The sequence below is a fragment of the Leucothrix pacifica genome, assembly GCF_003172875.1.
Lineage (GTDB): Bacteria > Pseudomonadota > Gammaproteobacteria > Thiotrichales > Thiotrichaceae > Leucothrix > Leucothrix pacifica.
Genome location: NZ_QGKM01000005.1, coordinates 121881 through 178978, shown reverse-complemented (window position 1 = coordinate 178978; position 57098 = coordinate 121881). Strand labels below are relative to the sequence as shown.

Genomic DNA, 57098 nt, shown 5'->3' with positions numbered 1-57098 from the left:
GTCTAAGCTGTTAGCGACCCCGTCTTTGTCGTCATCCAATTCACAGCCTTTCTCGTCAACCTTTGCGCCAGCAGGTGTTGTCAAACAAGCGTCTTGTGCGTTAACTACACCATCTGCGTCGTCATCTAACTGGCAGCCTTCAGCATTGACCGTCACACCTTCAGGAGATGTAGGACACTGATCAGCGCTATCTTTCACACCGTCTTTATCCGTGTCGACCTCACAGCCCTTGGCATCAACGGTTGCACCAGCAACTGTTTCAAGGCAAGCGTCTAAGCTGTTAGCGACACCGTCTTTGTCGTCATCCAACTCACAGCCTTTCTCGTCAACTTTTGCACCGGCAGGTGTTGTCAAACAAGCGTCTTGTGCGTTAACTACACCATCTGCATCGTCATCTAACTGGCAGCCTTCAGCATTGACCGTGACACCTTCAGGAGAAGCAGGACACTGATCAGCGCTATCTTTCACGCCGTCTTTATCCGTATCGACTTCACAGCCCTTAGCATCAACGGTTGCATCAGCAACAGTTTCAAGGCAAGCGTCTAAGCTGTTAGCGACACCGTCTTTGTCGTCATCCAACTCACAGCCTTTCTCGTCAACTTTTGCACCAGCAGGTGTTGTCAAACAAGCATCTTGTGCATTAACTACACCGTCTGCATCGTCATCTAACTGGCAGCCTTCAGCATTGACCGTCACGCCTTCAGGAGAAGTAGGACACTGATCAGCGCTATCCTTCACGCCGTCTTTATCCGTGTCAACTTCACAGCCCTTGGCATCAACGGTTGCACCAGCAACTGTTTCAAGGCAAGCGTCTAAGCTGTTAGCAACACCGTCTTTGTCGTCATCCAACTCACAGCCTTTCTCGTCAACCTTTGCACCGGCAGGTGTTGTCAAACAAGCGTCTTGTGCGTTAACCACACCGTCTGCATCGTCATCTAGCTGACAACCCTTATCGTTAACAGTGACACCTTCAGGAGAAGCAGGACACTGGTCAGCGCTATCTTTCACGCCATCCTTATCTGTGTCGATTTCACATCCTTTAGAGTCAACTGTTGCTCCGGCAACTGTCTCAGGACAAGCGTCCATGCTGTTCAGGATGAAGTCTTTATCGTCATCACCTTCACAACCTTTCGCATCAACTGTCGCGCCTTCAGCGGTTTCAGGACATGCATCCTTACTATTAACGACACCGTCGTTATCGCCATCCAGCTCACAGCCTTTAGCATCAACGTCAGCACCTTCAGTTGTTGTCGGACAGGCGTCTTGTGCGTTAACCACACCGTCTGCATCGTCATCTAACTGACAACCCTTATCGTTAACGGTGACACCCTCAGGAGACGCAGGACACTGATCAGCGCTGTCTTTCACGCCATCCTTATCTGTGTCGATTTCACATCCTTTAGAGTCAACTGTTGCTCCGGCAACTGTCTCAGGACACGCGTCCATGCTGTTCAGGATGAAGTCTTTATCGTCATCACCTTCACAACCTTTCGCATCAACTGTCGCGCCTTCAGCGGTTTCAGGACATGCATCCTTACTATTAACGACACCGTCGTTATCGCCATCCAGCTCACAGCCTTTAGCATCAACGTCAGCACCTTCAGTTGTTGTCGGACAGGCGTCTTGTGCGTTAACCACACCGTCTGCATCGTCATCTAACTGACAACCCTTATCGTTAACGGTGACACCCTCAGGAGACGCAGGACACTGATCAGCGCTATCTTTCACGCCATCTTTGTCGCTATCCAGCTCGCAGCCTTTAGAGTCAACTGATGCACCTTCTACGGTCTCAGGGCAAGCGTCCATGCTGTTCAGGATGAAGTCTTTATCGTCATCACCTTCACAACCTTTCGCATCAACTGTGGCACCTTCCGCAGTTTCAGGACATGCATCCTTACTATTAACGACGCCGTCGTTGTCGCCGTCCAGCTCACAGCCTTTGGCGTCTACTTCAGCACCTTCAGCTGTTGTAGGGCATGCGTCTTGTGCGTTAACCACACCGTCTGCATCGTCATCTAACTGACAACCCTTATCGTTAACGGTGACACCCTCAGGAGACGCAGGACACTGATCAGCACTGTCTTTCACGCCATCTTTGTCGCTATCCAGCTCACAGCCTTTAGAGTCAACTGAAGCGCCTTCAACGGTCTCAGGGCAAGCGTCCATGCTGTTCAGGATGAAGTCTTTATCGTCATCACCTTCACAACCTTTCGCATCAACTGTGGCACCTTCCGCAGTTTCAGGACATGCATCCTTACTATTAACGACGCCGTCGTTGTCGCCGTCCAGCTCACAGCCTTTGGCATCTACTTCAGCACCTTCAGTTGTTGTAGGGCATGCGTCCTGTGCGTTAACCACACCGTCTGCATCGTCATCTAACTGACAACCCTTGTCGTTAACGGTGACACCCTCAGGAGACGCAGGACACTGATCAGCACTGTCTTTCACGCCATCTTTGTCGCTATCCAGCTCACAGCCTTTAGAGTCAACCGAAGCGCCTTCAACGGTCTCAGGACAAGCGTCCATGCTGTTCAGGATGAAGTCTTTGTCGTCATCACCTTCACAACCTTTCGCATCAACCGTTGCACCTTCAGCAGTTTCAGGACATGCGTCCTGTGCGTTAACCACACCGTCTGCATCGTCATCTAACTGACAACCCTTATCGTTTACGGTGACACCTTCAGGAGAAGCAGGGCACTGATCAGCGCTGTCTTTCACGCCATCATTGTCGCTATCCAGCTCACAGCCTTTAGAGTCAACCGAAGCGCCTTCAACGGTCTCAGGACAAGCGTCCATGCTGTTCAGGATGAAGTCTTTGTCGTCATCACCTTCACAACCTTTCGCATCAACCGTTGCACCTTCAGCAGTTTCAGGACATGCGTCCTGTGCGTTAACCACACCGTCTGCATCGTCATCTAACTGACAACCCTTATCGTTTACGGTGACACCTTCAGGAGAAGCAGGGCACTGATCAGCGCTGTCTTTCACGCCATCTTTGTCGCTATCCAGCTCACAGCCTTTAGAGTCAACCGAAGCACCTTCAACGGTCTCAGGACAAGCATCCATGCTGTTCAGGATGAAGTCTTTATCGTCATCACCTTCACAACCTTTGACATCAACCGTTGCACCTTCCGCAGTTTCAGGACATGCGTCCTTACTATTGGCAACGCCATCCTGGTCATCATCCAGTTCACAGCCTAGTGGTGAAACAGAAGCGCCTTCCGGAGTAGTCGGGCATTGGTCTTTACTATTAACCACACCGTCCGCATCATCATCCAACTCACAGCCTTTGGCATTAACAGAGCGTCCGTTTGCAGTATCAGGGCATTCATCCTGTGCATTAACCACGCCATCTGCATCATCGTCCAGCTGACAACCAGTCTCGCCTACGGTTGCACCTTCAGGCGTTTCAGGGCACTGATCAGCGCTATCTTTCACACCATCAAGGTCAGAATCAACTTCACAACCCAGTGGGGACACTTTCACGCCTTCAGGAGAAGCAGGGCATTGGTCTTTACTGTTTACGACGCCATCTTTGTCGTTATCCAACTCACAACCTTTGGCATCAACAGAAGCACCTTCAGGTGTCGTTGGGCAGGCATCAGCACTGTTTACGATAAAGTCTTTATCGTCATCCAGTTCACAGCCAAGCTCATTAACTTTTGCGCCTTCCGGAGTAGTCGGGCAAGAGTCTTTGCTATCGACAACAGAGTCTTTGTCAGTATCGACTTCACAACCCGTCGCATTAACAGTAATACCTTCTGCTGTTGCGGGGCATTTATCTTTGCTGTCAGCAACACCGTCGTTGTCAGAGTCTATTTCACAACCAACTGAATCAATAGTGACACCAAATGGCGTCTCGGGGCATTGGTCTTTACTGTCAACAACTGTGTCAGCATCAAGGTCAGTTTCACAACCTTTGCTATCGACTAGCATGCCAAGCGTTGACGCCGGACATTTGTCTGAGCCATCCAGAACGCCATCTTTGTCAGAATCGATCTGGCAACCCACAGCATCAACTGGTAAACCGGCCGGAGTAGCTGGGCAGCGATCCATGCGGTCAACAACAGTGTCTGCATCTGTATCGATTTCACAACCTGTTGCATCTACTGCAGCACCAGCAAAAGTTGCCGGACATTTATCTTTACTGTCTACGACTGAGTCGATATCAGTATCAACTTCACAACCGTAAGCAGTTACTGTTAAACCAGCCGCTGTGCCAGGGCATCGATCCAGAATTTCGACAACACCATCTTTATCGGTATCAAGATCACAACCTTTGCTATCAACAATCATGCCAGGGGCTGTGTCAGCACATTGGTCAGAAAGGTTAACAACGCCGTCGGCATCTTGGTCACCCGTTGCATTACTTAGTGCGAGTTGTAATTTTTCATTTTCGCTCAGTAAACGGTTCTTATCATTTGTCGCATTGGCTTCAAAACTTGCGAATTGTTGCGTCATGCCGTTAAAGCCAGCCAGCTTTTCTTCCAAACCACGGTTTTGAGAAGCTAACTGACCTGCTAAATTATTTGTGATGCCATCGAAGTCTGCGAATTGCTTCTCCAGTTCAGCAATGCGAGATAACAAGCGAGCGCGTTCATTCATTAACTCAGCGACTTTCTTTTTATCATTTGCTGATGTTTGCGCAGCGACTGTTTCAATATCAGCAAGTTGTGCACGTAGAGAGTTAATTTGCTCAATGTCTTCATCGGGTAGAGGAATGTCTACTATATAGAAGGGAGCAGGGGGCATATTCATCAACGTTGACGGTGCATACGTTGGTAGGCTTTCAGGGGGGATATTGAACAGAGCGTCCGGGACAATCGGCATCAAGCCTGGCATCGGCATTAAACCGAAGCTGTTTTCAAAGTTCATGTCCATTCCCATGTTCATGTCAAAGTTCTGATTAAACTGGCCTTGAACAATAGAGGGAGTGGCAATGACCGTCGTCGGGTCTGCCATCATCGAGTGTGTTTCGTTAACTGCTGTTCCAGCTTCCCCGTCAATCTTTACCGTATCGGCTAAAGCTGGGGAGCTCAAATAGATCAGCATGCTAGCGAAGATCAGAGGTCTTATGGTGCTGCGCATCGTTCTAATATCTCCGAGAGTTTGTATATCGTTATCATTTACCGCCGAGTGACAAGTCACGTCTTGCAGAAGAAATCGTAATCGTAAAGCCGGCGATTACATCCAGAAATGACATGACTGTCAGTATGAGAAAGACCGAATTTCCGGACCACTCAAAAATTAGCCATGATACCATAAATCCAACAAGCACAAATGTTGACAATATGTGATCAACGATAGATACACTGGATGTGCGAGTTGATTTAAAAAGCTCAATAAAAAGGGCTACCAATCCAAGTAAAATGATTACTACAGCTATGGTTGGTTCCCATAACTGCCCTGAAGGTAAGTTCATTGATATGAGGCGCTGGTTCAAAAGGCCGGGAAATAATCCTATAAAATAAAGGATGTGGTAACCCACCAGGAAGAACCCGAATAGCGGAAAGAAGCTTAGAACTGACATTGGCAGTGATTCTTATTCATTAACAGATGATCCCTAACACTTATTATAGCCCTGCGTCATTTACTCGCCCGAGTATAGCTTAATCTCCCCTTCAGATGCAGGTTTTAACTGAATAAAATTCTCGCAAGTTTAAGATCTCAAAAATCAACGGCAGCTTAAAATCGAAGAGTGGCATTAGTTGTATCTATCTGCTGATAGGAGGGAATTCTCATCGTCGTTGATTTCTTCATACTTAACCCATGATTAATTACTAATGCAAGTGGGCGATTTATTGACGCTCTTCGGTTAGCACTGAAAGCCAGATAAATATCAAGAAATGGTCTGTACAAGAGAAAAGATTATGAAGAAAACTAATAGCTACAAATGGGCTTATTTACCAGTACTGTTTACCTCTGTGGCAGTTTTAAGTACTCAATTGGTTGCCGGTGAGTATCAGGCGCAGGAAGCAAGACAAGTAAACAGCATCGGCCACCAGTATGTTGGCGGTAATACACGAGTTGGTGTCAGTGTAACGGACGATGGTGATGCAAGTGCAGATTTAAGCCATATCTTTTCTGAGACTCAAAACAGCTCGACCAGTGGTGGTCTGTGGGCAGGCTTTGATCTTGATGGTGATGACAAAGGTGTTGATTCCGGCGGAGTTCAGATCAATCATAACTGGGTATCACGTGACGGGCGCGGTAATGCGACTCACGTTAATAAAGCATTCGCTGCTTATGATCGTAACGATACGGATGATGCCAAGGTAACCGTCGGATACGGTCAGGAACGCGCAGCAGGATTCTGGGAAGGTCACGTTAGTAAAGGTCTGAGTGATAAGCGACTAGCTATTCCAGCAACAGGTTCAACTAAAGCGGTCTACGAGAAAGCGTATGACTGGGGTGTTGGTGCCAGTGTTGGTACATTTATTCCGAATACTAATACACGCGTGCGTGCAGGTATCGATCACCAGTGGGGTGACGATGTTGCTGCTGATGAAGAGAATGCGGCGATGACAACACTGTCTGCGGGTATTGAGCAGTTCTTCAAAGGTACCCCTCATAGTATCGGTCTGGATATCGCGGCATCTCGCAAAAAGGGTGGTTACGAATTTGACGGTTCTGATGACACGGAAACAACGGCTAATCTGAGCTACCACTATGATTTCGGTGGCGCAAATATTTATCAGCCTGACCAGCGTTACCGTCGGGTTCGTGTAGAGGTGCCCGGAAAAGGCCGTGCTGCAACTTATGCGAAGAAACCGGTTTATAAACAGCAGCCAATCTATAAGAAGCAGCCTGTATATAAGAATCAGCCAATTTACAAGAAGCAGCCGATCTACACGAATAAGACAGTGCAGGTGCCTACCGGTAACATGGCCAAGAGTACAGTCGAGTTGGAAGGTCAGACCTTCTTCAAGTATGGCAGTGCTGTATTGATTCCATCAGCACAGCAGCGCCTGCGTCAGATTGCTAATGAAATTCGCAAGCATGGCTATAAAGGAAATATCCGCATCACCGGTAACAGCTGTGGATTGGGTGATCCGCGTCGTGATCAGGAATTATCAGAAGAGCGTGCAAATGCAGTACGTGACTTTATGATTTCACAAGGCTTTAATCCTGCTCACTTGATGGCTCGTGGCTTAGGTAAGTCACATCCGAAGTATCCTACAACCGCTGATCAGGACTTCAAGAACCGTCGCGTCGATATTGAGTACGTGACGGAGCGTCAGGTTGCTGGTGGTACTGGATATCGCACAGAGACTCGCCGTGTACAGAATGGCTTCCGTAATGTGATTGCGGGTTATAAGCGCATTCAAACAGGTACTAAGAATGTTCAAGTGGGTGTCCGCAACGTACAAACCGGTACTACCGATATCCTCGTATCGCAGGGTGCGCCTGGTACACCACGCGTTATCTGGAGAACGGAAGCTATCCCGACTGCTCCAGCCTGGATTGCACGTGCACTGCGCAGTAACTTCAGTCACAACCGTAATGTTGATACCTATCTGACAACATCAAGCGGAAGCGATGCTGACAGATCAGGTGGGAACACAGGTCCGGTTGCGACAAACGATACGACGAAAATATCGGTTAACCAAACTGCTCAAATCGATGTATTGAACAATGACTTCGACTCAGATGGTGATTAATTGACTATCATTGAAGTCACTCAAGGTTCAGAAGGTGGTTCCGTAAGCATTGCAGACAACCAGATTGTTTACACACCAACAACAGATTTCACTGGTAAAGATACATTTACTTATACCATCAGTGATGGCAATGGTGGAACGTCTACTGCAAGTGTTTCAGTCACGGTAAACACATCAGGAACCGGTAGCACGAATAATGCACCAAGCGCATTTGATGATGTTGAGACGACGGACATGGGTACTGCGGTAACAGTTAACGTTACTGGAAATGATATTGATCCTGATGGCGACATGATCATGATCAAGAGCTTCAACCAGGCAGTTAACGGTACTGTCACAGAGGGAGCAGGTGGTCAGCTGATTTATACACCAAATGCTGGTTTCTCCGGAAGCGATAGCTTTACCTACGTGATTGAGGACTTGGCAGGTTTAACCTCTGAAGCGACTGTTTTCATTACGGTGAACGAGGCTGCAACAGTGAATATCGACCCTACAGCAACAGATGATAGTGGCGAGACCTTGTCAGGTAAGTCGGTTCACATCAATGTGCTGGAGAACGATTCTGACTCTGATGGTGGCACGATCAGTATCGACAGCTTCACACAAGGTGCATACGGTTCGGTTACTCAGAGTGCTACAGGTGAGTTAACATACACTGCAAACACTGGTTATGTAGGTAAGGATCAGTTCACTTACACCATTATTGATGGTCAGGGTGGAAGCAGCACGGCGACGGTTTATATCGACGTGAAGTCGGCGACTGATGATGGAACAGGCACTGGTTGTTCAGTTGTTTGTACCAAAGTTAAGGCTGATGATCATCTGATGGATGCCAATACAACAGCGACTATTGATGTTCTGGCGAACGATGATGGTAGTAACCTGAACATCATCACAGTCTCTCAAGGCGCTAACGGAACTGTCAGCATTAGTGGTAACAAAGTAACCTACACACCTAATAAGGATTACGTTGGTGACGATGTGTTCTGGTATGAGGTTCAGGATGCTACCGGATACAAAGACAGCAACATGGTGATGGTTTACGTAGAAGCTACAAAGTAAGTCGTCTCGTTGTAAGATAGTTTGAGTAAAGGGCCAGGGAAGGCCTATTTAAGCCGCGATTTATTCGCGGCTTTTTTTGCCTGTGACCTTAGTTTGTGGATTTTATGTATTTTTGTAGTTAAACTACATTTTTTTAGTTTAATGTTGTGATTTGACATTAGCGTAGCAGTTATAGTGATGAACTCGCCAAGCTAAAGTGTCACACTACACTTAAGATAATTAAAAGTCCGGATGAACCACGAGGAAGCTTTATGCGTGCAGTCAGAGATAGTATTGCCAAAGATATGACACTAATTCAGAGCCCTGCCTGGAAAGCACTGAGTAGTCATTTTGATGAATCTAAACAACAACATATGCTGGATCTGTTTGCCGCTGATCCCAAGCGTTTTGACAAATTCTCCATTCAGCATGGCAACCTCTTATTAGATTATTCTAAAAATCGAATTACTGAAAAGACGATGCCTTTGCTCATGTCTTTGGCACGTCAGTGCAATGTTGAGAGTTGGCGTGATCAGTTATTTAGCGGTGAAAAGATTAACGCTACAGAAGGGCGGTCGGTTCTCCATGTTGCGCTTCGCAATCGCTCAAATTCACCAATTATGTCTGATGGCGAAGACGTGATGCCGGCTGTGAATGCTGAGTTAGACAAAATGCGAGGCTTTAGTGAGCGAGTTCGATCTGGTGAGTGGAAAGGGCTGAGCGGTAAAGCAATTACGGATATTGTCAATATTGGCATTGGCGGGTCTGACTTAGGCCCTGATATGGTTTGTTCAGCATTGAAGCCTTATGCGTCAGATGCCTTAAACGTTCATTTCGTCTCAAGTGTCGATGCGATGCAGATCAGCCAGACACTGAGTCAGCTGGATGTTGAGACCACATTATTTATCATCGCCTCCAAAACATTTACGACTCAGGAAACATTAACCAATGCGAATACAGCAAGAGCATGGTTTTTGGAGCAAGCAAGTACGACAGAAGCAGATATAGCCAAACACTTTGTTGCCGTTTCAACCAACACCGATGCGGTGTCTGCATTTGGAATTGATACTGACAATATGTTCCGCTTTTGGGACTGGGTTGGTGGTCGTTACTCGCTGTGGTCAGCCGTTGGTTTATCAATCATTCTATATATTGGTATGGATAACTATGAGCAGCTGCTTGCGGGCGCCCATGATATGGATCAACACTTTAAAACCGCAGAGCTGGAGCAAAATATCCCTGTCATTATGGCGATGTTAGGCGTGTGGTATACCAATTTCTTCGAAGCAGAATCGCAGGCTATTCTGCCGTATGATCACAATTTAAATCTGCTGCCAATGTATCTGGAACAAGCAGATATGGAGAGTAATGGGAAGTCGGTAAAAAGAGATGGTAGTGCTGTTAGCTATTCCACAGGCCCTATCGTTTGGGGTGCTGAGGGAATCAATGGTCAGCACGCTTTCTATCAGTTATTGCATCAGGGCACACGTGTGATACCTGCTGACTTTATTGCATCCGTTCAGTCGCAAACCGATAACCAGCACCATGCTGATATTCTGGCGTCTAACTTTTTAGCGCAGACTGAGGCATTGATGCGCGGCCGTTCTTTAGAAGAAACGCAGGCTGTATTGGACGGTTTAGATATCTCCAAAGAAGAGGCAGAGATGCGTTTGCCACACATGTATTTTGAGGGTAATCAACCAACGAACTCCATCGTGATGGATAAGTTAACCCCCTACAACTTAGGCAGTATTGTGGCGGCTTATGAGCATAAAATCTTTGTGCAGGGTGTTATCTGGGATGTGAACTCTTACGACCAATGGGGAGTGGAATTGGGCAAGCAGTTGGCGAAAAATGTTCTTCAGGAAATCGAGAGCGGCGAAGATAAGTTTGAACATGACAGTTCAACCAATGGATTGCTGAGCTGGTTTAGACAGCACCGCTAAGCTATCGATACACATAATGCTGGGTATGACTCACAAGAGTTAATCACAAATTCTTGTGGGTCGCATTTGTGGTGGTGTTCACAATCACCGCCTGAGCAGTAAGGGATGATCGTTAGTAATCTTTAAGTATATGTCAGTCTTATCAAGTCAGCGCGAGCACTATTATTGTCTGGAAAAAATAGTGCCCAAATTATCTGGCAACAAGCGATGTGCAATTAATTGATAAGTACTGCCAGAGGTTAGAGTGTCAGCAAAACGATTTGCACTGGGCGCCACGAACCATAGCCCGATGCATAAGCTGATAATTAAACTACTCGTGTAAGCGTAGCGCGTATCCACAATTTTGAGAGCTGTACCAAACGAGCGCTTAATACGGCGATTCATGAAATCCACACTATAAAGTTCATCAAGCAATAGATGAATCATAAAGCCAATAAACACCATAAAGCCGATTAGCCAAGAGGTGAAATCATCTTTATGGTAGAAATGAAAGCTAATGACAGTGGCCACCTGCATGGATAAAAAGCCCGCAATAACAGAATGAATAGCTCCCCGATGTGTTGTGTAGACGCTAAACACTTTCCATAGCCCGTATCGTATCAATAAGTAGATTGCAGTCCCGATTGCCCACAGCTCCACGACGGATAAGCTGTTCTCGGCAGAGAGTATCCAAAGAAACGAACAAATGATCCCAAGCAGTGAAAATATGATTCGGCTGGGGTGTGAATACTGCAGGTCGATGTCAGGCAGAATGCCACCAATGGTGCCCATCAATACCAGTAGCATGGCATCTTTTGAATCGACCAGACCGACTTGTAAGCACAGTGTACTGATTAAGCCCGACGCAACAGCAGCGACGGTTATGTGAGTATTGAAATTTGCCATTGTTATTATTCGTCGGATGAGTTTTGGGCGGCTAGTTTAGCGGCTTTTAGTTTCGTTTTGCGAACTTTTCTACTCATGCCAGCCATATACAGAGTAGGGATGGTAAATAAGGTCAGGAAGGCAGAAAAGCCAACTCCCCACACAATCGCTGTCGCCACTGGCCCCCACACCAATGACTTACCGCCAATCCCCGTTGCCAGAGAAAATAATCCGGCAATAGTTGTGAGCGTGGTAATCAGAATTGGAATAACACGACGACGTGCCGCATAGACTGCCGCATGTATGACGCTCATACCGGCATAAAAGCGGTCATTAGCCGCTGATATCAATACAATGGCCGCATTTACCGCAATACCTGCCAAGGCGACCACACCATAAAGTGTGTACAAGCTGAGTGGGTTTTGTGTCACTAGCAAACCAAGTACTACACCCGTAAAGGCCAATGGCACGGTTGCCAAAATCATAAATGGTTGGAAATAGCTTTTAAACTGAGTTCCCAATATCAAGTACATCAAACCGATACCGATTAAGAATAGTTGGCCGATGGAATCGAGACTTTCCTCGATGTCATCCAGTTGTCCTGAGAAGTCCAGATCCACACCCGGATATTGGGTTTGGAAGGGTTCCCAGCCTTTTTTTAACAGATCATTCGCGGTAACGGTATCGAGTTGGCACTTACTGTAGTCTCGCTCAGTGCCTTTAATTGCTGGCTCTAAGCGACAAGCCCAGAAGTCCTCGGGTTCGGTAAGCTTAACCAGATCAGCTTCTAGGGTAATTGCTTTTCGGAAGTTATAGTGGCGAATATTTCCCAGTGAAATTTTACGCGTGTCATTGACTAAACGATTCAGTGGAATAGAGCCACCGTCAGGCAAAGGAATACGGAAGCTTAGCAATTTACTCAGATCATCGATTTCAGTCAGTTTAGATTTAACACGGATTTGCAGTTTTTCACCATTGTCCTGCATTTCTGACACGACTTCTCCGTCAACTAAGAGTCGAATGGTGCGTGTGATGTTTTGTGGGTTTAGACCGGCTCGTCTAATGGCATCATGATTCATTCGCAGCGTTAGCTCCATGCGCCCACGACTTGCATCATTACTGATGTCTTTGATGCCTTTGATATTCGCCAGAATCTTCGACAACTCATTACTTGCAGCTTCAATTTCGGCGTAGCTATCCCCGCGCACTTTCAGGCTAATGGGTTTACTGGAAGGCGGGCCGGATGACATAGCCAGAAATGAAATATTCTCCGCCCCTATGACAGAAGTGACGTCTTGTCTCATAGAATCCATGATGGCATTCACATCTCGCATTCCCTCTAACTCAGGGAGTAAGCTAATGACAATCTGGCCATATTGGTCGCCATTTTTGGGTTCGGTCTCGGTAAACATTAACCCTGCATAAGAGGCAACCGAGCGAGCATCACCGGGAAGCAAGTGCTTCTTAACTTGTTGTTCTACTTCTAGCGTTTTCTTTAAAGTATCCGCCAGCGGTGTGGTTGCACTCATTTCAACATTCACGTAGAAAATACGAAGCGAGTCACCTGCAAAGAAGTCAACTTTAATTAGTCCTGCAGACAGAACACCGATAGCACTGAAAAAAGCCAGAAACACAGCTGCGAAAGTCATCTTTGGCCATCGTAGTGCTCTTATCAACAGCTTAGAATATTTAAGCTGTATCCAATGAATAGCCGACTCACGCCAGCGTTGGACGCGCGACTTTTTGGTCAGATCTATATTAGCCGCGCTGATATGTGACGGCAGCATCCAGAATGCTTCGATCAGACTGATTGCCAAGGCTATTGTCACTACCATTGGGATAACTTTCATAAACTTACCGAGAATGCCAGGCAATAACATCAACGGTAAAAAAGCCGCGATTGTGGTTAATACTGCCGTTGTCACTGGCATTGCCACTTCACGCATGGAGTCAACAGCTGCATCCAGTGATTGCATACCGCGTTGCAGTCGGTAATAGATCGATTCCACCACGACTACCGCGTCATCCACCAGCATTCCCAGCACTATGACCACTCCTAACAGCACCGTGACATTCAGGGTTTCACCGGTGGCAGACAGTACCCAAAACGTCAGCGCCAATATAAATGGAATACCGATAGCGGTTAGTACAGCGATTTGTGTGCCTAAAAATAGCCATGCCACCACCAGCACCAGTAGCAAACCAATCAAAGCATTGCTTTGCATGATGTTGATGGCCTTTTTGGTGGGTAACGTTTGGTCGTCTATCAGGCGGTACTCCACCCCTGTGGTGGCATTGACTTTATTCTGTAAGTCGACCCAGACTCTTAAGCGGTCGATGAGTTTGATGATATTGGTGTTGTCCTGCTTCATGACAGACAGCAACACTGCAGGCTTGCCATCAACCCGCGCATCCTGAGAGGCTTTTTTGCGAGCTCTTTGCACAGTGGCAACCCGTGCCAAATCGATCTCGCCCTGAAGGGCAGGTAAGGGGAGTTCACTGACTTCAGCAGGGTCTGATGTTTTACCAACCAGACGAACCAGCCAGCTTTCCCGGCCAACATTGATGTTGCCCGCCGCAGTGTCCTGAAACCACAGCTGCAAGGCGTCAGAGAGTTGACCGGGCAGTAATCCATAAGACTCTAAGGCAGCCGGGTCGAAGTTAATTTGTAATTCCGGATCATCCAATGCCACGGTATCAACACGATCAACCCCTGACATCTGATCAATGCTTTGCGCTGCGCTTCTGGCAGATTTTCGTAACAACTCATCGTCAGCGAGTGTGGTCACTGCAATCATTGCCGCCGGGAATGCGGTGCCTGATGTGATCTCTATGATGCGAGATTCAATGGTTTCATCGGGCAGCTGTTCCTGAACACTCTGCAATTCACGGCGTAGATCTGCCAGACGTTTGTCATAAACTTCAGGTTTTAAATCTTCAAATCGCACCAACACACTGGAGGTGTTTTCACGGCTATTGCTGGAGACGAAGTTAATATCTGCGATGCCATTGATGGAGTCTTCAATCGGATCGGTAACACGAGACTCCACATCCTCTGCCGATGCTCCCGGCAGTATCGTGATAATACTAATCCAGTTGAAATTAATCGTCGGGTCTTGCTGGCGTGGCATGCTTTGATATGACAAATACCCAATGGCCAGAATCAGTACAAAAGTCAGATTAGCCAATACATGATTTTTTAGAAGCGCGCGATACATATCAGTCCACTTTTACCGGTTCGCCAGTCTTTGCAGAAAAACGGTTAACGATAATGATTTGAGTATTGCCGGATAAATCAAGTTTAGCGGGTTGTCCTTCGCGCGCTGAGGGAATCGGATGGAATTTTGCTTTGCCATCGGACACTAACATCACTCCTAGCATGTCATCCCTGCTAACCAAGTATTCCGGTGGGATTTTACGACTGCCATCCTGCCATCTTAAGCGACCATTCAGACCTGCGATTAACGTGTCGTTTGAACTGGCACCTAAACGAACCCTTAGTGTGTTGCTACTCGCATTCAGTTGTTGGATGACTTTGCGGATATCAACTTTGACTGACGTATCACCAGTCGTGAATAGCAATTCCGGACTGCTTTTGGTTGAGGCTAATTCATCGGGTGATAGCTCTGCCTCAACTTCTAACTTATCTGTTTGTAACAGCTGAATAAGAGGTGAGCCGGGAGAAATGAGTTGTCCTTGTTGTACGTGTTTTGCCGTCACCTGGCCGGAGAAGGGCGCGTAAATTTTGCATTTAGAAATAGACAGTTCAGCAGCATCAATTGAGGTTTGCTTCAGCTCAATATCCGCCAGACTAGTTGTTAGGTCAGACTCACTCTTATCAAAAGTCTCACGTGGAATTACGCCACGCTGTAGTAGTCGTTTATTTCTGTTGTACTGTTTTTGGGCGAAGTCACGTTGAGTCTTACTCAGTCTTAGAGCTGCAAGTGCTTGTTTTCTGTTGTTAACATAATTGCGGCAGTCCAGCTCTACCAGCAGTGAACCCTGCTTAATTTGATCGCCTACTTCCGCATCAATGCTAAGCGCGCGGCCCTGTACTTCGGCACTGATACTGCTGTCGTTTAAACTGACAACTGTTGCCGGAGCACTGAATTCGGTGACAAATTCGAGTTCTGACAGTGACTCTGTTGTAACTCGTAAAGTGGTGTCTTCGCCCACTGGCTCTTCTTTGACTTCCGGTGGCGCTTTAAGCGCGGTGAATAGCGTGACGCCAATAACCACGATAAATCCTATTCGCAATCCCCAGAGTAATATTTTTAATAACCGTTGCATTCCTTCAAGCCACTAATTTTATTATATGTGGTGGAGCATTCGCTATGCGTTAAGGTATGTCAAATATTTATGTCAAATGACGTTTTTTATGAGGTTAATGAGCAGTGTGCATACGCATAAGTGTAGGCTCAAGGGTTACTTCGAGTGCTAATAACTCCAGTCGGGAAGCTCAAAGGTTGGTTCGGGGGCGGTGATTTAAGTGTGCTCGCTGGTGCATCCGATACCAATACTGAACTAGGTAGCGTGTTTGATTTTTCAAAATCGCGCTTAAACGCCCGATAAATTAGCATCATAATAATCGAGTAGAATATGCAGCCATTCATGATTATCCAACTATAGAAGCCAGTGCCTCGGGATAGAATAGGTATGGTGTTTCCGCTGGTGTCCATCGGAATTTCATTGAACAAGAATGCCTGAGACATTGCAAGTAATGCTAAACCACTACACAAAAGCGCCCACCACGGCCGCTTTCGCATCAATAGCAATGCCATAAAGTTTAATGGGGTGGCATACCAGGCGAACTGAAAAATAATAAACCCAAGCCAGCCAGTCAGAAAAATCCAATATCCATGGATACTTTGCTCAGACGTGACAAAGGTTGTTTCCACCATTGAGACACAAAACAGCACAGCTGCGCCTAACAGTAATAAAATTGCAATACCGCGAAAAACAGATGATTTAAGATCTCTCATGATTGTATTTTAATGCCAACGGGCATTTTTAAATCCTTCCCTGGATAGTTTGTTATTGCTCAAGTGAGCTAACAGGTTTTAGTAGTTTTGCGACTGCTTGTTGCATACGTTTAAGGGCATGTTGTCTGCCTGATAAATTGAGGGATTTACAGCAGTACGCCCAGTCATGATGTTGTAACACACGTAGTACTAATAGCTGTGACTCATTACCGCATAACCGGCCGGAATCGTCGGCTAAGGCGTCAGGTAACCAGCGAACCAGTGCAGACATCACCAGATCATACCCACAGACACCGTCGGCAAAACGTGTGATATCCCGAAACGCTTGTGCAGAACACGGTTTTTCAATAGTCGGCAATCCGCTGTTAAGTATCGCCAGTACTAAATCCGGTTCGTAAAACTTCAAACTGTCTGCTAGCTGTGCACTAAAGTGGCGCTTAAATGCCACCTGCGATTCCTGCAATAATAATTCACCTTCGGGGGTAAGAGGGTGAAGCATGACGGCAGAATGATAGCCACTACTGGCTTCACGTCTTAAGCCTAAATAGGCTATGTGATAATTAGATTCACGCCAGAAGTATAGCAAATCAGCATGTAATCCGAAACTACTTGATAAATAGTCAGCTGATGAGTGCTGTCTGACCTGCTCCAGCAGCCTGCTTCCTACATGGTTGCGCTGGTAGTCAGGGTGTACTGCAATTCGCATAACACGATCTGTTGTCAAGCTGGCAGCCTGCGGCATGCCGAGTTGAAAGGTGAGTATTTGTGGCACCAGATTGCCCTTGGGGCGGCGTTCACCGTTATAAATTTGTTGGCTTAGCTCAGAGGTGAAACCGCCTTCCTTGCTAACAATTGCTGCTGCAACAATGTCGTTCATATAAGTCAGCAAATGAATGCTCAAATCCGGGCTATCCAATAACTGTGCAAGATCAGAGGGGCGGGTTTGGTAATGAGCGATGATTAGTAAACCAAATAACTGCCTTAACAGGGCTTCATTATCGGCGATAGATTGAGGTGCCAGCAGTTGATAATGAATTTGATCTTGTTCGAATGACCCCGGGATTTCTCTGGTGACAGGTTCAGCGTTTAACAGCAGCAAGTCGTTAATCAATGCTTCAAGAGGGTCATTCGCTCCCCAGCGAATAGGCGCGTCAAGCTGCAGTGCGCGCCAGTTTGGTGTGATAGCGTGTAGCTGTTTTTGAAAACGAATCGCAAATCCTTTGCCATTACCTTCGTAACCTTTCAGCGTGGTTGAGAAAACAATCCGTGGATAGTGCTTTAGTAGTCGAACCAGCAGAGGCACCGGAATCGCTCCCGCTTCATCGATAAGCACCAAATCCGCTTTGGGGTGCTCGCGGTCCAACAGGTCTGGCGCACAATAGGTCACACCAGATGCTTCCGCGTGCTGCAGCAATGGCTGAACCATTGCCTTGGCTGGTGCACAGACAATGATACGCTCCAGACCTGATTCGGTGAGGCGTTTTGCCGCAATACCCAACGCGGTTGATTTGCCTCTGCCACGATCAGCCGTCAATACCAGTGGTCGTTTGCGATGCCCCTTAGCGACTTTAATGATTGCATCAACAGCATCTGATTGCTCATTACTCAGTACAATTTCCAGAGTTTTCTTTTGCTGTAGTGGACTATCTACGTTCGGTAATCTGGATGCAATTTTCGGATCGGTTGCGTCAAGGATAGGAATGTTATGGTGTTTTAAAATGCGATACAGACGCTTTATAAATACCGGATTTGGGTGATCGTAGCCTGAGGGTGGCAATAGTAGTATGAGTAATCCACCACCGATGATAGTACCGCTGATAACCCCTAACGCATTTGCATCGAGCTGTTCCGTGGCGTCAAAAATAACAATGGTGTTTTCTTGACCAAGCTCAGTGCTTGCTTTGCTGTAAGGTATATTTTGTGTATTATTATATTTTATATGGCTTATTAATTTAGGACTATGGCCTTCTAAAATCGTATGGCAGCGATCTAAACTGGTATTTCGATGGCCTCTGAGTGCAACTATTGAGCGGTGTTTTGTATTCATTTCTATCAATCTGCACTTTAATAGCTAGTATAGACCGTTTGTCCTTATGGCGTAATGATGGAACTTGTCAGCGAACATACAATCCAACGGTTTTCAACTAGGGCAATTACCATACCAGTTTTGAGACATCAAACATTACCATATTGGGGGAGAGAATGTTGAAGCTATTAGGCCTCCTGTGGCTCTCCATTTTAGTGATTGGTTGCAAAGATCCAATGAGTGACCAATCAGCGGGTGCCTCTCAATCAGGCCAACAAGCTAACGGCTTCACCCTCGCATCATCCACCCAGTTGACAATTATCAGTGGTGATGAGTTGCGGGAGTTCTCCCTAATTCGCAGTGAATCCTTCGATGGCCTCAAGCTGGATATGACCATTCAGGAATTTGAACCACTGGTGTTATGTCGTGTAGAGAAAGGCGAACCAGTCTTGTGGTCGGGTATAGGTGAAATTATTCAGGAGTGGAACTACGAGGACTGTGGCATCAAGCTACAGCTGAGTACTGTTGATCCTGAAACACCGCAGATTATCTCTTCAATTATGGTGCGTCAGCCTAGTGAGCTCGAAACCTCGCGCGGTATTCAAATCGGTAGCACCGAGCAAGAGGTTATGGAAGCTTATGCTGACTATCTCGATGAAGACTATAGTGTGGCTGGCGATACCTTAGTTGCTGGTTCCATCTATGGTGGTTTGGTGTTTACCTTTAAGGATAATTTGGTGGACAGCATGTTTCTTGGTGCAGGTGCTGAATAGTTACCAGATTGCCGTGGCTTCAAGTATGCTTAGTTTTATTATGTGGCATGCCAGTGCGACCACTCCCTGCTAAACTCAGGTGCTCTTTCGTCGTTTTCTAAGGAATTCCCTCAATGTTTCGTCTGTTTTTGTTGTTTGTTCTGCTTGCAGTCAGCTTGTATGCCGTAAGGTTATGGCGTAATGGTCAAATTACGCACACCACGCGTGCGCTCAAGCGTAACAAAAATAGTAAAAAAATGGTGCCCTGCGAAAAATGTGGCCTGCATATACCTGAAAACGAAGCCATAAAAATAGGGGATAGTACCTTTTGCAGTCTAGAGCACGCCAAGCCACCCGGATAACATCCGGCGACCGGACATCGGTTCCGGCATTTGCACTCAATCAGAATCCCTGGAGCCCGATACAACTTTATAGTATCTACCGACTTATTCTCATCGGAGTGCTGCAGTTACTCACGCTGACAGAAAACATGCCGATGCAGCTCGGGAGTTATGATCCAAAGCTGTTCGAAATCGTTCTGAATAGCTTCACCTTTATCTCTGTCTTAGCCATTTTTAGCGCCCATTTTCGCTGGCCAAGTTATATGGCTCAGGTGTATCTGCACCCGGCGATTGATATTATCTTCCTGTTATTGCTGATCTTCTCTAGTGGTGGCTTGCATTCGGGAATGGGAATCCTGTTGGGTTTACCTATTATCCTGCAAAATATCCTAAGACCCGGCCAAATCTCTTTAATGTTAGCGGCAATCGCCATCACCAGTTTGTTGGGGATTGAAGTGTTTATGCAGCAGGAGGCAACGCGTACAGCGTCTGACCTCTCTTATGCCGGTATCCTGACATTATTCATCTTCTCTGCGTCTTGGATGTTAGGGAAGTGGTTTGAAAAAGCCTCAGTGACTGCCGAGTTAGCAAAACGTCGTGGCGTGGATCTGGCGAATCTGTCACAACTGAATCAGTCTATTCTGGATCAGTTACAAACCGGCATTTTAGTGGTGGAGCGCTCTGGTGTTATTCGTCATATGAACCCGACAGCGTGGGATATGTTAGGACGTCCGCCAGATTGGCGTAGTAAACCACTGCGCGACTTTGCACCAGAGCTTAATGCCCATTTCAAACACTGGGTTGCCAATGTGTGTCCAAAAGTAGTGAGTTACGATATTAAACACTGGCGTACTACTGAACTCAGTTTTCGTTTGTCCCAGCTTGGTACAAGAACCAATGGTGCTGCGTTGATATACCTCGAAGATACCAGCGCGCAACGCGAAAAGCAGCAAGGTGTGAAAATGGCCTCACTGGGGCAGCTGACCGCGAATATTGCACATGAAATCCGCAACCCTCTGGGAGCGATTAGCCACGCAGCGCAGTTATTGTCGGAGTCTCCTGAGTTAAGTAAGCCTGATCAGCGAATGGTGCAAATCATTCAGGAAAACTCCAAGCGCATGAATACCACTATCGAGAGTGTGCTGAACCTGTCTCGTAAGCGTGAAGCAAGTCGCGAAAACATTGCGCTGGAAGCGTGGTTACAAAAATTCAGGGAGGACTTCGTGCGTCAGTCGGAATTAACTATGCGGCAGATCAATTTGTTTGTGGAGCCGTCGGATGCCGAAATCCAGTTTGACCCGAATCATTTTGATCAGATTATGTGGAACCTGTGCCGTAATGCTGAAAAATACGCGCACGAAAACCCTGAGGGCCTGCAGCTGGAAATTCAGTGTATGCAACCTGCTCATACCAGAGACCTTATTCTCAGTGTAATGGATAATGGTGTCGGGATCAGTGAGGTCGGTCAGGAGCGCTTGTTTGAGCCATTTTATACTACGAGCACCAAAGGAACAGGTTTAGGTCTGTTTATGGCGCGTGAGTTATGTTTAAGTAATGGAGCAAATTTAGAATACGTTCAGCTTACGGGTAAGGGTAGTTGTTTTAGAATTGTCTTCGCTCATCGCAAGAGTCGTTAAATAATATAAAAAATATCTAGAGAAGCGTCTTATGGCACAACAAAAAGTACTAGTGATTGATGACGAGCCAGACATTCGTGAGCTGCTTGAAATCACCTTATTACGAATGGGACTGGATACGGCAACAGCTGGCTCTGTGAAAGAAGCCTTGCTGACCATCCAGTCGTTCCAGCCGGATCTGTGCCTGACTGATATGAAACTACCTGATGGCACTGGTTTGGATATTGTGCGCTATATACAACGAGAGTATGCACACATTCCGGTGGCGGTGATTACTGCTTTCGGCAGTATGGAGTCTGCGGTTGAGGCACTGAAAGCCGGCGCTTATGATTTTGTTTCAAAGCCTGTTGATCTGAGTAAATTGCGCGATTTAGTGCAAACCGCTTTGACATTGTCTGGCCACACGGAAAATTCATCCGGTACCACGACAAAATCTAAAAGTGATAATACGCAAGAAAGCTCGATTATCGGTGAGTCTGAGGCGATGCAGCGTTTGAACGCTACTATTGCTAAGCTGGCTCGCAGTCAGGCACCGGTATTCATACATGGTGAATCCGGTAGTGGTAAAGAGCTGGTTGCCAACGAAATTCATAAACGAAGCCCGCGGGCGGGTGGCAGTTTTATTCCTGTTAACTGTGGTGCAATTCCTGAAAACTTGATGGAGAGTGAGTTCTTCGGGCATAAGAAGGGCAGCTTCACTGGTGCAGTCGAGGATAAAAAAGGCCTGTTTCAGGCTGCTCACAAAGGCACCTTGTTTTTAGATGAGGTAGCTGATCTGCCACTCGGTATGCAGGTCAAACTGCTACGTGCGATTCAGGAGAAAGCCATCAAACCTGTGGGTGGAACAGAGGAGGTGGGCGTTGATATACGCATTCTCAGTGCAACTCATAAGGATTTGGAGAAAGAAGTCGAAGAGGGTAGTTTCCGCCAAGATTTATATTATCGGCTTAACGTGATCAAGTTGGATGTACCTCCTCTTCATGAGCGGGGTGGCGATATTGAATTGCTGGCTAACTTCTTCCTCAAGTTGATCGCAGAACGTTGGGCGCTGGATGAAATCCATTTGTCACCTGCTGCAATGAATGCACTGAACCAATATCCATTCCCCGGAAATGTGCGTGAGTTAGAGAATATTCTGGAGCGTGCTTCAACGTTGTGTGAAGACAATGTGATTCAACCGGAAGATCTGCAGTTGCCGGATGTGAGTCCTGTTGTGAAAACTGCAGAAGCAATGCAGGCTAAAATCTCAGCCCATCCCGCATGGCAACCAGAGGCGGATGATGAGAAAAGCCAAATTCTGGAAGCGCTGGAACAAACGCGTTGGAATCGTACCGCTGCTGCCAAACAGTTAGGCATGACATTCAGACAGCTACGTTACCGTATTAAAAAGTACGAATTGGATGATGCAGGTTAACGTTTATAAGATCTGAGCCCTGTTTATTTGCGCTTGTTTTTTTTAATGGCTTCCGGTAGCGTTGGCCATATCAAAAATCAATACATTCCTTTGTGAATCGCAGAACAGGGCCCCTGCATGACATCACCCGTATTATCCGTTACCAATATCAAAAAACGATTTGGTGATCTCGAAGTATTGCATGGGCTATCGCTGGAGGCGCACTCTGGTGACGTTATCTCGCTGATCGGCTCTTCGGGGTCCGGAAAATCCACTTTTCTACGTTGTATAAACCTTCTTGAAATGCCAGAGCATGGTGAGATCAGTCTTGCCGGCGATGCGATTAAATTCAAGTCTGATCGCAACGGTGGGCGTATCGCCTCAGACCCTCAGCAAGTTCAACACTTGCGCACCCGTATTGGCATGGTCTTTCAGCAGTTCAATTTATGGTCGCACATGACAATTTTGCAAAATGTCATGGAGGCGCCTGTGCGTGTTCAGGGCTTGCCTAAAGCGGAGGCCAAAGAGATTGCATTGGAATTTCTAGACAAGGTTGGGGTCGCAGATAAACGTGATGCTTATCCTGCCTTTTTATCGGGTGGTCAACAACAACGTGTTGCGATTGCCAGAGCCTTGGCGATGCGACCTGATGCAATTTTGTTTGATGAGCCGACCTCAGCACTTGATCCTGAGTTAGTCGGTGAGGTACTGGGCGTTATGCGTCAGCTGGCGCAAGAGGGTACAACGATGATTGTTGTGACCCACGAAATGGCATTTGCCCGTGATGTTTGTAATAAGGCGATTTTCTTACATCAGGGGCTGATTGAAGAGCAAGGGCATCCATCTGAGATGTTTAGCAACCCTAGCTCGGAAAGGCTCAAGCAATTTCTATCTAATACAGCGAACTGAGCCCCATCGACTGTATTTAAAATTATCCCAAACGTGGGCAAAACTGGAGAGATACAATGAAGAAGATCCTATTACCTCTGGCAATCGCAATGGTTGCATTTACAGGCTCAGCAGTCGCTGCTGACAAGGTCCGTATTGGTACAGAGGGCGCGTATGCACCTTGGAACTTTATGGATGACAAGGGTAAATTAGCTGGTTATGAAATTGATCTGGGTATGGATCTTTGTAAGCGTGCTGAGCTTGAGTGTGAGTTCGTGGTAAACGAGTGGGATTCGATCATTCCAAACATGATCGCAGGTAACTACGACATGATCATGGCAGGTATGTCGGTGACTGATGAGCGTAAAGAAACGATTGCGTTCAGTGATGAGTATTTTCCGGCAGATCCTTCACGTTACGCCGCGGCCAAAGGCGATGAGTTTGATTTTGATAACCTGAAAGGCAAGAACATTGGTGTTCAGGGTGGAACAATTCAGGCGGCTTACGCGGAAGAGACATTCAAAGAAAATAACACCATCAAGTCATATGAGAAACCGGATCAGTCGGTTGCTGACTTAGCTGCAGGTAACATCGATATTCTGTTAGCGGATGGCAGCTTCCTTGACCCTGTGGTTGAAGGCTCAGGTGGTATGATCGTTTACGTTGGTCCGAATGTTCAGATTGGTGGTGGTGTCGCAATTGGTATGCGTCAGAAAGATACTGACCTTGCTGAGAAAATGAATGCAGCACTGACTGAAGCGAAAGCAGACGGCACGGTTGATAAGCTGGTTATGGAATACTTCAAAAAAGGTCCGTTCTACACGCCTGCTGAAGAAGAGAAGAAAGCTGCTGAGTAATTGCTAGTAGTTTCAGAGGGTGTTACCGCTATTGGTAACACCCTTATTCATTTTAAAAAGTGTTGCGGAATTAGGGGACTATGATCGATACGATCGTCAATGCATTGGTTGGGTTACTAGGTGAGGACTGGCGCGCAGGTCTGGAGTACATCACCAATGGCAAACACATGGCATGGTATGCCAGCTTTAAATTTACCCTAATCGCAGCAGTGGCTGGTGCCTTTTTTGCCGTCATATTCGGCTTGCTCGGTGCCGCTGCAAAACAATCAAAATTTGCGCCTTTGCGCTGGATCGGTAGCTTCTACGTCAATATTGTCCGTGGTGTTCCCGATGTCTTATTTTTTATATTCTTCCCACTCGCTTTTGAGCAAACGGTGGAATACTTTTTTTCCCGCGCCCGTTGTACTGCTGAAGAAATCGCTAACAACGCTGGCAGCTGGCCCCCTTGTGATGCCGCACAGTGGTATCTGAGCGGAAATGATTATCTCATCTTAGCCTGTGTTTCTCTGGGACTTGTCTATGGCGCGTTCGCGGCGAATGTGATTCATGGTGCAATGATCTCTGTTCCAAAAGGGCAGCTAGAGGCAGCCCAAGCTTATGGTTTTACTGAGAAACAAGTTTTCTGGCGATTTAAAGTGCGCCAAATGTGGGTGTATGCGCTACCGGGTTTGTCTAATGTATGGATGCTGCTGCTCAAAGCAACCTCTCTGTTATCGCTCCTGCAGATCGCCGATATCGTGTTGTGGGCTGATCGTTTGGGCGCTCCCAACTATTTGGCCAGAGCAGGGTTAGTACATCCTGATTGGCGATGGAAATATTACTTAGCCTTGTTTATTTTCTATATCATTATGGCGATGATTTCAGAGCGCGTTTTCCGTGCATTACAAAACCGTGCAAGTCGCGGAATGGTTACGGTGAACTGATATGGATTGGTTACTAGACAACGCTTTTGTGCAGGACATTATTACGCTGGCGCGTCCTGCGACGTTTAATCTCTATTTCGCACTGATTTCTATACCGCTTGGTTTTCCGTTTGCCATGTTACTAGCACTTGGCAAAAACTCGGGTAACCGTCTGATTTCATGGTTATCACGCGCGTATATCTACGCTTTTCGTGGTTCGCCATTGTTTATCCAGTTCTTTATGTTCTACAGCTTCGCACTGTCGCTGAACCGAACGCTCTGGAAGCCGATGGGGATTGATGACATCGTACTACATCCCTTGTTCTTAGGGCCTTTGGTATTGGTGTTAAATACCAGTGCTTACGCGGCTGAAATCTTCTATGGCGCACTCAAGACAGTGCCAAAAGGCGAAATAGAGGCGGCACGGGCAATGGGTATGAGTAAGTGGCAGGAGTTCTGGTCAGTGACTTGGCCAAATACGATCCGTCTTGCTTGGCCTGCTTATACCAACGAAGTCGTTTTCTTGTTTCATGCCACGGTGCTGGTCTACTTCACTTTGCCTGTTATTAATGAGCAAAAAGACTTGATGAATAAGGCTGGTGAGTTGTTTGAGAAAGACTACAACGTCTTTCTGCATTTCTCTGTTGCTGCGTTATATTTCATTGTGATTTCGATGATGATCTTCTTTGTGTTTGGTCTGGTTCATAAGTATCTGACTCGACACCTCAAGAAAGAAGAAACGCCAAAATTCCGTTTTAACCCGAAGTACATGCGATGAGCTTTAAGCAGATTACCCGTAAGATCACTGGCGATGCACCTGGTCGCACCACGGAATTACATTATTTTCGTATAGGCCCAAAGCGCAAAGCCGGAGTACCTAAAGTCTATCTACAGGCCGCCTTACATGCTGATGAGCAGCCCGGCATTATGGTGTTGCATCATTTACTTGGCATGTTGCGCGCAGCTGATGAGCGTGATGAATTAGCGGCAGAATTCGTCGTTATGCCGATGGTCAATCCTCTGGGAATGGCCAATCTGGGGTTTAACCAACATCAGGGTCGTTACGATTCGGTATCGGGTAAAAACTTTAATCGCAACTGGCTACGCTTATTCCCACTCATTAAAAATCAATTGGGTGACAAGCTAGGTAGTAATCCAGACAAAAATAAACGCCTCGTTTTAAAACTACTCGGTGAAAGTTTAAAGGCAATCAAGCCGGTATCAGCACTGGAACAACAACGTCATTGGGTCACTTTGGAAGCCTATGATGCTGATTATGTGTTTGATTTGCACTGTGATAATGACGCGTTAATTCATATCTTTGCCGTGCCTCAGTTATCTGATGAAATGCAAGCGCTGGCAGATTGGATTGGCTCAGCTGGTACTTTGCTGGCAGAAGATAGCGGTGGAGGTTCGTTTGATGAGGTTTGGCCAAGTCTGTGGTTAGATTTGAAGAAGGAATATCGAGCAGCTGCCATACCTATGCCTCCCATTGCTGCTACGCTGGAATATCGCGGCCAATCCGACGTATTTGATGAGCTAAACGAGCAAGATGACATACAGTTGTATGCTTATTTTCAAGCGCAAGGTCTGATCACTGGCGAGCCTGTAGACGCTGAAAAAATGTTTGCACCGGAACCTACTGACTTAGACGCCACGGAAATGGTGCGGGTTGATCAAGCCGGTTTGTTGGCTTACAAAGTAGAATTAGGTGACATTGTAGAGAAAGGCCAGTTGATTGCCGAGTTAGTCAAGCTGGAAGGTGAGGGTGCATTTCTAGAGCGTATCGAAGTCATTGCCGGTACCAGTGGCCGGATTATTTCCCGTAACACCACGAAGTACGTATGGCCGGGATGTTCTGTCGCTAAAATTGTCGGTACGGAGAAGTTAGAGAGTCGCGGTGATTATTTACTTGAGGACTGAGCACTAAGATCGGCGTTTTCTTTTTGAATCCAATGTTCCAGCGTCTTGTGAAGTGCAGCCATTTTAATTGGTTTCGGCAAAAAGTCATCCATACCAACTTCGAAACAATGTGCACGGTCCGCACTGAGTACATTAGCCGTTAGAGCAATAATGGGTGTTTGTTCACACTGCTGCTGCTTCTCCCATTCGCGTATGCTTAAAGTAGCATCATAGCCGTCCATCTCAGGCATCTGAATATCCATTAATACCGCAGCAAATACGTCTTGTTTAAAACTCTCAACCGCTTTGGCTCCGTTCGAGGCATGAATAACAGTCAGGCCAAACGAACTCAGCATTTTCTTCGCAACCATAGTATTGACCGGGTTGTCCTCGGCTAACAAGACTGTGCCATGTAGGGGAGGGAGTTCGGTGGCTGATAGCTTTTGTTGTTTTGCGGACTGCTTAATGCGTTTAAACGGCAAAGTGACACTGAAGGTGCTACCTTTACCGACTTGGCTATCCACCGTGATATACCCGCCCATCGCATTAACCAGCTCACGGTTGATGGTAAGACCGAGTCCGGTACCGCCGTGTTTGCGGGTAGAGCTGTTATCAAGCTGTGAGAATGAGGTAAACAGTGCTGCTTGCGCTTCTTCACTAATCCCTATACCGGTATCCGTCACGCTAAGGCGAATCTGTACGTCGTCATCAGATTGACTGACTTGTTCAGTGGATACGGTAATACTGCCAGTCTCAGTAAATTTGATTGCATTCAGCAATAGATTATTCAAAATCTGGCGAATACGCATCGGATCTGCCATCAACGTATCTGGCACATCAGGCGTTAATTCACAGCTGATGCGCAAGCCTTTTTTCTCTGCGCTTGATGACGCTGAGCTAACTACCTCATTAATAAGTTGCTTTAGGTTTAGCTCCAGCGTTTTAATCTGTAATTTACCGGACTCAATGGTAGAGAAATCCAGAATATTACTGACGATAGCCAGCAATGAGTCAGTAGAGGAATAGGCGACTGAAACGTTATCAGCTTGCTCCTGGCTAAGCGTTTTGTCGTTCATCAGGACCTCCAGCAGCCCTAATGTGCCGTTGATGGGGGTACGTAACTCGTGACTAATCACCCCTAAAAATTCATTTTTGGTATTGTTGGCAGCCTTCGCTTTGTCTCTTTCAATGGCCAGAGATTTCTGCGTTTCCAGTTGTTCCTGATATTGTGTGTCGAGTTGGTTAGCAATGTAGCTGAGGTAGCTAAACTCTTTGGAGATCAGTGGGTGCTGCTTTATTTTGGGTGTTGATTCACCTTTAGAAATTGCCTGCAGTTTCTTGTTGATACTATCCACGGGGTCAGCGACCAAGCGTTTCAGGCTGCTAAAAAGCACCATTGAAAGCAAGGCAACAGTGGATAAGACGATCCAGCGAATCAAGTTGACATGGCGGTTCACGCTCTCGCGGATAGACCTTGTATCCCATGTCATTTCTATTGTCGCTAAAGGGTCACCTTGGTAGGCCACGGTATTGGACAGCTTTTGAATACCGTCTGGTGTAGCAATGTCTATGTTGTCATTACTGCCGGCTTTGCTGAGTAAAGTGCCTGAGATATCTTTAGCCTCTACATAAATCAACGTTTCATCAACTTGACGTATGGCTTTGAGTAATTCATCAAGCTCCGCTAAGTCACTCTGTAAAATAGGAATAACGGCTGATCTGGCCAGTAGCGTAGCCGTCTGTGAATTTTTGTTGTTGTACGTTGAAATCAGATAGTCCGTTTCCAGATTACGCACCCACGCATCAGCACTAAGCGCAGCAACCAGGCAGGCGACCAGAAATACTACAATGAGTTGAGTGCTAAAATGCCAGCGACTATCTTTATTAAGTTTCATAGTGACGAAATTCAGCGACGCTTGTTACCTTGGTTTATTGTTGTTTTGCTGTGTGTGTGAGTTTAATCGAGAATACTATCATAGATAGTAGATTTGTATAATATTGAGTCAGACTAAGGGTCGGTTACAGCATGTTGTTTCTGACTGAAATAAAACCAAGCCATCGCGATGAATTGGATGGCAATGAGTACACTAAATGCGACCTGAAACCCTTCAGGCTCATATTGCCCGACTCGGTCGCTGACAAATTGGTTGATAATAATGCCGATTCCCCACTGCATGATAAACGCAACAACAAATACCAGTAGATTTAGACCGGTGTTAACCCTGCCTGCTAATTCGGCGGGAAAGCTCTGCGAGAGAATGGCATAGGTCAATACTGCGGCACTTGAAAAGAAGGTATAGCTCATCCACAGAACCGTTGAGTGTGCAGTCAATTCCAAAACAATTGCCACTTGTATCAACATAAAGATAATCATACCGGTGGTGGATACTTTGATTGGTCGAATACCAAAGCGACGTAACCAATCCGCAAACATACCGATAAAGGTGAAACCCACGATCAGTGCAACGGCAATCAAAGACAGTGTCGTTGCAATATCTTCCCGGTTCAAGTTTGCGACATCTCTTAACCAAGGACCAGTCCACAGGCTAATCACTGAGATAGAAGAGGCCTGACTTGCGACCGACCAAGGTGCAATACTCCAGAAAGTGCGGCTTTTGAAAATCTTACCGATCCCACTGATGTGTTGCTTTGTCGTTACGCCATTGTTAACAATAGGCTTATCGGGTACCACGAAGAAAACAGCGATTGCTACAAGGAATGTCACTCCTGCTAACACCCAGAATACACCTCGCCAGTCAGTAAATTGCAATGCAAACTCAACCGGTGTGGATGCCATGAGTACACCAAAACCGCCAGCGGCTAACAAGAAGCCATTAATCATCGGCAGGCGTTCCATCGGGAACCACAGCACAAAGGCCTTGAATGAGGCCATTAAGCACGCTGACACACCGAAGCCGATGAGCGCGCGTCCAACTAATAAGCCAGTCGAGGTTTCAGCTACGGCGAAGACTGCGGCTCCTGTAGCGGCGAATAACAATAATATCGCTTCAGTTTGGCGAGGACCGTATCGGTCAAGCAATACGCCCAAAGGCAATTGCGCCGCAGCAAAGGCGATGAGGTACACACTGGTCAGCAGACCAAGCTGGTTGGCGTCGAGTGACAAATCACTGGATAAATCACCAGCAATGATGGTGTTGACCACTCTGAATAAATAAGAAAGAAAATAACCGGCAGCAAAAGGCAGGAAAATTCTTAACAAAAGACCGATCGAGTAACTTGCTGTGCTGTTTGGAGTCGTCAAGGGGATGCCCTCTGTTGAAATGCGGTTGGCGGGCTGGCTTACAAACTCAGCAATAATCTAATTATCGATAGCAGTGGAAATATATCACGGAATTAACAAACGTCAATCTAGGTTGACGGAATAGATTTCGTCAATTAAAGTTGACGCATGTCTGATATTAATTCCATACCCTCACCGGATAATCCTGAAGAGGCACTCGCCGCAGTGGTGGCATTGCGCCTGATGGCTGAGAGACTAGAAAGAAACGCGGTCAAACAAGCCATCGCACAAGGTTGGAGTTGGTCACAGGTTGCTGAAGCGCTCGGTGTGACCAAACAGGCCGCACACAAACGTCATGCCGCCTATATTTCCAAAAACAACGCCAACCGGCAGGGAGATCGCTAATGTTCAAACGCTTAAAACTTCGTATCGAAGATATGAAAACCATCAGTCGCTTGATTGCCGGTGCTGATGAACAGGCACGTATTAGTGGTGAGGAAGAGCCAGGTGCGGAGCATTTTTTACTGTCAGCACTTGAGCTACCGGATGGCAGTGCTAAGCGTGTGTTTGATCGGGTAGGGATTAATGCGGATATGTTCAGGCAGGCTGTCACCACGCAATATGAAGAAGCATTGCAATCCATTGGTGTTGATATGTCGTCGGTAAACGCTGAGCCAGAGCCGCTAGAGACTGAGCGAGTGTTTCATTCCTCAAAACCATCCGGAGAAGCCGTCATGAAAAAGTTACACAAGCTAAAGAAAACTGATAAAGACAGGCCTTTGCTTGGCGCGCACGTGGTTGCAGTGGTAGCGACTATGAAGCATGGCGTTACCGCCAGAGCATTGCGGTCACTGGGCGTAGAGATTGCATCACTTCAACAAGCAGTAGACGACGAATTAGTAAGCGTTTAGCGGTATCCGTATAGTTAAGATCCTGCGCATACCTTGGCACACGTTGTTGCAGGATTACTCTTTACGGATAAATCGGGTAGTCTTGCCTGAGGCATTGATTACCTCAGTTTCGACATCATTATCTTTATTGAGTAGCAACACTCCCAGACTGCTGTCATTCACCAAACGTCGCCTGCCCAAGCCCTCAGGTTTGCGTGAGCGAACTGACATTCTGCGGCGTTTAGTAAAAAAGTTCAGCGGGGAGCGTCGTCCGTAAAGCGCCCGGTCTAATATATCAAACACATTCAGCAGCTTCTCAGGGAAGGTATTTTTGAAACCACTGGCGGTGACCTGAGTGATATCCGGGCCATTTTCACGAAAACGCAACGACACATCGTAGACAAATGAGTAGTGCACATCACCCGATAAGATAATGAAATGTTGTGGTGTTTTAGTATGCATAAATATGTTCAGAATGACATTGGCGGAACCGTTGTGTGCCATCCAGTTCTCAGCATCGACCAATAGTGGCTTACCGAAAAAGGTAAAAATTCGCTGTATGACTTCAACCAGTTTTACACCAAAAATTGGTGCAGCAGAGACCAATATAACGGAATCATTGTGAATTAATTGTTGCTGTAAATCGCTTAATGCTTCCCAGTCCATTAAGCCTGAGGGGTTATTAGAACTGCTTTCCGAGCGCCAACGATTCGTACGTGTGTCTGCCACAATAATTCTGGGATTGGTATCAACGGTGTAATCCCATTCCCTGAAATAGAGTAATTTATCGATTAGCTCCTCGGGGGAGTAGGTATCCTCTTCAAATACCTCACGGCTTTCTTCCAGTAGTTCGTCGAAGACCGTTTTATTATTGCCCCAACCCTGACACAACCAATAGGCAACCAGCGCATTACCGATAATACGTTTGGAAAAAGGGTGTTGATAGGCGGCTTCTTCCCAGCCGCGAGTGAGATTCCAGTCGTCGGTGACATCATGATCGTCAAAGATCATATACACCGGAATGTTTGCAAATGCTCGTTGTACTGCCTGTAAACCACCTACAAAGTCGTCGATGAGGGTGAGTTCGTCACGAAAGGTTTCAATGTACTCCTCAGGAATGCATTTTTCATCGATATCTACCAATTCCCACAGCGTAGGTGACCACATCAGCAGATACATCGCCATCATTTCGGCCATGGTAATCAGATGGTTATGTGAGAACCGTGCGGTAAAGATTGGCTTTTGGCTGCCACCAAAAAACAAATCCAGCATTTTTTGGTTCGCTTTGTTCTTTGGAAGTAATTCATCGCGTTTGTAGTAACAACACTGATCATCGAGTAGAGAATTGTTATCGCTAGGGTTCGATCCATCCCATGATTCATGTGATAGCTCAAGTAAATCCGCGACTTTGTGAATCGCTCTAAGCGTTGGCCCAGCCACGTCATCAGCATAGATTTGATCGCCGGACATAATAATCAGGTCAGGGCGCTCTTGTTCATCCAGCAGGTGCTTGGCAATTTGCTGATCGAGTTCAGCCAGTGCGTCTTTAGATTCACTATGAGGTTTGCGACATGAGCCGTGAATGACTTTTTTCAGGTGAGAGCGTAAGTAAAATCCCGGGCGCTCCTGTTTGTCATAGCATAATTCAGGGAGGAGTTCTGTCAGTGTTTTGGACTGGCCATCCACCTCAAAACCAATTTGATAATCGAAGAAAGTATCCTGAGGGAAGGGAGTATCTGGATTAATACTGAGTAGAACTATAAAGGCTTTTTTGCCAATTCTGACGGATTGATATTGTGCTTCCGTCAGTATTTGGTCGAAAAGCACGCCATCAGACTCTGCCGATAATATCAGCTTGATAGACTCCGGGCGCTGACTCAGGGCTAGCCACACAGTAAAACAATCCTTCGTGCACTTACGAAGGACCGGGCCAGCCAATATTAGGGGCAGAGCTTTTGGCATAAAGGGTTTATCCGCGTCTGCGACGACGCTCCTTGCGAGGGGCGCCATTACCGCCGGAAACAGCACCATCTAATACGCTCATGTCACCACGGTTTTGCGCTTTAGCACCTGTAGAGACTTCTCCCAAACGTGTTTCGACCTCTTCAATCGTTGGTTTGTCACCTTTGATGTGATTATCCAGCGCTTCACGCATCGCACGAATATGCTCCGGTGTGGTACCACAGCAGCCGCCGATAATTTTTGCCCCTGAATCAATGGCCATACGCACGTATTCCGCCATAATTTCGGGCGTACCGTTGTAATGGATTTTACCCTCAACGTATTCAGGGATGCCGCAGTTTGCTTTGGCGACGTATATATTCTCTTCTTTGTCTGACGCGTTGCCCATATTTAAAATGGCGACGACTAACTCGGAAGCACCAACACCGCAGTTAGAACCACAGGCAACAGGCGGATGTTCTGAGTTTTCATACAGATTTACTAGATCAGCTGGGGTGACGCCCATCATGGAGCGCCCATTAATATCAAAACTAATAGTCGTGACAGCAGGTAAACCGGTTGTTGCGGCGCCTTCCAGAGCGGCTTCAACTTCCTCGATGGAAGACATGGTCTCGATCCAAAGCAGATCTGCACCGCCATCAGCCAAGGCTTGTGCCTGCTCGGCAAAGGCCGCAACCGCTGATTCTTTGGTGAGTGCACCCATTGGTTCCATTAATTCACCGGTGGGCCCCATTGAGCCTGCGACCAATACTGTATGATCAGCGGCATCGGCACATTCACGGGCCACTTTAGCACCGGCGTGATTAAGCTCGGTAACACGGTCCTGAGCGTCATGCAGCTTTAAGCGAAAGCTAGTGCCACCGAATGTGTTGGTGAGCACGATGTCTGAGCCTGCTTCAATGAAGCTATTATAATTAGCGGCGATCCGGTCTGGGTGATCCACATTCCACAGCTCCGGAGAATCACCGGTTTGTAGCCCCATAGCGAATAAGTTTGTACCGGTAGCACCATCGGCTAACAGATAGGGGCGTGTTTTTAATAATTCTCGAAGACAGTCAGACATGGTTATTCCTAAACAGAGTATTTTTCTGAACTCTAGCGTGATGTCACACCGATAACAAGGTGGTTTTACATGGCTTTACAGTTGTTTTGTCGATGGCTTGTTATAAACAGGAATTTCGTGACCTGCTCAGTGCATCACGCTAATATTGCGACCTGTTTTATATTGTGCGGGTGAGGGGAAAGATGTCGGGCAAACGCTTTGATGGAGGCCTGTTTATACGCGGGGCGAGGGATATTTTACCACTAATTCTGGCAGCTATTCCGTTCGGTATTGTATACGGTGCGATGGCACAGTCTCTGGGCCTGACTCACTGGGAAGCGATGGGTATGTCGCTATTTGTCTTTGCCGGGTCTTCGCAGTTTATTGCAGTAACATTATTGGCCAGTGCTGCTGCATTGCCAGTGATTGCGATGACTGTGTTTATCGTCAACCTTCGTCATATGTTATATGCCGCCAGCCTAATGCCTGTGGCTGAAAAAATACCTGCCTTATTACGGGTACCAATGGCTTTTTGGTTGACGGATGAGGCCTATGCAGTGGTAGCCAATCGGTTGCGTGCAAAGCTCGATGATGGCAAAGGGTTTTATTCCTATTACATTGGCGCAGCGCTGATTATGTATCTGAACTGGCAGCTGTGTACTTGGATTGGTATTACTGTCGGGGAAAAAGTACCGGATATGACAAACTGGGGGCTGGATGTAGCGATGGTGGTGGCCTTTATCGGTATTGTGGTGCCGTCCTTGCAGCATACCGCGCATTGGGCTTGCGCTGTCACTTCGGCGGTTTGCATCTTGCTGACTTACGACTGGCCGCATCAAACCGGTTTATTGTTCTCATCGGTGATGGCTATTGTGGTGGGAATTATTGTACTAAAACAGCAGCAAAACACTGCAGAGCGGAGGGCAATTCATGAATGATTATTGGTGGTTGATTGTCGCGATGACAGCACTAACATTTATTCCACGTTATTTGCCTTTGGCATTGGCAGGTAAAATCCATATTCCACCTTTGTTGGTGCAGGCCTTAGAATTTGTGCCAATTGCCGTGCTGACGGCGATTATTGTACAAGCGAGTTTGGTGCGCGACGGTGCAATATTGGTGAGTACGGAGAATCATTATTTGATCGCCTCCGTACTTGCCTTTGTCACTGCCTTGCTGAGTCGTCACCTGATGCTAACTATTGTGGTTGGCTTAGTGACGTTTTCTGTGTGTCGCTTACAGCTCTTTTAGCAGGCTGCGCATTTCTTCGTGAGCAGATTTAATCTCTTGTTCGATCTGCTCCATGCGATCGATAATGTGTTGCTTCTTATCGACCACAGAGTCCTGAGCTTTTAACAGTCGATCTAACTCAGAGACGGCTTTGAGCAGGAACGGCGAGATTTCATAAACTTCGCGAGACTCTTGGTTTCTGTCACCGGTAGCAATCATTTTTGCAGAGCGACCAAATCTAAAGGTTTTTCGTTCAGGCAGAAAAGAACCTTTTTTGCGTTTGTAGAAGATTTTCAGGACGTCACCTTTGCCTTCTTGGTGAAGCGTATAATGTCTGATTTCTCCAGCGCGGCTAATGTCCATCTCCGCTAGGGTTGGGTAGCTACTCATGAGGGTAGGTTCCTTTTGTTGTTAGAAATGTTATGCGCACATTGTAAAGCAAAATTGTGCGATGTGCAGATGCTAGCAAATCAAATTGCTATTTTATTGACCCAAGACAATTCGCAGTGATTTTTGCTGAAATAAGCCCTGCATCCCCCTCCATTCCCGGTATGTCTAAACGCTCAAGCTCAGAACTGATACTCAGATTCTGCGCACTCATCGCCTCAGCTTTTTCAGTCGCTATTGCTTTAGCCATTGCTGTCGCTTTTTCTAAAGCTTCGGAGGGTGAGCTGATAAATATTGGCTTTCCATCATGATGAATTCGGTAACCACCTTGCTCTGCGGAACTAATTTCAACGGTGGCGTTTGCCTTTATCATGCCAATTGCTGCACCAATTGCATTAGCAACTTCACTGCCTTGGGGAGTAATCGGAGTAATTCCCAGGCGACTGCCTACATCACCATAAAAGACCTGTGCCGGCCCACCAACAGCAACCAGCGGAATGCGGGGTGTAAGTGCTAAGTTCAGGTCTCCTAACTGTGTGCTGCCGTGCGTGATGCTGCTGATAATCGGGTCATCTTGCGGATAGCTATGACCACTTAATCGCTCAAGTAACAGGTGAGTGCTTTTGGCGACCATGGCGTCGAACACTTCCTGTGCGAAGGTGCGGCACTCGATATCGATATTGGCATCGTTATAGCTGACTTTACCGTGCGACCGACCAATCATCAGGCAAACTAATTCTGCCGCTTCGCGAGACCATTGTGATTGCCTATCCAGAACATGCGCAGCATCGCTGGGGGTAAATCCTCCGATTTGGAGTAAGCCACGATCCACTAAACGAGTCACTCGATTTCGATCAGAGACGCGATTCACTAGTTGTGACCATCGCACCGGTTCGTTAGTGATTATGTTTAAAAACTGTCGGTCTGCATCACTAATATCAGCGGGTAGAGGGTGGCGATCAAAGCCATCCGGCCGTAGCAAGAACATGGTAGCAGCGCCAAGCCCCATGCCTTGACTGAGACTATGTTTTAAGTCCTTAATCACTGATGGCCAGCGGTGGCCCAGCAGTGCCAGTGGAACCACACGATTTGCCTGTAGGTGAATACGACCACGATGATCAATTTCAATCGCACTGTCGCCACCTAAACCGATGGTTTGCATATCAATGGCGTTGACCATGGTACGAAAACCACCAATCACCGAACCTGCTTCATTCAGCTCCGGCCAGCCATTTTTAACGATAGCTACATCAGTCGTTGTACCGCCAATATCGGAAATGATGAAATCACTTTCACCGGATAAAAAGTTAGCGCCAATCACGCTGGCCGCCGGACCGGAAAGAATAGTTTCAATCGGCTTTTCAACCACGGTATCAGCACTGGCAATAGAGCCATCACCTTTGACAATCATTAGTGGTGCGTCGATATTGTGACCTCCCAACGCATCCCGTACCGCATCCACCAACGTCACAATTAATGAAATGATGCGAGCATTGAATGCCGCAGTGAGTGCCCGCCGTGGGCCGTTCAAGGCTTCGGATAAATCGCAGGAGGCAGTTACCGGACAGCCAATAATCTCACGCACTAATGTTTGCGCCCTCCGCTCATGGGAAGGGTTACGAACGGAGTAATGAGCAGCCACCGCATAAGCACCGACCTTGTCTTTATTGGCCTCCAAAGTGTCACGAATACTGCCTTCATCAAGTGCAACTGTTTCAGAGCCGTCATGAGTATGACCGCCATTAACACGCTGAATTATTGCACTAGGTATGGCTGTTTCCAGGTTGCTACGTTCCAGCATGACATCGTCAAAGCCAATCAGCAGCACACCAATTTTCGAGCCTTGGCCCTCAACTAATGCATTGGTAGCCAGTGTTGTGGAGAGTGAAACCAGTGAAATATCTGCAGCGCTGAGTTGCCCTCTAGTCGTAGCCATCACGTTATTCAACGCTTCGATCACACCAATGGATAAATCACCGCGCGTTGTCAGCGCTTTTGCAGAAGCCACCAGCTCGCGAGTCGCAGTGTTGATAATCACTGCATCGGTGTATGTGCCGCCGGTATCAATACCGATATTGTAACTACTCATGCTTAGCCCCTGCGACGGCGGCGTCGGCGACTACCTTCAACAGGTTCTTCAGCACGTTTTTCTTTTTCTGGTGGCTTGGTCACGACAGCAAATAAATTCGGGAATGGGTCGGTATCGTGTGGGAAAGCCATCGCGCCCACGAAATAATCCTGAAACTTTGGCTCTACTGCAGTTTCGATTTTCTCGATATTACGTACGACGGTTTCGATGGTATTGCGCGATGCTTTATTGAGCAAAGCGATGCGAGCACCTGTTCCTGCTGCATTTCCGGCTGAAGCAACATTGTCCAGCGGACAATCAGGAATTAAACCCAAAACCATGGCGTGCTTTACATCGATATGGCTACCAAACGCACCAGCCAAACGAATGCGGTCGATCTGTGTCACACCCATTTTATCCATTAACAAGCGAACACCTGCATACAGCGCAGCCTTACCAAGTTGGATTTGTCTGACATCATTTTGGGTAACAGAAATCACCCGATCCGGTCTGCCGGAGCCGTCGTCATACAGTACATACGAGAAGGTGCGGTCATTCGGAATAATCCGTGGGTTTATAGTGGCTAAATCGCCATCGATCACACCTTCTTTACTGATGATACCCGCGAGATACATTTCTGCGATTACTTCAATAATGCCGGAGCCACAAATACCATTCACACCGATTTTTTTGATGGACTCTTCAAAGCCTGCTTCGTTTGACCAAAGCTCAGAGCCGATGACCTGAAAACGAGGTTCTTTAGTGAGCGGATCAATCCGTACCCGCTCTATTGCACCCGGAGCGGCACGTTGGCCACTGCTGATTTGTGCACCTTCAAATGCAGGGCCGGTAGGACTGGAGCAGGCCATGAGCCAGTCTTTATTGCCCAGAACGATTTCAGCATTGGTGCCGACATCGACCAGCAGGGTAATTTCATTTTGTAGTTGTGGTTCTTCAGAGAGCACTACACCGGCCGCATCCGCTCCGACATGACCGGCGATACAAGGCAGTACATAAATCATCCCGCCACTATTGATGGTTATACCCATATCACTGGCGCGGGTGCGAACTGCTGAGTCGGTGGCTAAGGCAAACGGTGCACCACCGAGTTCGACCGGATTAATGCCTAGCAAAATGTGATGCATAATGGGGTTGCCGACCATGACCAATTCCATGACATCATCCAGTGGAATATCAATCTCGGCTACAATTTGTTCGATGAGTTTATTGAGTCCCGAACGAATTGCTTCGGTCATTTCGCCCGCGCCTTCCGGATGCATCATTACATATGACACGCGGCTCATCAGGTCTTCACCAAAACGGATCTGTGGATTCATTAAACTACCGGAGTTAAGGACTTCACCGGTATGCAAATCGCAGAGGTGGGCAGCGACGGTGGTAGAGCCGATATCAATGGCCAGACCGTAGACTTTCTCTTTGAAGCCCGGCCATACATCCACAATGCGCTTACCGTCATAGACCGCTGCGGTCACTTTCCAGTCGCCTTCACGCAGAATCGGTTGCAGTTTTTGCAGCAGGTTTAAATCAAACTCCAGATCGCTGAGTTCCCACTCCAGCTTAAGCGCTTCACACAGCCGTTGCATGTCGCCCTTGGGGTTATGCATATCGGCTTCTTCGACGTCGATATAGTGCAGGCTAATGGTGCTATCGAGTGTGATATCGCGCAGGTCTGCTTCTTTACGCACGATTTGTTTGTGTACCTGACTTTCCGGCGGTACATCAATCACCACATCGCCTTGCAGTAGTGTGTGACAACTCAGGCGACGGTTTTCAGCAAGTACTTTGCGTTTTTCGGAATATTTTTTTTCAGCCGCAGTCAGCTCATTCAGATGAGATTTACTGGAAACAATCTGATGTTTCTGAAAATTACCCTCCGCACACTCAACCTGGCAGCGGCCACATATGCCGCGACCACCACACACGGAGTCAATATCAACTCCAAGGCTCTGGGCGATTTGTAGCAGTGGCGTTCCTAGCGAAAACTGACCACGACGCCCTGAGGGCATAAAAACGACTTTGGCGGTTTCGTGAGACAAAGGGGAAATCTCCTGTTGCTAAAATTTAAGAACGGCGGCGGCGTCCACCTGAAGTACGGGTGCCGCGCGCACCTTCTGCCGGGGCTTCACGGTACTTACGAATCCAGTTGGCGCAATCCGGGTCATGTCCCAGCATGACATCAGAGCCCATCACCGCCTGAATCACTTCAGGGTGCAACGGACTAGTGATGGCTGAGGTCATGCCTGCACCCATTGCCATACTGAGGAATGATCCGTTGATGCCGTTGCGGTTGGGCAGGCCAAAGCTTACATTGGAAGCGCCACAGGTGGTATTCACTTTTAATTCATTGCGTAAGCGAGATACCAAAGCCAGTACTTGTTTACCGGCACTATTGATGGCACCGATTGGCATCACCAGAGGATCAACCACAACACGGTCATGCGAGATACCGTAATCGGCGGCGCGCTCAACGATTTTCTTAGCCACTTCAAAACGTACATCCGGGTCTTCACTAATGCCGGTTTCGTCATTTGAAATAGCCACTACTGAAGCGTCGTATTTAGCCACTAACGGCAATACGCGATCCAGTGACTCGTCCTCACCAGTTACTGAGTTAACCAACGCTCGTCCTTGATAAACCGATAAGCCTGCTTCCAGTGCATCGATGATTGAGGAGTCAATACATAGTGGTATATCGGTAAATGACTGAACCAGCTGGATTACTTCAGCTAGGATTTTAGGTTCGTCAGCTAATGGTATACCCGCATTAATATCCAACATGTGTGCGCCTGCTGCGACCTGCGCCAGTGCATCCGCTTCAACACGGCTGTAGTCACCGTTTTTCATTTCTTCGGCCAGAATTTTACGGCCCGTCGGGTTAATGCGCTCACCAATAATTACGAATGGCTCGTCGAAGCCAATTTTCACTTCCTTGGTGGGTGAGGTTACGATAGTTGTAGTCATGATGTTCTCCGGTCGAACTTGTGCTGTTTGGTTAATGCTCTTGGTCAGAGCTTGCTAGATTAAGGTGTTAAGCGATGTCGCGTGTGGGATACCACGGTTTTCGGTTACCGAGTACTCCTGATTTTTCTACGATTTCAGCAACCGCATATTCCATGCGATACGCCATGATGTGAACACCATGTACCCCTTGCATGTCTTTGATGGCATTGATCATGTCGGTACAGATATTGATACCTTCCTGTTTCTGGTTTTCTGCGCCTGCTAAACGTTTAATGATCGCATCCGGAATATGCACACCGGCGACATTACTACGAATCCATTCGGCAGCTCGGGCAGAGGCTAGTGGACCAACGCCGGGCAGGATAAAAACTTTTTCATGCAAGCCCATATCCACGACTTTTTTCATATAATTTTCCAGCATCTCAATGTCAAAGCAGTACTGGGTTTGTACGAACTGCGCCCCCGCTGCTACCTTTTTGGCTAAGCGGTGAGGGCGGTAGTCAAATGGTGGTGCGAACGGATTGGCAGCAGCGCCTAAGAATACTTCCGGTGGCTTTGTCAGTTTGCGGCCACTCAGAAACTGTTTTTGATCCCGCATGCCTTTGAGCATGGATAGCGACGACATGCAGTCCAGATCAAACACTGGTTTGGCTTCAGGGTGATCGCCTGATTGAACGCCGTCACCACTCAGGCACAAAATATTTGATACCCCCATCGCGGATGCACCCAATACATCGCCTTGAATAGCAATGCGGTTTCTATCACGGCAAGACACCTGCATAATCATGGAGTAGCCTTTATGAGCAAGCAGGGCGCACATGGCAACACTGGACATGTGGCAGTTAGCACCGGAGCCATCGGTTGCATTGATGGCATCCACATAGCCATCAAATACCTCGGCACGGTCGTACACTTCTTGCGGATCAGCAGAGTCTGGTGGTGCAATTTCTGCAGTGACAGCAAATTGACCAGCGCGCAGCACCCGCTCAAATCGTCCTGCTGACACATGACCCGGTAGAATGGGGAGATTTTCTCCCGGATTTGGTTCGTCTTCAAAATACATTACACAATCATCCGATCAGGTGGTTATTGGCTGGCGTTTGCTTTGGCTTTTTCCTGACGTTTCAGGCGGACTTCACGTAACCAGGCAGAGGTTCCCTTTTTACGGGAATCCAGTGCTGGCTGAACGATGTGAATGGCTTGCTCTTTGGGAGGCATATTCTGAGTGCCTTCCCATGCCACAACCCATACACAATCCATGTCTGGCTTCACCTCACATTTGCCATTGGGGCGCACACCACCACAGGGACCATTGCGAATGGTTTTGGGGCAATTCATAGGGCAGGACATGCCTGTTGAACCGAGTGTGCATTGGCCACAGGATTGCGAATCAAACAATAAGCCCTTAGTGACTTTCTCAACCGCCATAAACGGCTTTTCAAGTTTGTCATAACCGATCTTTTCTAACAGGGGGGCCGCTTTGTAAAGAGTGCTTTCTACACCGCTGTACAGATGGTGCAGCTTGTTAGCATGCTTGGCTGACCAACGTCTCATGGAATACATCAGGCATCCTCCTGTGCTGTGTTATCAATCCCACCGGCATCAACTATGATCTTTAGGCGAGCGTCCGGATAATCAGTCTCGTATTGATTGGCCTCTGCCTGAGCTTGTGCCTGAATGTCATCACTGCTTTCGCATTCCGTAGTAACACGACGCCATTCTGCGACATAGTCATCCGTTCCGGCTTTGCCTGACTTCATGGCTGCACTGTCGATGGCTTCCTGAAAGCGATCACTCAGCATCCATTTGCCCTTATTGCGGCCACGTTTTATGAGCACCTGCGAGGGAATATCCCTCCAGTAAACGACTATTTTCTGAGGCATTAGTCTAGACCCTCTGGGGTTGGAAGTTGATAACCTGGTTGATAACTTGGGCCTGAAGGCCACTTTCCAGCAAACCATATCCGGTATGCCGTTGTTCAAATGCCAGACCTAAATATTGCGCGGCCTGTTGCGCTGTGATGACTAGTTTTTCGTTATGTGTTTGCGACAAATAAACCAGTCGGGTGTAATTGCCAAACATCATTGTTTTGATCTCGGGATGCTTATCAAGCTTCATTCCGCGAACAATTAATCGGTCAAAATGTTGGGCCAGAAAATCGGTTAGATAAAATGTCCCAAGTGCTTCCTCTGCAAGCTGATCAAATGCTTCAAGACCTGCAAAGAAGGCATAACAATGTGCGCCGGGTAACCGCTCGATGGGGCGTTCTGTTGTTGAGAACTCGGCCATCACCCGGTCAATCTCACCTCCGGTGCCACAATCTGCATAGGCGATGAAAATGTGTTGGTAGTCGTCCCGGACTTCAGCAAGTTTGCTGCGTAATTGTCCTGATATCCTCTCCGGTCGATTGTGTAACTCAGCATCCAGGCACTGAATGCGGAGTTGTTGCCAGCCATTCAACAATTTTATTTGTTGAATCTCTCTGGCCAGAGCGCCACAGGCAATAACCAGTAGCGGCTCTGTCAGTAATTCCGCCTGACTATGCGGCGTATTTTTGTGCAACGAGTTCAACGGCTGTACTTGCTGCGGTTGCAGCATCCCGGCAATAAGCGGTTGCGCCAACGGCTTCACCAAACTCTTCATTGAGTGGTGCGCCACCGACTAATACGATGTAGTCATCACGAATGCCTTTTTCTGTCATCGCATCGATGACTACTTTCATATACGGCATAGTGGTAGTGAGCAGGGCAGACATACCTAATACGTCAGGCTTGTGCTCTTCCAGTGCAGCAAAATATTCTTCGACAGAATTGTTGATGCCAATATCAATTACTTCGAAGCCTGCACCTTCCAGCATCATGGCAACCAGATTTTTTCCGATGTCGTGGATGTCACCTTTGACGGTACCAATGACCATTTTACCAATCGGTTTAGCACCAGTTTCAGCTAGCAGCGGGCGAAGGATTCCCATCCCACCCTTCATTGCATTGGCTGCTAACAGCACTTCGGGCACAAACAAAATGCCATCGCGGAAATCAATACCGACAATAGTCATGCCACCTACCAGTGCTTCTGATAATACTTTCTCTGCAGACCAGCCACGTGAGAGCAGAATTTCAGTGCCTTCGATAATCTCATCTTTCAGACCGTCATAGAGGTCATCGTGCATCTGCTCTACCAGTTCATCATCAGGCAATTCGGATAAGATGATTTCTTCGTCATCGTACTCTTCACTCATATTGTTATCCTCAGTCACAGGGTTGCTTGTGTATTGTTAGGGTTAAAGGCTGGTTAGTGAGCCTTACTTAATCATCTTTCTTAGTAATCTTTGTCAGGGAATGATGCTTTACGGGTTGCCATGTATTCAACCAAGGCTTCATCAATTGCAGGGTCTAATGCAGGCGCTTCGTAATCTGCCAGCATCTGCTTGTATATCTTGTTAGCGCGTTGAGTTGCATCTAGTTCACCATCTTCCTGCCACTGTTCGAAACTATTGTTATCGGCAATTGTGGAGCGGTAGAAGGCGGTTTCAAAATTGGCCTGTGTATGGGTGGCACCAAGGAAGTGATTACCCGGACCGGTTTCACGCATAGCGTCCATCGCCTGACCGTTTTCACTCATATCCACACCCTTGAGCAGAATCGGCATCATATTCGCCTGATCTGCATCCAGAATGAATTTCTCATAGCTCATGACTAGTCCACCTTCTAACCAACCGGCGGTGTGTAACATAAAGTTAACACCTGCCAGTGCCGCAGTTTGCAAGGTGTTGGCTGACTCATAGGCTGCCTGAGCGTCTGGAATCTTAGAGGCATTTAAACCACCACCGCTGCGGAACGGAACGCCTAAGCGTCGTGCCAGTGCCGCTGCGGTATAGAGAATCAAACTAGGTTCTGGAGTACCAAAAGTTGGTGCGCCAGTTTGCATGGAAACGGCCGCTGCGAAGGTACCAAATACCACAGGCGCGCCCGGATTCACTAGTTGCACGAATGCCATGCCGGCAAGGGCTTCGGCCAGAATTTGAGTGGCGGTTCCGGCGACAGTGACCGGCGACATCGCACCGGCTAAGATAAATGGTGAAACGACAGTGGCTTGGTTATGACGAGCATAGACTTTTGCAGCACCTAGCATGGTGTCGTCAAATGTCATGGGTGAATTAGCGTTGATCAGACTCGCTGTCACAGCATTGTTATCAACGAATTCATCACCGAATACGATCTTACACATATCGACCGTATCTTGGGCACGCTCAGGAGCTGTCACCGAGCCCATAAATGGCTTGTCGCTGTATTTGATATGGCTATAGATCATATCAAAATGACGCTTGTTGACAGGTAGGTCAACCGGCTCACAGATGGTTCCGCCAGAGTGATGTAATCCCGGTGACATGTAGGCGAGTTTTACAAAATTCCGGAAGTCTTCGATGGTGGCATAACGACGGCCTCCGTCCAGATCTCGCACGAAAGGCGAGCCATAGGCTGGTACCAGTACGGTTCGCTTTCCGCCGATGATGGTGCTGTTTTCGGGGTTGCGTGCATGCTGGGTAAATTCTTTTGGCGCACTGGCCTGAATAATGGAGCGACACATTCCGCGTGGGAAACGAACCAATTCACCTTGTACATCTGCGCCTGCATCTTTTAATATTTGCAAGGCTTCAGGGTCATCACGAAACTCAATGCCGATCTCTTCCAATACTGTATCTGCATTGTACTCGATCTGGGCTAGTCCGGATTCTTCAAGGACTTCAAAGTAAGGGATATTGCGCTCGATGTAAGCGGCTTGTTTTGTTTGTGAAATCTGGCGAGCTGCGCGTTTTCCGCTTCTGCCACCACCGCCACGTCTACCCTTACGTTCGCTCATTTAATCTACTCCACACTCTGGTGTTTATACTTATGTTGATGGAGATTTTGAGGTTTTATGAGCAATCTAGGCAAACAAAAAAAATCATATCAATTGATTAATTAAGTTGAGTTGGATGCTTGATATACTAATAAATACCGCCATTCGTTTGGATGGTGGGCGTTTTCATGGCAATATTCGGCTATTCGATTATTAATAAAAAGCAAATTTCTAGGACGCGGAGAAAATAATGCAAACAAAAAGGATATCAACTTGGCGGGGGCTACTTGCCACGTTGCTGTTAGGCATGTCAGTCCAGGCCACTGCCCAATACAGTCCAAACCCACGTTTGGGGTCGAATGTGGGAAGTCCGGACAAGATGACTGCATCAATTCCATTCACCGATATTTTTAAAAGTTCGACAGGATGGTACACCTCATGTGAATTCGATTGGCAGACAAAGCGAGGCATCGATCCGGGGTGTACTCAGCAAAATGCCTTTAATACGCGCGAGCAAAGTCTGTTGGACATGGATGCGAATGGTTGGGTGCGTTCACTTCCTGCACCGAATCAAAATCCAATTTTCACCAGTGTGACGAGTAGCTGGAGCTTGCCTGAATCATTCCCAACCGGACGTTATGTTGTTCTGTATGAAGGACAGGGGTTAATTAAATTAACGGGTGACTTGAAGATCATATCTGAACATCAGGGCAGAACGGTTTTTGATCTTAATTCTCCGAAGCGTAATCTGCGTTTGAATATTTCACGGATTAATCCTGCGAATTATCTACGCAACCTGAAAATCGTCCCTATTCAGAACGAAGCGAATCATCGCAGGCAGATCTTTAATAAAGACTATATTGCCCGGATGCAGCCACTGCATGCCTTACGCTTTATGCCTTGGTCAAACCCGCGTGGTAATGATGCTGAGGAGTGGAATCAGCGTACGCCGATTGAATACTCTCACTACACCGGCTCAAAAGGTGTCCCTGCTGAGCGTATGATCGACCTGGCAAATGCGACTAATACCGCACCTTGGATCAGCGTGCCTTACAAGGCTTCTGATGACTACATGCGCCAGTATGCGCGTATGGTAAAGAATCGTTTGCGGAAGAACCAAAAGGTGTATCTGGAATATTCCAATGAGATGTGGAATGTTATTTTTCCGGGTACAACTTATGCGGCGCGTAAAGCCGACAAGCTTTGGAACTTCCCGTACAAAGAGAAAAATGCTTACCAGCGTCGTGTGTCAATGGCGGCTAACTGGTATGCCAAGCGTACGGTAGAGATGTGTCAGATTTGGAAGCGTGAGTTTGCCAATGAAGCAGGCCGTGTTGTCTGTATTCTTGCGTCACAGTCATCAGCACCTTGGGCGGGTAAAGAAACCTTAGACTGCCCGTTGTGGAAAGAAGCGAATGGTTGTGGACGTTATGTGGATGCGTTTGCGATTGGTCCATATTTCGGTGACTACATCGCTCGTAAAGAGCACCGTGAGACGGTTAAAAGCTGGTTGCGTGATCCTGATGGCGGTATGAATCGTCTGTTTACGGAAATCGAGCAGGGAGGTCAGGTTGATAAAGATACTGGTGGTGGTTCGATTAATCTGACCATGAATGCCTACGTAAAACAAAACGTAGCGCTGGCGAATAAATACGGATTGCCATTGATGGCATACGAAGCGGGTCAGCATTTGATTCGTTTTGATCCACCACACACGGTGAAAGAGCCAGATGTGCTGAATCTGTTTATGAGTGCACAGAAACATCCTCGTATGAGAAATGCTTATACCCGTTATCTGCAAGCGTGGAATCGTGAAACACGTGGCGGTTTGATGATGCACTATTATGCAATCGGTAAGCCAACACCAAAGAACTTCTTCTCGATGTTGGATCATTCGCGTCAGCCTAGTACACCGAAGTATCAGGCATTGATGGATTATCTGGGTGCGCCGTCTAACTACACGCCACCACCAGTACGTCGTGCCGCTACGCCTCCTCCGGCACCTGCTGTCAGAGCAGCAGCTCCTGCTCCTGCAGTTGCTCGTGCGCCAGCGCAGCCTCAGGTGGTTCGTCGTCCTGTTGCACCAGCGCAACCACAAGCGGTGGTTCGTCCTGCGGCTCCACAAGCGCCTCGTTCAGGGCTTAGTGGCGCAGGACTTGCTGGTTGGGCCGTTGCCGGCACCAGCGCAATTTCTCCGGGAATTAAACTGCATGCTGGCAGAAAGAACGAGTTATCAATTCTTTGGCAATTTGCTAACTTACGTCTGACTGGCCGTGAATATTTCCATATCTTCGCGATCGACAGTCGTGGTGGGCGCAAACTGCTGATGAAGCAGACTGCCAAAGATATGCGTGAAGTAGGTGAGATGGCGCAGATTTATGTTGAAGACATTAATCGCTATGTCGGCCCTCCAATTCGTCTTCAGATTGAAGTAAGTCCTGGCTTACAGGCAGTGATTGAAGATGTAAGCTTCGAGTAATGCATCGAGATATCTTGGTCAGTTCGGCTTGCTTAGTGGGCTGACTATGCTTGCCACGTAGTGATTGAAGCCATGTTTGTGTAACGCAGATGGCAAAAAGCCAGCTCTTTTAATGAGCTGGCTTTTTTGTGGGGTTGGCCCCTCCTGAAGTAAGTTTCATATTGAAGACTTATTTTATGGAAGCACCAACCTCTTCTTGTAAGAAGTTGAGTTTGTTTGACAAAATTTAGTGAATCTTCGTCGATGCCGTGCTGTAAAACGGTTTTACTTGTTCCAGAAGGAAGTCACTGATCTCAGGGTCATCATCGTTAATTGTAAAGAAGTCGAACATTTCATAGTCAGAGTCATTGTCAGCTTCCGGTATGCGACCGGCAACCGCTTCGATAGCGGCATCAATATCACCATGTCCCTTAATGCCGACTAACAGGTGTGGCTCAGGGTCTGCAGATGGCTCATGAATGCTGGCTAAGTAAGCCGCTTCAATTTCAGGGTAGTCCCCTAGAATCTCAGTCATGGTTTTAATGAGTGTCTCTGGTTCAGCACGTAATACATCCAGATAAACACCATCCTCATCGTACTCAGTGCCATCCAGCAGTTCTTCAAGGTTGTTCACGCTGTCACTGCCAAGCAATGAGACGACATCTTCAGGTGAAAACTCCATGCCATATTCAGTGTTAGGGTTGAGCACCATGGGAACGCCCAGTGTCATTCTGAATAAGGCTTCAGTAGGTACTTCCAGATAAGGCTCATCTTCAGGAATAGTGCGTTGAAGTGTCTGTAATGAGGTGAAGAATGGAATGACCGGACTTTTGTCTTCATCACTTTCCCAATGATTGATTAATAGTTCGTCATCATCACCGAGTACAAAATTCGTGTCGGGTAATTCCTTGGCAGGTTTTCCCAAAATAAAAACGCGTGACTCCATCATGAGTTTGTAGAATAACTCTACTTTATTCTCGTCGATAGCGGCGTTGTGGAGTGCTTGTTCGAGTGCGTTAGCAGGTAGCAACATGGTGATTATCCTGAAAGCTTTGTTTTGTTATGTTGTTTAATGTAACTAATCATAACCTTAGTGTTAGGAAAAGTCCTGTCGAGTGTTATTTTATCGCGCATGATTATTTTGGCTCCAGACAGCTTCGTAATTGTGTCGCGGTGTAGCGCAGTAGTTCAGGGTATGTTTGATCAGATAGGGGAATAGCCCGACCAAGCGGATCGATTTCTGTGGTACTAACCTTGAGATCTTCTGTGAGTACACGAAGCGTTCGGATTTTTACGCCCGGTTCAGTAACGATACAACTCACACCACTACTTTGAATCAGTCTGCGGGCATCTGAGATTGCCTTGCCACTTGCCTGAAGACCTTCCTGTTGCGTAATGCTACCGAGTTGCTTCAACTCATAGTGCTTGGTGAAGTATTGCCATGCGTCGTGCATTACTAAATAAGGCTGAGTGGTAACAGCTGCAAGCTGCTCACGGATTTGTGAGTCAGTAAGCTCAATGGCAGCTATCAGTTTTTGAGCATTGGTTTCAAACTGGGTCTTATGGTCTGGTAGGGCATTGCTCAGTCTGTCGCGAATTGTTTTTACCATTGCGATAGCATTATGTGGGTCTAACCAGAGGTGATAATCCTTGGCTTCATCACTATGCTCTGAGCCAGAATGTTCTTCATGTTCTTCATGTTCTTCATGTTCTTTGTGGCTATCTTTTGCTTTATCGCCGGCTTCATCTGAGTGTTCCGTTTCTTCTGAGCCTGAGTGTGACGCTTCATGATGCGAATGGCCTGCTTCAAGCAGCTGAATGCCTGCAGACCGCGATAATACAATGACTTTATCTTGATTAATCGTGTTCAGGCTTTTATTTAGTTGAGCTTCCATCATAGGGTCGATGCGAAAGACCAGAGATGCTTTAGCTAAGCGTCGTAAGTCAGATGGCTTAAGGCTGTAATGATGGGGTGAGGCGTAGTCAGGCACCATCTGAATAGTTTCAGCAGTATCGCCCGCAATCGTAGAGACCAGAGCATGCACAGGCTTTATTGTAGAAAGAATGAGTGGTTTATCCGCAGCACCCGCTAATGGTGCTGTCAGGGCTGCAATCATGGCAAAAAAGAGTACAATGCGCTTCATTATGACGGACTCAGATAAAATATTGGCGGTATTAAAACACGTCAGCCTCAGTTTCGAGAAGCGACAAATTTTGCAAGATGTCAGCTTGAGTATTGAGGCAGGTAAGGTATTGACCATTATCGGCCCAAATGGTGCCGGAAAATCAACATTGCTAAAAGTGTTACTAGGCTTGCAAACGGTCGATAGTGGTGAAGTCTCATTACGAGCAAATCTCAGGATTGGATATGTTCCCCAATCAATCAATATTGACAACACCATGCCTCTCACGGTTAAACGCTTTGTTGCGCTAGGCGGTAAGGGCGATGCTGTGAAAGTGCTGGATGAACTTAAAGTGGGGCATTTGGTAGATTCGTCAATCCAGTCAATTTCAGGTGGTGAGTTCCAGCGTGTGTTATTGGCAAGAGCGGTAATGCGTAAGCCTGATCTGTTAGTGTTAGATGAGCCGGCTCAAGGCGTTGATGTAATGGGGCAGGGCGAGCTCTATGAGCATATCTCACAGCTACGCCAGCGTTATGGTTTTGGTGTGATTATGGTGTCACACGACCTGCATTTGGTGATGGCAAAAACGGATCAAGTGATCTGCCTGAATCAGCATATTTGTTGTCATGGAGTACCGGATGATGTGAGTCGCCACCCGGAGTATCAGCGATTATTTGGCGACATGCCTGATGCTGGTTTGGCGGTCTATACACACCATCATGATCACACTCACGATATTCACGGCAATGTTGTGCCTGAAAATGGCCACGGAGAGGATTGTCAGCATGGATGAGTTTATAATTCGTGCGTTACTAGCAGGATCCTTAGTGGCAGCGGTGGCCGGTTTATTAGGCGTATTTGTCGTGTGGCGTCGTATGGCATTTTTCGGTGATACCTTGTCGCACTCCGCGTTATTGGGTGTAGCGATCGGCATGTTGCTCAATATTGGTTTTATGGTCGGCGTCATCGTTTCGACTTTATTGGTCGGTATTATCCTGTATTTATTCCAACGCCAAAGAAGAGTGAGTAATGACGCCTTACTTGGCATATTAGCGCACAGTGGTTTGGCCTTAGGTTTAATTGCACTTAGCTTTGTGCAAACGCAAAACGTCAACCTGGAAGATTGGTTGTTCGGTGATGTGCTTACCGTCACCTGGACTGATGTTGCAACGATCGCCGGGATTTTGTTACTCGTTGTAATCGTGATGATTTGGTTATGGCATCCGCTCCTGACGCTAACGATTCATGAAGAGCTGGCAAAAGTCGAGGGGGTTAATGTCAATCTGGTCAATATGGCGTTTGTAATTTTAGTGGCATTATTAGTCGCCACAGCAATGCAGGTCGTTGGAGCCTTGCTTATTACTGCTTTATTGATTATTCCGGCCTCTGCTGCCAGGAGCTTCGCTAAAACGCCGGAGCAAATGGCGATCTATGCCGCGTTGATTGGTATTATATCAGTACTGATTGGCGTGCTTACATCAGGCTATACTGATGCACCGGCTGGGCCGTGTATTGTGTTTGCTTCGGCGGCCATATTTTTTGCCAGTCAGGCTACGCGCTTGATTCAGCGGTAATTCTGGCGAGGATTAAGCGATATAGTGTAAAAAGCTATGGGTTATAATTGAAGGCAATTAAACCCATAGCATATATTATTACACAAATAAGACAGGTTTATGTTGCTGTCCCCAAGGACTTGGGCGTTTCCACCAACGTTGGGCGACGGTGGTATAGATTTCTCTGAAGTCTACTGAGTGCGCCAGATCACCATTAACTAAGTCTTCTTCTTTCAGACTTGGTGTCTTTCCATACAGTCCACCTCTGATGGCACCGCCTAGTACCATGTTGACAGATCCTGAGCCGTGGTCAGTACCAAAGCTACCGTTCTCACGTACACGACGTCCAAATTCAGAATATGTCACTACCATGATGTTATTCCACAGCTTGTGATGTTTCATGGACTTCACAAATGCAGTCAGGCCTGATCCCAAATGGTTCATTAGATTATTGTGCACATCACGCTGGTTGGCGTGCGTATCAAAGCCGTCTAATGTGACCTTGTATACTGGCAGGTGCATACCATTAGTAATCATCTTGTCGACCTGCGCAAGGCGGCGGCCGAATGTCGTATTAGGGAACCTGATCGGAGATGGTTTGGCGTTTTGCAGTTTATCCTGAAGTAGCTCTGCCGCCAGATTGATTTGGTTCTGCACATTTAGCATGTGGCCGAGTGCATCGTTGTCAGTGTCGAAGCTTTCTTTGTTGAGGTATTTGGTTTGGCGTAAGAATTCCTTTGAATTTCTCATCGCAACCGAACGACCTTTTTCGCCTGCCATCGGGCCTAAGTTGTTGTCGCCAAGTACGATACCGTTAAGGTCACTCTTGTTGGTACCGAGAACTTTGGATATCCAGCCTTCTGTGCCTTTACCGTCAAGGTTTCCGCTTTCCCAAATGTCAGCAGAGTGGAAGTGTGAGCGACTCGCTTCCGGGTAACCCACGCCCTGAACCCACGCCATATCGCCTTCTTTCCAAAGATTGAGCAGCGATTTCAGATAAGGGTTAATGCCCATATCGCCTTTCAGAGGAATGGCATTTTTGATCGCAATATTGGGTCTGGCGTTGTGGTAAAGCTCATCTTCAAATGGAACGAGGGTGTTAAGACCATCGTTACCACCTTTCAGCTCGACCATTAGGACGATGCGGTCAGGTCTCTGAAGTGATTTACTGAGTTTGCTTGCTTGGCTGCTGTCATTTGCAAAGACAGTCGGTATCGAGCCAGCTAGTGGTGCCAAGCTGGCGTATTGCATGAATTCACGGCGATTCATAATAGGGGAGTATCCTTGTGTAACGTATGCATTTTCACTATTTCAACTGATAGGTAGGGTCTAGAACGAGTGCCTTAACCAATCGTAGCTTCCCCGGAGTGGTCGGAAGCGATAGTGATGGTTTGCGAGGAAGTAGCCAGTTCACGACTTCTTCTCCATCCTTGGTGTTTGGAAGTTTCTTTTCTACATGCGCAGATGCTTTAGTGTGACGGGTCAGACGGTTCAATAATGAGGTTCTGACCAGCAGTGTTTGGGTATCTATCCACTGTTTACCACCTGTCCATCCTTTTACACTGGGTGGGTCAAGTAAGTCTTGTCCTAATAGTTGGCTTGTGCGAACCAGTTCATCAACAGCCGGTCTTGGGTATGGAAGAGCTCTTAGTGTTCCGATCACTAAATCAACCGGTGATTTAATCAGGTTGCCGCGGTAACGAGCATCCCAGAATTCATTACTATTGAGTACTTCTTTAAATAGAGTGGTAATCTGATAGTTCGAAGCACGAAATACATTGCCCCATCTACGGATAACGCCAGCGGGTGGGCGGTGATAGCTCACGAATTCGTGCCAGAATTTTTCAGCGATATGCTCTGCAGTTCTGTGCTGCTTTAACAGGACATCGATGACCTGATCACCGGTTTGCACCCATTGATTCAGGAACTTAACGCGCTTGCCTTCATTCTCTGCCGGGTTGTAAACGAATTTGCCTTGGTGTCTGTCAGCCCCCCAACCAGTGAATGCAATTGCTGCTGCTTTGACGTCTGCTTCTGAATAGTGTCCGCGTCCCAGTGTGAATAACTCTAAAAGTTCACGGGCAAAGTTTTCATTTGGCTTGCCTTTCTTATTCAGGGAACCATCCAGATAGACCAACATCGCAGGATCACGTGAAATCTTCCGTAACATCACTGCAAAATTGCCAAGCGCATTTTCACGCAGCAATTGATTCTGCATGTACATGATTTTGGGTTGTTGGACTTTTTCGAAGGAGGAGGTGAAGTGATTGTGCCAGAAGATGGTCATGCGTTCTTGTACAGGCGCTTTTGTCGTTAGCAAATGGTGCATCCACCATTGTTTGAGCCTGACTGATTCTCTGCCCATTTGCATGCGGGCATCACGCTTACCTTTGTGACTGTGGGTACTCATCTTCATGATGTTGTTCCACGGCGTCATGGCGGGTAGAGCGGGTGTTTTATTTTCTTTGCGACTAAGAAGTATATTGACAGCGTCGGCACGTGACCGGCCTTTGAGATGGTCTACGATATCCCATTCTTGTCCAAGCGCCGATCTGGCAACCAAGTGCCGTGCGTCAGAAAAATCAAGCCTTTGCATTCAAGTCCCTACTGAGTTCTGCTTACGTTTAAAGTATAAGGTGTCTTGTGCTTGTAATTATTATCTCTCTTTTTACAGAGATTTTCCTTATCTGTTTTAGCCGCAAAAGCTGTGATCACTTTTGGAGCAGAATCATGTGAAAACTGGTTTCTGAATGTTGTGAAACTGTTTTCATCTTTGGCTAAACAGAAGGTATCGCCACCCCGACCTACTGAAATATAACCATAGATTTATTATGAATTCAAGTTACATAGACGAGTTAGAAGAGCGCCTGGCGGAGTTCACGGCAGACTGGGAAGAGGCTTTGAGGAAGAGGATTTTCCTGTGGAGAGTTCGTTTAGTAGTCGGTTTTGTCTTGTCTTTGGTTGTACCTTTGGTTTTTCCTGATCTTTCTTGGCTGTGGTTAGTAGTTATGGGTATGTCTGCAGGTTCATTATTTTCATTATTTAAATGTAATCTTAATATGCAGAAACATGTGAGTGCATGCCGCGAACATATCCGTAATGCGCGAATTTATGAAAATTGCTCTCGTTAAAACGTCAATCTTCTGTTTTTCCTGAAATATTAATGGTGTAGTCCGCACGCAGTGTGCGTATAATCCGCGCCTATTATTCTTGTTTGAGAAAAAAGTTGTGATTGAGAATTTACGTAATATTGCCATCATCGCGCACGTTGATCATGGTAAAACCACGCTGGTAGACAAGCTGCTGCAGCAGTCAGGTACTTTGGGCGATCGCGCAGAAGTTGTTGAGCGTATGATGGACTCGAATGATCTTGAGAAAGAGCGTGGTATCACGATTCTCTCTAAGAACACCGCCCTTCGCTGGAATGACTACCGAATTAATATCGTTGATACACCGGGACACGCCGACTTCGGTGGAGAAGTAGAGCGTGTATTGTCGATGGTTGATTCTGTATTGCTTCTGGTAGACGCCGTTGACGGACCAATGCCTCAGACTCGCTTCGTTACATCTAAAGCATTTGCAATGGGGTTCAAGCCGATTGTTGTTATCAACAAGATTGACCGTCCCGGCGCACGCCCTGACTGGGTACTAGATCAGACGTTTGAATTGTTTGACAACCTGGGTGCTACTGATGAGCAGCTAGACTTCCCGGTTGTTTACGCTTCAGCATTGAATGGTTTTGCAGGTCTGGAAGCCGATGTCAGTGATGGTGACATGACGCCATTGTTTCAGGCTATTGTTGATAATGTATCGCACCCGGATGTTGATCCTGATGCGCCATTCCAGCTGCAGGTTAGTTCACTAGACTATAACTCTTATGTTGGTTTGATCGGTATCGGTCGTATCAAGAAGGGTAAAGTTGCTAAAAATACTGTTGTTAAAGTTATCGATATGGAAGGCAAGGTCAGAAATGGTCGTGTCCTTCAACCACTTGGTTTTAATGGTCTGGATCGCGTTGAGGTGGATGTCGCGCAGGCGGGTGACATCATTGCCTTTACGGGAATGGATAAACTGAACATCTCAGACACGCTTTGTGACCCTGAGCATGTTGAAGCGTTACCACCTTTGTCAGTCGATGAGCCAACGGTCAGTATGACCTTTGGTGTGAATGATTCTCCATTTGCAGGTAAAGAAGGTAAGTATGTTACGTCACGTAACATCAACGACCGCTTGCAGGAAGAGTTACTCCATAATGTCGCATTGCGTGTTGAGCAGACAGATGATCCGGATAAGTTCCGTGTATCAGGTCGTGGTGAATTGCACTTGGGTATCCTTATCGAGACAATGCGTCGTGAAGGCTTTGAGTTGGCAGTGTCTCGCCCGGAAGTAGTAGTACGTGGTGAAGGTGATGACCGTGAAGAGCCATATGAAGCGCTGACTGTTGATGTTGAAGAGCAGCACCAAGGTTCTGTTATGGAGAAGTTGGGTGAGCGTCGCGGTGATCTTAAGAACATGGTTCCGGACGGAAAAGGGCGTTTGCGTCTTGAGTACATCATCCCGTCTCGTGGTTTGATTGGTTTCCAGACTGAGTTTATGACGATCACGTCTGGTACTGGTTTGCTGTATCACACATTTGATCATTACGGTCCTTACCGCAATGAGAAGATTGGTCAGCGTAACAACGGTGTGTTGATTTCGATGGCTGCTGGTAAGGCATTGTCTTACGCGCTGTTCAATCTTCAGGAGCGCGGAAAGTTGTTCTTAGGTCACGCTGAAGAGGTGTATGAAGGCATGGTGCTAGGTATTCATAGCCGCAACAGTGACTTGGTAGTTAACCCGACTAAAGCGAAGCAGCTGACAAATATTCGTGCGGCAGGTACTGATGAAAACCTGATTTTGGTTCGTCCGATTCGTATGACACTTGAACAGGCGCTCGAGTTTATCGATGATGATGAGTTGGTTGAGGTAACGCCAGAGAGTATCCGTATCCGTAAGCGTTTGCTGACAGAGAATGAGCGAAAGCGTGCATCGCGTGCTTAATTCGTCGTATTGCTAGGTACATAAAAAAGGGGAGCTATCAGCTTCCCTTTTTTTTGCGCGTTATTAAACTATTAGCCAGTTAGCCAGTTAG

45 protein-coding genes are annotated in these 57098 nt (G+C 47.1%); 21 read left to right on the top strand and 24 right to left on the bottom strand.

The window, feature by feature from the left end:
- The coding region (locus DKW60_RS03290) for a thrombospondin type 3 repeat-containing protein (protein WP_109836231.1) at positions 1–5088 on the bottom strand (5088 nt) is incomplete at its 3' end.
- A gap of 782 nt (positions 5089–5870) precedes the next feature.
- Here DKW60_RS03290 and DKW60_RS03280 point away from each other — a divergent pair.
- From DKW60_RS03280 to pgi, 3 genes are all read left to right on the top strand, one after another.
- Positions 5871–7661, top strand: coding sequence for an OmpA family protein (locus tag DKW60_RS03280; protein ID WP_181389565.1), 1791 nt, complete (start codon positions 5871–5873; stop codon positions 7659–7661).
- The gene (locus tag DKW60_RS03275; protein WP_109836228.1) at positions 7662–8723 is read left to right on the top strand and encodes an Ig-like domain-containing protein; all 1062 of its coding nucleotides are present in this window, start codon (positions 7662–7664) and stop codon (positions 8721–8723) included.
- A gap of 251 nt (positions 8724–8974) precedes the next feature.
- Positions 8975–10648 (top strand): glucose-6-phosphate isomerase, encoded by a 1674-nt coding sequence (gene pgi / locus DKW60_RS03270; RefSeq protein ID WP_245929562.1) that lies wholly within the window; start codon positions 8975–8977, stop codon positions 10646–10648.
- A gap of 162 nt (positions 10649–10810) precedes the next feature.
- Here pgi and DKW60_RS03265 read toward each other — a convergent pair whose 3' ends face one another.
- The 5 genes from DKW60_RS03265 to DKW60_RS03245 all read right to left on the bottom strand — a co-directional run bounded on the left by DKW60_RS03265 (position 10811) and on the right by DKW60_RS03245 (position 18541).
- The gene (locus tag DKW60_RS03265) at positions 10811–11533 is read right to left on the bottom strand and encodes a metal-dependent hydrolase (protein WP_109836227.1); all 723 of its coding nucleotides are present in this window, start codon (positions 11531–11533) and stop codon (positions 10811–10813) included.
- Between the two features lie 5 nt (positions 11534–11538).
- A complete protein-coding gene (locus tag DKW60_RS03260; RefSeq protein WP_109836226.1) occupies positions 11539–14730 on the bottom strand; it encodes an efflux RND transporter permease subunit in 3192 nt (1063 codons plus the stop codon).
- Between the two features lies 1 nt (position 14731).
- Positions 14732–15802: an efflux RND transporter periplasmic adaptor subunit gene (locus DKW60_RS03255; RefSeq protein ID WP_109836225.1), complete on the bottom strand. Its 1071-nt coding sequence runs from the start codon at positions 15800–15802 to the stop codon at positions 14732–14734.
- 128 nt (positions 15803–15930) lie between these two features.
- A complete protein-coding gene (locus DKW60_RS03250) occupies positions 15931–16494 on the bottom strand; it encodes a hypothetical protein (RefSeq protein ID WP_109836224.1) in 564 nt (187 codons plus the stop codon).
- Between the two features lie 52 nt (positions 16495–16546).
- Positions 16547–18541 (bottom strand): tRNA(Met) cytidine acetyltransferase TmcA, encoded by a 1995-nt coding sequence (locus DKW60_RS03245; protein WP_109836223.1) that lies wholly within the window; start codon positions 18539–18541, stop codon positions 16547–16549.
- A 155-nt stretch (positions 18542–18696) separates the two neighbouring features.
- On the opposite strand from DKW60_RS03245, the gene DKW60_RS03240 reads away from it, so the two are divergent.
- The 9 genes from DKW60_RS03240 (at position 18697) to DKW60_RS03205 (ending at position 27213) form a co-directional block, all read left to right on the top strand.
- A complete protein-coding gene (locus DKW60_RS03240; RefSeq protein WP_109836222.1) occupies positions 18697–19293 on the top strand; it encodes a hypothetical protein in 597 nt (198 codons plus the stop codon).
- 113 nt (positions 19294–19406) lie between these two features.
- Positions 19407–19634: a PP0621 family protein gene (locus DKW60_RS24615; RefSeq protein ID WP_425451285.1), complete on the top strand. Its 228-nt coding sequence runs from the start codon at positions 19407–19409 to the stop codon at positions 19632–19634.
- A complete protein-coding gene (locus DKW60_RS03235; RefSeq protein WP_245929561.1) occupies positions 19601–21250 on the top strand; it encodes a two-component system sensor histidine kinase NtrB in 1650 nt (549 codons plus the stop codon). Before DKW60_RS24615 ends, DKW60_RS03235 begins: the two co-directional genes overlap by 34 nt.
- Positions 21251–21281: 31 nt before the next feature.
- Positions 21282–22664, top strand: coding sequence for a sigma-54-dependent transcriptional regulator (locus DKW60_RS03230; RefSeq protein WP_109836221.1), 1383 nt, complete (start codon positions 21282–21284; stop codon positions 22662–22664).
- A 117-nt stretch (positions 22665–22781) separates the two neighbouring features.
- Positions 22782–23552, top strand: coding sequence for an ABC transporter ATP-binding protein (locus DKW60_RS03225; RefSeq protein WP_109836220.1), 771 nt, complete (start codon positions 22782–22784; stop codon positions 23550–23552).
- A gap of 56 nt (positions 23553–23608) precedes the next feature.
- Positions 23609–24388, top strand: coding sequence for a transporter substrate-binding domain-containing protein (locus tag DKW60_RS03220; protein ID WP_109836219.1), 780 nt, complete (start codon positions 23609–23611; stop codon positions 24386–24388).
- Between the two features lie 80 nt (positions 24389–24468).
- Positions 24469–25311, top strand: coding sequence for an ABC transporter permease subunit (locus tag DKW60_RS03215; RefSeq protein ID WP_109836218.1), 843 nt, complete (start codon positions 24469–24471; stop codon positions 25309–25311).
- A 1-nt stretch (position 25312) separates the two neighbouring features.
- Positions 25313–26068, top strand: a complete 756-nt coding sequence (locus DKW60_RS03210; RefSeq protein ID WP_109836217.1) for an ABC transporter permease subunit — start codon at positions 25313–25315, stop codon at positions 26066–26068.
- A complete protein-coding gene (locus DKW60_RS03205) occupies positions 26065–27213 on the top strand; it encodes a succinylglutamate desuccinylase/aspartoacylase family protein (protein WP_109836216.1) in 1149 nt (382 codons plus the stop codon). Before DKW60_RS03210 ends, DKW60_RS03205 begins: the two co-directional genes overlap by 4 nt.
- On the opposite strand, the gene DKW60_RS03200 is transcribed toward DKW60_RS03205, so the two are convergent.
- Together DKW60_RS03200 and DKW60_RS03195 are read right to left on the bottom strand one after the other, a co-directional pair.
- Complete coding sequence (locus tag DKW60_RS03200) at positions 27195–29087, bottom strand: ATP-binding protein (protein ID WP_109836215.1); 1893 nt, start codon at positions 29085–29087, stop codon at positions 27195–27197. The genes DKW60_RS03205 and DKW60_RS03200 overlap by 19 nt on opposite strands.
- A gap of 113 nt (positions 29088–29200) precedes the next feature.
- A complete protein-coding gene (locus tag DKW60_RS03195) occupies positions 29201–30454 on the bottom strand; it encodes an MFS transporter (protein ID WP_181389564.1) in 1254 nt (417 codons plus the stop codon).
- A 147-nt stretch (positions 30455–30601) separates the two neighbouring features.
- On the opposite strand from DKW60_RS03195, the gene DKW60_RS03190 reads away from it, so the two are divergent.
- On the top strand, positions 30602–30838 hold the full coding sequence (locus DKW60_RS03190; RefSeq protein ID WP_109836213.1) for a hypothetical protein: 237 nt from the start codon (positions 30602–30604) through the stop codon (positions 30836–30838).
- A complete protein-coding gene (locus tag DKW60_RS03185) occupies positions 30838–31344 on the top strand; it encodes a Clp protease N-terminal domain-containing protein (RefSeq protein WP_109836212.1) in 507 nt (168 codons plus the stop codon). Before DKW60_RS03190 ends, DKW60_RS03185 begins: the two co-directional genes overlap by 1 nt.
- A 54-nt stretch (positions 31345–31398) precedes the next feature.
- Here DKW60_RS03185 and DKW60_RS03180 read toward each other — a convergent pair whose 3' ends face one another.
- Positions 31399–33285, bottom strand: coding sequence for an alkaline phosphatase D family protein (locus DKW60_RS03180; RefSeq protein ID WP_109836211.1), 1887 nt, complete (start codon positions 33283–33285; stop codon positions 31399–31401).
- Between the two features lie 7 nt (positions 33286–33292).
- Complete coding sequence (gene bmt / locus DKW60_RS03175) at positions 33293–34348, bottom strand: betaine--homocysteine S-methyltransferase (RefSeq protein ID WP_109836210.1); 1056 nt, start codon at positions 34346–34348, stop codon at positions 33293–33295.
- A gap of 182 nt (positions 34349–34530) precedes the next feature.
- On the opposite strand from bmt, the gene DKW60_RS03170 reads away from it, so the two are divergent.
- Together DKW60_RS03170 and DKW60_RS03165 are read left to right on the top strand one after the other, a co-directional pair.
- On the top strand, positions 34531–35265 hold the full coding sequence (locus DKW60_RS03170; RefSeq protein WP_109836209.1) for an AzlC family ABC transporter permease: 735 nt from the start codon (positions 34531–34533) through the stop codon (positions 35263–35265).
- Positions 35258–35578 (top strand): AzlD domain-containing protein, encoded by a 321-nt coding sequence (locus DKW60_RS03165; protein ID WP_109836208.1) that lies wholly within the window; start codon positions 35258–35260, stop codon positions 35576–35578. Before DKW60_RS03170 ends, DKW60_RS03165 begins: the two co-directional genes overlap by 8 nt.
- Here the strand turns inward: DKW60_RS03165 and DKW60_RS03160 are convergent.
- The 10 genes from DKW60_RS03160 to DKW60_RS03115 form a co-directional block, all read right to left on the bottom strand.
- Positions 35564–35947, bottom strand: a complete 384-nt coding sequence (locus DKW60_RS03160; protein WP_109836207.1) for a DUF3461 family protein — start codon at positions 35945–35947, stop codon at positions 35564–35566. The two genes, DKW60_RS03165 and DKW60_RS03160, sit on opposite strands and share 15 nt — an antisense overlap.
- Positions 35948–36035: 88 nt before the next feature.
- Complete coding sequence (locus DKW60_RS03155; RefSeq protein ID WP_109836206.1) at positions 36036–38033, bottom strand: hydantoinase/oxoprolinase N-terminal domain-containing protein; 1998 nt, start codon at positions 38031–38033, stop codon at positions 36036–36038.
- 2 nt (positions 38034–38035) lie between these two features.
- On the bottom strand, positions 38036–40069 hold the full coding sequence (locus DKW60_RS03150) for an ASKHA domain-containing protein (RefSeq protein ID WP_219988619.1): 2034 nt from the start codon (positions 40067–40069) through the stop codon (positions 38036–38038).
- Between the two features lie 25 nt (positions 40070–40094).
- Positions 40095–40994, bottom strand: coding sequence for a dihydropteroate synthase (locus DKW60_RS03145; protein ID WP_109836205.1), 900 nt, complete (start codon positions 40992–40994; stop codon positions 40095–40097).
- A 67-nt stretch (positions 40995–41061) separates the two neighbouring features.
- Positions 41062–42057 carry a methylenetetrahydrofolate reductase gene (locus DKW60_RS03140; protein ID WP_109836204.1) on the bottom strand — a complete coding sequence of 332 codons (996 nt, stop codon included), beginning with the start codon at positions 42055–42057 and terminating at the stop codon, positions 41062–41064.
- A 23-nt stretch (positions 42058–42080) separates the two neighbouring features.
- Positions 42081–42557, bottom strand: a complete 477-nt coding sequence (locus tag DKW60_RS03135; RefSeq protein WP_109836203.1) for a methylenetetrahydrofolate reductase C-terminal domain-containing protein — start codon at positions 42555–42557, stop codon at positions 42081–42083.
- Positions 42557–42877, bottom strand: a complete 321-nt coding sequence (locus DKW60_RS03130) for a virulence factor (RefSeq protein ID WP_109836202.1) — start codon at positions 42875–42877, stop codon at positions 42557–42559. Before DKW60_RS03130 ends, DKW60_RS03135 begins: the two co-directional genes overlap by 1 nt.
- Before the next feature lie 4 nt (positions 42878–42881).
- Positions 42882–43637 (bottom strand): DUF1638 domain-containing protein, encoded by a 756-nt coding sequence (locus tag DKW60_RS03125; RefSeq protein ID WP_245929559.1) that lies wholly within the window; start codon positions 43635–43637, stop codon positions 42882–42884.
- Positions 43534–44232, bottom strand: a complete 699-nt coding sequence (locus DKW60_RS03120; protein WP_109836200.1) for a corrinoid protein — start codon at positions 44230–44232, stop codon at positions 43534–43536. Before DKW60_RS03120 ends, DKW60_RS03125 begins: the two co-directional genes overlap by 104 nt.
- An 80-nt stretch (positions 44233–44312) precedes the next feature.
- Positions 44313–45854 carry a trimethylamine methyltransferase family protein gene (locus tag DKW60_RS03115; protein WP_109836199.1) on the bottom strand — a complete coding sequence of 514 codons (1542 nt, stop codon included), beginning with the start codon at positions 45852–45854 and terminating at the stop codon, positions 44313–44315.
- Between the two features lie 229 nt (positions 45855–46083).
- Between DKW60_RS03115 and DKW60_RS23575 the strand changes: the two genes are divergently transcribed.
- Positions 46084–48312 carry a hypothetical protein gene (locus tag DKW60_RS23575; RefSeq protein WP_181389563.1) on the top strand — a complete coding sequence of 743 codons (2229 nt, stop codon included), beginning with the start codon at positions 46084–46086 and terminating at the stop codon, positions 48310–48312.
- Positions 48313–48538: 226 nt separating this feature from the next.
- Here DKW60_RS23575 and DKW60_RS03105 read toward each other — a convergent pair whose 3' ends face one another.
- Complete coding sequence (locus DKW60_RS03105) at positions 48539–49324, bottom strand: enhanced serine sensitivity protein SseB C-terminal domain-containing protein (protein WP_109836198.1); 786 nt, start codon at positions 49322–49324, stop codon at positions 48539–48541.
- Positions 49325–49427: 103 nt separating this feature from the next.
- Positions 49428–50435 (bottom strand): zinc ABC transporter substrate-binding protein, encoded by a 1008-nt coding sequence (locus tag DKW60_RS03100; RefSeq protein ID WP_181389562.1) that lies wholly within the window; start codon positions 50433–50435, stop codon positions 49428–49430.
- Here DKW60_RS03100 and znuC point away from each other — a divergent pair.
- Complete coding sequence (gene znuC, locus DKW60_RS03095; protein WP_245929557.1) at positions 50407–51207, top strand: zinc ABC transporter ATP-binding protein ZnuC; 801 nt, start codon at positions 50407–50409, stop codon at positions 51205–51207. The genes DKW60_RS03100 and znuC overlap by 29 nt on opposite strands.
- Positions 51200–51988, top strand: coding sequence for a metal ABC transporter permease (locus DKW60_RS03090; RefSeq protein WP_109836195.1), 789 nt, complete (start codon positions 51200–51202; stop codon positions 51986–51988). The genes znuC and DKW60_RS03090 overlap by 8 nt, the downstream gene beginning before the upstream one ends.
- A gap of 78 nt (positions 51989–52066) precedes the next feature.
- Here DKW60_RS03090 and DKW60_RS03085 read toward each other — a convergent pair whose 3' ends face one another.
- Entirely contained in the window at positions 52067–53236 is a 1170-nt protein-coding gene (locus DKW60_RS03085; protein WP_109836194.1) for a DUF1501 domain-containing protein, read from the bottom strand.
- A gap of 37 nt (positions 53237–53273) precedes the next feature.
- Complete coding sequence (locus tag DKW60_RS03080; RefSeq protein ID WP_109836193.1) at positions 53274–54563, bottom strand: DUF1800 domain-containing protein; 1290 nt, start codon at positions 54561–54563, stop codon at positions 53274–53276.
- Between the two features lie 235 nt (positions 54564–54798).
- Here DKW60_RS03080 and DKW60_RS23475 point away from each other — a divergent pair, with 235 nt between their 5' ends.
- Both DKW60_RS23475 and typA read left to right on the top strand, forming a co-directional pair.
- Complete coding sequence (locus DKW60_RS23475; RefSeq protein WP_146203422.1) at positions 54799–55098, top strand: hypothetical protein; 300 nt, start codon at positions 54799–54801, stop codon at positions 55096–55098.
- Positions 55099–55195: 97 nt separating this feature from the next.
- Positions 55196–57007, top strand: a complete 1812-nt coding sequence (gene typA / locus DKW60_RS03075; protein WP_109836192.1) for a translational GTPase TypA — start codon at positions 55196–55198, stop codon at positions 57005–57007.
- Positions 57008–57098 lie beyond the last annotated feature (91 nt).

Coding starts and splice junctions, on each gene's coding strand:
- DKW60_RS03210 (WP_109836217.1), top strand. CDS start 25,313: ATGGATTGGTTACTAGACAACGCTTTTGTGCAGGACATTATTACGCTG.
- DKW60_RS03180 (WP_109836211.1), bottom strand. CDS start 33,285: ATGCCAAAAGCTCTGCCCCTAATATTGGCTGGCCCGGTCCTTCGTAAG.
- DKW60_RS03080 (WP_109836193.1), bottom strand. CDS start 54,563: ATGCAAAGGCTTGATTTTTCTGACGCACGGCACTTGGTTGCCAGATCG.
- DKW60_RS03170 (WP_109836209.1), top strand. CDS start 34,531: ATGTCGGGCAAACGCTTTGATGGAGGCCTGTTTATACGCGGGGCGAGG.
- DKW60_RS03250 (WP_109836224.1), bottom strand. CDS start 16,494: ATGAGAGATCTTAAATCATCTGTTTTTCGCGGTATTGCAATTTTATTA.
- DKW60_RS03190 (WP_109836213.1), top strand. CDS start 30,602: ATGTCTGATATTAATTCCATACCCTCACCGGATAATCCTGAAGAGGCA.
- DKW60_RS03120 (WP_109836200.1), bottom strand. CDS start 44,232: ATGAGTGAAGAGTACGATGACGAAGAAATCATCTTATCCGAATTGCCT.
- DKW60_RS03255 (WP_109836225.1), bottom strand. CDS start 15,802: ATGCAACGGTTATTAAAAATATTACTCTGGGGATTGCGAATAGGATTT.
- DKW60_RS03205 (WP_109836216.1), top strand. CDS start 26,065: ATGAGCTTTAAGCAGATTACCCGTAAGATCACTGGCGATGCACCTGGT.
- DKW60_RS03155 (WP_109836206.1), bottom strand. CDS start 38,033: ATGAGTAGTTACAATATCGGTATTGATACCGGCGGCACATACACCGAT.
- DKW60_RS03145 (WP_109836205.1), bottom strand. CDS start 40,994: ATGACTACAACTATCGTAACCTCACCCACCAAGGAAGTGAAAATTGGC.
- DKW60_RS03265 (WP_109836227.1), bottom strand. CDS start 11,533: ATGGCAAATTTCAATACTCACATAACCGTCGCTGCTGTTGCGTCGGGC.
- DKW60_RS03135 (WP_109836203.1), bottom strand. CDS start 42,557: ATGTATTCCATGAGACGTTGGTCAGCCAAGCATGCTAACAAGCTGCAC.
- DKW60_RS03140 (WP_109836204.1), bottom strand. CDS start 42,057: ATGTATTTTGAAGACGAACCAAATCCGGGAGAAAATCTCCCCATTCTA.
- DKW60_RS03105 (WP_109836198.1), bottom strand. CDS start 49,324: ATGTTGCTACCTGCTAACGCACTCGAACAAGCACTCCACAACGCCGCT.
- DKW60_RS03200 (WP_109836215.1), bottom strand. CDS start 29,087: ATGAAACTTAATAAAGATAGTCGCTGGCATTTTAGCACTCAACTCATT.
- DKW60_RS03225 (WP_109836220.1), top strand. CDS start 22,782: ATGACATCACCCGTATTATCCGTTACCAATATCAAAAAACGATTTGGT.
- DKW60_RS03260 (WP_109836226.1), bottom strand. CDS start 14,730: ATGTATCGCGCGCTTCTAAAAAATCATGTATTGGCTAATCTGACTTTT.
- DKW60_RS03115 (WP_109836199.1), bottom strand. CDS start 45,854: ATGAGCGAACGTAAGGGTAGACGTGGCGGTGGTGGCAGAAGCGGAAAA.
- pgi (WP_245929562.1), top strand. CDS start 8,975: ATGCGTGCAGTCAGAGATAGTATTGCCAAAGATATGACACTAATTCAG.
- DKW60_RS23475 (WP_146203422.1), top strand. CDS start 54,799: ATGAATTCAAGTTACATAGACGAGTTAGAAGAGCGCCTGGCGGAGTTC.
- DKW60_RS03130 (WP_109836202.1), bottom strand. CDS start 42,877: ATGCCTCAGAAAATAGTCGTTTACTGGAGGGATATTCCCTCGCAGGTG.
- DKW60_RS03245 (WP_109836223.1), bottom strand. CDS start 18,541: ATGAATACAAAACACCGCTCAATAGTTGCACTCAGAGGCCATCGAAAT.
- DKW60_RS03100 (WP_181389562.1), bottom strand. CDS start 50,435: ATGAAGCGCATTGTACTCTTTTTTGCCATGATTGCAGCCCTGACAGCA.
- DKW60_RS03085 (WP_109836194.1), bottom strand. CDS start 53,236: ATGAATCGCCGTGAATTCATGCAATACGCCAGCTTGGCACCACTAGCT.
- DKW60_RS23575 (WP_181389563.1), top strand. CDS start 46,084: ATGCAAACAAAAAGGATATCAACTTGGCGGGGGCTACTTGCCACGTTG.
- DKW60_RS03215 (WP_109836218.1), top strand. CDS start 24,469: ATGATCGATACGATCGTCAATGCATTGGTTGGGTTACTAGGTGAGGAC.
- DKW60_RS03165 (WP_109836208.1), top strand. CDS start 35,258: ATGAATGATTATTGGTGGTTGATTGTCGCGATGACAGCACTAACATTT.
- DKW60_RS03230 (WP_109836221.1), top strand. CDS start 21,282: ATGGCACAACAAAAAGTACTAGTGATTGATGACGAGCCAGACATTCGT.
- DKW60_RS03280 (WP_181389565.1), top strand. CDS start 5,871: ATGAAGAAAACTAATAGCTACAAATGGGCTTATTTACCAGTACTGTTT.
- DKW60_RS03240 (WP_109836222.1), top strand. CDS start 18,697: ATGTTGAAGCTATTAGGCCTCCTGTGGCTCTCCATTTTAGTGATTGGT.
- znuC (WP_245929557.1), top strand. CDS start 50,407: ATGGCAAAAAAGAGTACAATGCGCTTCATTATGACGGACTCAGATAAA.
- DKW60_RS03090 (WP_109836195.1), top strand. CDS start 51,200: ATGGATGAGTTTATAATTCGTGCGTTACTAGCAGGATCCTTAGTGGCA.
- DKW60_RS03220 (WP_109836219.1), top strand. CDS start 23,609: ATGAAGAAGATCCTATTACCTCTGGCAATCGCAATGGTTGCATTTACA.
- DKW60_RS03125 (WP_245929559.1), bottom strand. CDS start 43,637: ATGAAGAGTTTGGTGAAGCCGTTGGCGCAACCGCTTATTGCCGGGATG.
- bmt (WP_109836210.1), bottom strand. CDS start 34,348: ATGTCTGACTGTCTTCGAGAATTATTAAAAACACGCCCCTATCTGTTA.
- DKW60_RS24615 (WP_425451285.1), top strand. CDS start 19,407: ATGTTTCGTCTGTTTTTGTTGTTTGTTCTGCTTGCAGTCAGCTTGTAT.
- DKW60_RS03185 (WP_109836212.1), top strand. CDS start 30,838: ATGTTCAAACGCTTAAAACTTCGTATCGAAGATATGAAAACCATCAGT.
- DKW60_RS03160 (WP_109836207.1), bottom strand. CDS start 35,947: ATGAGTAGCTACCCAACCCTAGCGGAGATGGACATTAGCCGCGCTGGA.